The following is a 57,671-nucleotide window of genomic DNA, read 5'->3' on the forward strand; positions in this document are numbered from 1 at the left end:
CCTCCGCAACGCGTTTATCAATCGGGCAACAACAACGGTTGTGCTTAGCGAGAGGTTTAGCTGTGCAGCCTGAAATTATCTTAGGCGACGAGTCCACCTCGGCATTAGATCCAATTTCTACACAAACGATAGAAAATTTGCTTATCGATTTGAAAAAGGACTACACCATTGTGTTGGTCACACATATCTTACGTCAAGCGCGACGTGTTTCAGACTATATCATTTTTGTATATAATGGTGAAATTGTAGAATTCGGCCCAACGGAAGACGTACTATTGCATCCAAAAAATGACATTACAAGGCAGTACGTTAAAGGTTTCATAAGCTAAGAAAAGAAATAAACGTATTTCGGGCTGTACATTCTAAAATATTACAGCCCGAAATAGCTCGCTATCCTCAGTAAGTAAGAGGCACGGCTTAGTTGCACAAATGTTGCAGACACTGCCAATATTTATCTTTGAAGATGAAGTACTTCATTTCCACGCTACTTTCATGCTTCTTCGCAATAGTCCGCAGTATTGCCGAAGGCTTTTTGAAATCTTTACAAGCCAAATAAACCTCCCGGATACCATCTCCCGTTTGTCGACCAATGTACAATACCCCCTTACTTGCATCGAGTTTTTCAAGAATTTCATCCTCAACCTGGTTCATTTTTTCGAAATCTTCGCTGCTCGGCATGCCACTTTCGTTCGGAGCAGTATAGTAAAATTCAACACGAATCATCCAAGGAGCAGACATGCGTTCGTCCCAGTTTAATAAATCCATATTCATCACCGCCAGCAAAGGCTTGCCATCACCTAGTGTCCCTTCCAGTGTACTATATAAGCTGTTGCTCTCGTCATAGCGCATGGTACTTTCGTATTTTTCAACAAATTCCTTTTCCCGCCAGATAAGATAGCTTTTCAATTTGTCTATCGGTATACGGTCCTCCTGGTAAAGTTCCGGGTCTAAGATTTCGACATGATCTATCTTCGTGATAAAATCGTATTCACCAAGATAGTTATCTAAGAACAGGAATACACCAGAAACAATCTGTTCCCGGTTTTCCGCATTCAGTTCAGGATGTATGATACCAATACTGATGAGATCAGGGTACACAGGATCCTGATCCGCAATAAAGGAAAGATTTTCTTCGCTGAACGTATAGTTGTTCATGCGTATACCTTTATCTTTAAGGTCGAAGGCAGGCTTTAACGCGGTAAACGTCCAGTTGCTCAAAGCCGGGGCTTTCGCAATCATCTCCTCTATAAAAGCTATCGTAGGAATATGCCCATCAGGCGTCAGGATCAGTTCGGCCTTATCCTCCGCTGTCATACCCACTAAGGTGAAGATGTTCTGGTCCACACGATACAACTGTTCACTCAATACATGAATGAAATTCGCCTCGATATTATCCTGCGTTTTAACCACATCAAAAAAATATTGCTCATTCCCTTTAAACCACGACCAAAACACCTGAACAGGATCTTGGTCATCAAGAAAGGAGTCGGTCTCTGTTTTTTTAGAAAATAATTTACTGAATAATCCCATAGATTTAATTTTTGTTTTCACCAAGGTTTCGTGACCACTCGCTCCAAGATCCGACATACAGTCGAGGAATATCAAATCCGGCATGCGCCAATGCTAAAAGAGTATGGCAAGCCGTAACGCCCGAACCACAGTGCACAACACTCTTCTCCGGATCCTTATTTAAAAAGTAAGGTGAATATAGTTTTTGGAGTTCCTCCGGAGTTTTGAAATAACCGTTCTCCTCAAGATTTTGTGCCAACGGAATATTGATTGCCGTAGGGATGTGCCCGGCAAGCAGGTCTATAGGCTCGCTTTCCCCCTTGTAACGAAAGGCTTCACGAACATCGATGATGATTGCCGAAGGATCGTGGATCAGGTCGGCGACTCCGTTGATATCAATTAAAGGCAGTTGCCATTCCTCAAAGCTAAAGGCAGCAGTTTTTGTCGATACCTCGATCCCCGTATTTGTAGGGAAACCATTTTTCTTGGCAGCCTGAAAACCGCCATCCAATACCTGTACATTCAGGTGTCCGGCAGCCCTGAGCATCCACCAAAAACGAGCAGCAGCGTTGGCTCCGTTTGCGCGATCGTATACGATTACCTGACTATTTTTGCTTATACCTAATTTAGATAATAGATTTGAGAAGCTTTTGGGTGAAATCAAGGGATGTCTTCCACCATGTTTAGGATCGTCGACTGCCGAAAGATCCTTTTCAAGGTCTACAAACAGCGCGCCTTGTAAATGTTCCTGCTGGTATCTTCCGTAGGCATCATTTCCCGATGTGGCATCGATCAGTATGTAGTCAACAGTATTTTTTAGCGAAAAAAGTTCCGCAGTAGTTATTAGTACGTTCATAAATTTATGCTTATCTGATAAAGATAACATAATTTATGATACCGCTAAGGCTTTTCGTAAAACAAAAAGAGGACTAAAAAATAGTCCTCTTTTGTTTATCTCTTAGCAGAAATTAACCATTGTCTTGGTTTAATGACTGTTTGTAGATTGCTTTTTTGATTTGGGTACGACGAGTTACGCATTTTTTCTCGTATGCTTGACGTGAACGTAGTTCGCGTAATACACCAGTCTTCTCAAATTTCTTTTTAAAACGTTTCAACGCTCTATCTAAAGATTCTCCTTCTTTTACATTAACGATAATCATGTGCTTGTATATACCTCCTTTCGTGCCCTTTTAAATTTGTGTCTGCAAAGATATAAAAAAAAGATAAAAAAATGAATTTTATTTTATTTCCATAAATAGGCTTTGTTTTACCCATTAAAGGAATAAGAAAACGTTTCCAAGAAGTAATTCGTATCTTGGTATACTTAAGAACGATTTACAAATTTTAGAAAACCCAAACAGTATGAGCAACGTATCAACCGTGCCTTTTGCAGACACATTCAGCGCCATTTTCAACTCCCAGAAAGATACTCTACAAGCCGTAAAGGATAGCACATTAGCGGATCGCCTTGCACATCTACAGAAATTCAGATCAGCTGTTATCGAACATAAAGATGCCATTGTTGAAGCTGTCTATCAGGATTTTCAACGCGCAAAGGCGGCTTCTTATATTATAGAAGTTGGCCAGGTAATTAATCAGATAGACTACGTTATTCAACAACTGCCAAATTGGATTACCAATGACGCTATAACGCCAGCAGCGGCACCCAAGGATCACCCCTATCACGTGGAGGTTATGTATGAGCCTAAAGGTGTTGTACTTGTTGTAGGCCCTTGGAACGTTCCATTTTACCTGACTTTATATCCACTTGTATATGCTATAGCCGCAGGCAATACGGTTATCGTTAAACCTTCGGAGTTAACACCTTATACCAGTGCTGTGATCAAGAAGATCATCGATCAGGTTTTCGACCCGAGTTTGGTGGCTGTTGTTGAAGGAGGCGTGCCTGAGATGACTGAAATTCTCCGTTATCCTTTCGATCATATCTATTTTACAGGAAGCCCTAAGGTCGCAAAGATCGTGATGGAAGCCGCTGCTAAGCACTTGACATCGGTTACACTCGAACTAGGCGGAAAGGCACCTGCAATTTTGGATACGTCAGCCGATCTCGATAAGGCAGCTTACCGTATCATCAAGGCAAAAGTTCTCAATGCTGGTCAAATTTGCATGGATGTTGATTATGTTCTCGTTCCAGAAGAGCTACAGTCGTCGCTAATCGCTAAAATGAATGCATTTTTGACCAACGGGTATGGTGAAAGTGAAGCCTTTGATTATAAGGACTATGATCAAATTATCAATCAGCCCAACTTTGAACGTGTCAAAAGGCTTTATACGGATGCTGTTGCCGATGGTGCGAATGTCGTTTGGGGAGGTGTTTTTAACGAAGAATTGCGTAAAATACAGCCTACGATATTGACGAATGTCTCTACAGAATCGGCCATCATGAAAGAGGAAATTTTCGGTCCTCTCCTACCTATAATCGCTTACAAAACAAAGGAAGAGGCTATTGCTATTGTTAACGGCATAGAAAAACCGCTTGGTTTGTATGTGTTTAGTGAGGATAAAGCGTTTACGGATTATATCTTACAGCATACGAGTTCGGGTGGTGTTGCTGTCAATGATGTGATGATTCAGGCCTTTGATCCGGGGATTCCTTTTGGGGGCGTAAATAACAGTGGTATTGGCAAAGGTTACGGAATACATGGTTTTCTGGAGCTTGTAAATGCGAAGACGATTCTATATCAAGCGGCAGATGCTCCGGAAGAAGAGTTTTTAAAAGCTCCTTATGATGGGAAAATTGATATTATCAGACCTGCGTTCCAATAGGAATAAGTTCTATTTATTTTTATTAGGTCTCTAGCCTTAGAGACCTAATAAAAATCGTATATTAACTATGCCATACTTCTTCGGCAATAGCGCTGATAAGCTGCATTTTTTTCCACTGATCTTCTTCACTTAATTTGTTCCCTGTTTCGGTAGACGAGAATCCACATTGTGGGCTTAAGCATAGTGATGATAATGGAATGTATTGTGTTGCTTCTGCGATTTTCGCTTTGATGACTTCTTTGTCTTCCAGTTCTGGAAATTTAGAGGTTATCAGTCCCAATACGACTTTTCCACTTTCAGGACGCCATTTTGCTAAAGGCTCAAATCCGCCTGAACGATCGGTGTCGTATTCCATGAAATAGCCATCATAGTTTGTTGCAAAAAGCTGTTCGGCAATAGGTTCGTATCCGCCCGAAAAGATCCATGCTGAAGCGTGATTTCCTCTACAGATATGTGTTGTAATCACCATATCCGCGGGTTTTGCTGTCAATACCTGATTGATAATGTCGGTACATAGCTGTGCTATATCGTCGGGGTTCATTCCTTTTTCTACAAGGCTTTTGCGTTTTTCGGCATCGATCAGGAATGCCCAGTTTGTGTCGTCAAACTGTAGGTACCGACAACCGGCTTCGTAAAATGCCTGTATTGCGCCTTGATAGGTAAGGACTAAATCTTGGTAGAATTTTTCGCGTTCTGGGTAAATTTCATCGATGAGTGATGAGCCTATCTTGGCTAGAATTTCTTGACGTATAACCATCGATGGACTTGGTATGGTTGCCTTGGCAATAAAGCCTTCTTCGGTTTCTACTGTATCTTTTAAGAATTTAAAATCTTTGATAAACGAGTGGTCTGCAGGAAAGGATAATTTTCCGACAATGCGTACATCATAAGCTGGCAGCGGTGCCCCCTTGAATGTCTGGTTGTATCCTTGCTCGGGTTTATAGCCTTCTATTCCGTTTAGTTCTTCCATGAAGTCTAAGTGCCAATATGCACGACGGAATTCTCCGTCGGTTACTCCTTTTATTCCAACGGCTTTCTGCTGTGCAACCAATTTTATGATTTCTTCATCTTCTATCTTGCGTAGATCATCTGGTTTGATCTCTCCTGCTGCGAGTTTTTTACGCGCTTCTTTGATAGAATCTGGCCGTAAAAAACTTCCTACAATGTCTACGGTGAATGGTGCTGCTTCTTGTTGTTTCATTTTTGTGTTTTAAATATTAGCGCTTTTTTCTCGGTCAAACTTAATCATTTTGTATGGAAAAGTGAGGGGCTATATTGTACTATCGGCTGGTGAAAATTATAATTTTCGGCCTACGAATCGTATGACCGAGCCTGTTCCATTGTTATAAAGTCCTTCCGTTAATTCTGTCTCTTTTTCTTCGAGTGTATGTATCTCGAAGTTTGGAAAATCGGCAATAATTTCTTCGATTGAAAACAACATCTTTTCGTCCATAGCTCCACCAATTTTAGGGTTGGCTTCTTTATTTTTTTTTCTTGATACAAGATATGCCCCTCAAGCCGGAGCAAGCTTCTTTTTTGTCCTCTATGGGCGGACTGCCCAGTTCTTTTTTTATAAAAAGAACCAAAAAATTGTCGCTGGAAACCTTTGCAGGATAAGGATTTAAGTTTTCTTGCCCCTCAAGCCGGGGCTGGGCTCATCCTTTTTGTCTTGAGTGTCTGTTGCACAACATTTGTTCCAGTTAGTACTGGATTGCTGTCACAGGTAATCTGATTAAGGTTTCCTTACTTTTTTCAGTTCAGACCGCTATATAATGTTGTTTTTGCAGCAAAGTAGTTCTTTAAGGTCGTTTTCAGGGATAGAATGTTGTGAACAAAGGCGGTAATATTATTTATACCTATTCGGGACGACATACTAAGGGCCTTTTTTCTCAACATAGGTATGTATTTCATGAGCTTTTTAAGGTTGTATGCTGCCGCTGATGCCGTAAGACATTTATTGGCCTGTGCCAGCCCTATCGTATTGACTTTCTTCATCCCGTAATGGTTGACCAGGTTGCCGATCACGGGTTCCACTGTCGACTGTCGGATCTTCATCATCTTGGAAGCCTTTTTGCCCTGCATGCGTTCGTGCATCCTGTCGTAATAGGGCTTGTGAATGTTGGTCAAGACCACGGCATATTTCCTTTTTGCACTGTACCCTTCGCATATGGACTGCAGGGGACATCCCTTGCAGTCTGCACAGGAGGTCCGGTATTCTTTATTGGTGTACCCCGACATTCCCTTGAATGGCAGGGTCGTGTTGTTGCGGCATGTATAGCTGTCTCTCTGTGGATCGTACACAAATCCCTTGCGTTCATACACCACTTGGGGCCTGTTGGGTATATAGCCCTTTATGCCCATCTGCTCAAGTGACCTTAGTCCCTCGCCACCGCTGAAGCCCCTGTCTGCCAATATCTCAGAAACTTCCAGCCCATTGACCAATAGGTTTTTCACAAGCACGTCCAAGACCTGCGGAAGACATTGGGAATCATGCTTGTCAGCCGTGAATGCCTGTACATGTGTAACCACATGCGATGCCGTATCAGCACTGACCTCCCCAAGGTAGTTCAGTGCTGTAACCTTCCCGCTCTTAACGGACATTTTGGCATCGGGATCATTGGGGTTGACATGGGTAGCGTTCGAGGGATTCTTCTTGGGAGCCAGGCCGGAATGCCTGCGTTCATTGCCCTTGGGAAGTTCTATGGTACGTGGAGAAGGTTTTTCCACATTTTCTTCAAGCTCCTTTGCATACATTTCAGCGTCTTCCAGTATATCCCGGCGGACCATATTGTCCAGGGAAGCGTTGGCCTTTATGAAAAAGCCGTCCACTGCCTGACGCTTGCCCGAGACCATCCCTTTGTCTATGCACAAGGACAGTATCTGCTGAAAAATAGAGGTGAAGACCTCCTGTCCGTAAAGCTGTCTTGTACGGCTTAGCGTACTGTGCCATGGCAGAGGCTCATCTATGTTGTATCCCAGGAAGAAGAGTATATCCATGCGCATCCTTGACATCTCTATGATACGACGGTCGCTGTTGATATTCTCCAGATAGCCCACCAGCATGAATTTCATGAAAACAACGGGATCTATGCTCTTTTGTCCCTCCCGCCCATAATAGGGCAGTGTGAGCTTATAGAGATGGTCGAAATCGATCACACCGAGTATCCGGCGGTAAATATTGTCATGCGGAACATAGTCTGACAACTGGAAGTTCACGAAGAGTGATTCTTGGTATACCTTTCTGCCTTGCATGATATAAATATACTGAAAATCAATTATTTAACATATTTATTGACAAAAAACATTAAAATTTAGTTGTGCAACAGACACTCAAGGGAGAAATGACCACCTTATTAATTTTAAAAGAAATGTAGAATCTGCAATAGGAAAAATTAAGAAAAGCCCTAAAAACCCGGGGTTAACAACTAAGACACAAGAAGCGTTAAAAAATTTCTTAAACGTATCAATTGCGATATCATTGACCTTAGATCCTAAATTAACATTGGAGTTCTTAAACAGTCAGGAAAAAACGTGGTTATCGGAAACCCAATTATTAGTCATCAAAATAAGAAAAAGCAATCTTTTTCGAACCTCACTTTTAAAAGTCCCATGTATAAATTTTACCAAATATATATTGACAAACGAAAGTTTAATAGACAACGATTACAATAAATATTTCAAAAATATTGTAAATGAAAACATAGATGATTATTTAGCTTTCCTTTCTCCCAACTATGTCCCGTTTCACGAGGTAAATACTCTGAAAATTATTAGCACAGTATCCAATCTTGACGAAAAAATTTTATCCGAAACAGCAAAAGAAAAATTAGATCCCATAAACGAAATACCTGATTTATCATTTGATCACTATTTCAAAATAAACTATTCTTGGAAAAGCAGTTACAGTGATTCGACAAAAAAAGACCGTTTAAAGAAAAAATACTTTTTCCTTGTTCAAAATTCGGATCAGCATGGTCGGGTCCAATACATTGAAGTTGCTGTGATTGGAGAAAAAGATGAAGATTTCGCAAATGATAAAATTGACAAACGTATAGCACTCGCAAATCTGAAAGTCGACAATAAAAACGTCGATAAAAGTATAAATGGAAATCCAAATTTAACTAGAGCTAGAAGAAAGACAGTCTTCAAATTATTAAATGAAGCTGATCGACTAGAATCTGATATGATTATTTTTCCTGAAGTATCTACTCCTTATTCTTGGTTACGGTTATTAGCAGAAAGAAGCCACAAAAGATACATGGGGATAGTGGCAGGATTAGAGCATTGGATCAATAATAAAGAAGTTGCCTTCAATTTCATGGTAACTATTTTACCTTTTAAAGTACATGACTACAAGACTTCATTGATAAAAATAAGACTCAAAAACCATTACTCTCATTCTGAGAAAGAATTGCTTCGGGGCTATCGATTATTGGTGCCGGAAGATCTTTGTCCTAACAATAATGCATCATATGACTTATTTCACTGGAGAAAAAGTTATTTCTCGGTTTATAATTGCTTTGAATTGGCCAACATTTATCACAGATCCCTATTTAAATCAAAAGTTGATTTTCTAATAGCATCTGAATACAATAGAGATACCTCTTACTTCTCCGATATTGCAGGTGCTTGGGTTCGAGATGTACACACCTACTTCATCCAAGTAAATTCGTCTGACTTTGGTGATTCTAGGCTTATACAGCCTGCTAAATCTTTCGCTAAAGACCTAATTCAAGTGAAAGGTGGTGAAAATTCGACGATATTAGTTGGCAATCTCGAAATCGAAAAATTAAGAAAGTTCCAGTTGGTTGAATATCACCTTCAGAAGGAGTTCATCGATAGTGGTAAATTTCACTTCAAACCAACTCCGCCCGACTTCGACAGAATTAATGTAAAAGCTAGAATAAAAAATATACTCATCACACGAAAAGATGATGAAAGTGTGTAAAGTATGGAAAACATGAACTTTAGAATTCAAGACCTAACAAAAACACTTATTCCAGGAATCATGATGTTTTTCCTATCCTCTTTATTTATTTGTAATATTGATCAGTTCAATGGTATCACAAACCTGATAAAAGATACGATGGCGATATGGACTATCGTATTTTTGATGATAGCGTATGTTTGTGGTTATTTTGTAGACCTAGTTGGAAGTTTATTAGAAAAAGGATTTTACACTTACTTTTCAAGACCCTCTTTGTATTTACTAAACAACACAGGTAAATCAATTAAACTGAGTAATTCCAATTTGATTATTGAGTACCTTTGCGATAAGCTGAGAAAAAGTTCTCAACACCCGTTTACCAAAGAATCAGCGCTAGAAGTTTTTAAATGTGCAAATGTTTACAAGGACTATGTTGCTTCGAGCCAGACAAAAGAACGATTAGCTGAGTATTATTTTTCGAAAATATTTAGTCGAAATCTCTCTTCGTCATTCCTTATATCATTTGGCATATATGTTGTCTACTATTTGTTCAATCACCATTCTTTGTATTTCAACTTTTTATCAATCTTACTTCTTTTAGGATGCGTATTTTCAGGTTACCGGTGGAGAGTACATGCCTTTTATTATACACGACAGGTCTTTTACATGGCATGTGAACCTGTATTAAAAGTAAATAATAATTGATCGGCTAATCAGAAATCTTACCAACACATATAAAAAGTGTTGCATTTGAAGCTTAGAATATAATATCTATGATAATCAACTGGCACAATATCCGTTCTATAAACAATAGTCTCAATGATGGCTTCGAAGAATTAGTATGTCAATTAGCTTCAAGGGAAGAAATCTCAGGTCAAATTATTTCCAACGGATCTCGGTAAATCTGATGATGGGAAAGAGTGCTATTGGTTATTCGAGAATGGGAATCAGTACATGTGGCAAGCTAAATATTTTACCGCTAGTCTTAACCACAAAGCAATGGAGCCAAATAAATAAATCGGTAACTAATCTTGATCGATAAGACTACTGTTTAAAAAGTTCCTTGAAATTGATTTTGATAGCTCGACCTAACTGTTCGATATGTGTTTGCAGCATCATTTTACCACTTGTTTGCTTCCAAGTATCATATTCAGTATATCCAATGATCCTTTCAGGGTTATTATCACTTAATTAAATTTTTGGTTTTCATTTTCTTGCTTAGGCAAGTCGGTTACCCCGAAGTCCATTTCTGGAATAAATAAGTTTTTTTTTGCCATAAGCTCTTTTTATTTTATAACATCATTTTTTTTACAATAAAGGAATTACCAAACCTTCCACTTTGGGATATGTTGTTGTGTAGCCATATTTCGTCTTTAAAACCTCATCATCCCAGCATTCATTATCTTTTGTTCGGTAATTGAATAGTAATTCTGTACCCTCCCCGTTTATCTTAATAACCCTGGCCACGGTCACTCTGGCGGGATGATGGCTGATGCTACCATTAGTACTTATTGCAAATTTTTTACAGTCGATTTTTTTTAAAAGATCAGGGCTAGTATTTTTTGCGCTTGCATGGTGGCTTAACTTCATTAGATCTAATGGGATTTTTTCTTTAGTTAGTTTATTCAGTGCGTTTATTAGAACACTTGGAAAGGCATCAGCAGCAAATAGAACCCGTTTTCCTTGAAATTCAGCTAAAAAAGCAATGCTGCTGCCATTCGCAGGTGCCTTATCCTCTTCAAATTTTTCTTCATAAAGTTTTTCAACATCCAGAATACCTTCCCCGAATTTTTCAATTACGTCACTAGGTTTGTCTGGATCTTCAAATTCTTCAAGGCCGAAGCCAGGGGCAAGGTTTGCTTTTCTTACCTCCGCTTCCCAAACCGTTTTCAGCGATTCTAAATTTTCAGGAGTCGGGGAAAGCAATGTGATTTTCAAGCCTTTTTCAAGCTGGATTACCGGAGGTTCTTGGTCACTTCCATAAACAACTGCCTGATAGTCAAATTGAGTATTCCACATGATATTGTGTTTCAAGATAGCAGCACTTAGTTTTTCACCTTGCACTGCTCCGAAAATTTCAGAAAGGTCATTTCCTGGCAAATGATTCCAGGCATTGAACCAGATTGTTCCGATGGTAAAATCAAGTCTATCAGCTTGCAGCAAACTCAATATACCCTCAATATGGTCTCTGTCAATGTGAGTAACAACCAACAGTTCAATGTGCTTTTGCCCAGGTATGGCATCGATCAAACGCTGTATATCATCTCTAGTCCCTCCTGTACCTCCATCTATAAGGACAAATGATGGATTTGCAGGATCGCCATATTCAATCCAGAGACTGTCACCATATCTTGCAGGAAGAAGGTTTACATTAAATATCATAATTTAAAAAAATTATATTAGTAATTTCGAACATTAACTATTTTTAATATAAGATCTGACCGCCCGATTAAAGTTGTATGTACCTTGCTTAAATCTGCAACTTCCATATGTTTTTTAACTTTCTCTAGCGCTAGTCTAACCTCAAAATTATCGCTATGTAAATGGTTGTGAAGTAAAGTCAGTCCTTCATAGAGTAGCCGCAAGCCCTCTGTAAAAAGAGGGATACCACGGGAGACTGCCTCCAAGAGTCTTATCTGAATCATAGGATTGTCTACATCTTTGCTTTTTATCAGTTGCCAGGCATGGATGATAGGTCCATCTGGTAACCATTCGAACCAATTTGCAAGGTTATTCGGCCATTCGTGTAAAAATTCCAGTTGACCTGTTGATAATAAAAAATATCCGCCGACCGCAGCACCGATAGGATCCCTCACTTTGTCATGCAGCAGAAGCTCTGCCTGTCGAATTTTGAAAAGCGTCTCAGCTTTATCAGAATCACCTTTGTTCATTAGATAGAGAAGTGTCTGAGCAATCTTATTAGGGAGGTCTATGGAAATTTTTAGGTTTGTTATTATATCAGACGAATTGCTTAATAAAGATAGTTCAGACATTGGAGGTAAACATACAAAAACAGACTTTATAGCGGTTATTTGAAATTCAGTAATGCGCATTATATTCATCTGCGAAATTATTAATGGGCTGTCAATTTCTAAAAATGACATAGAAAAATATTCATGTTGATACTGCTTTAATTTTCCTTCATCATAAATCCAATCTATGACCACAATTTTTCTTTTATACCTTTTATTTTTTTTACTAAAAATTCTATCGTAGTTTCTATTACTACTGGGAAAACTGAGAACGTCAATTTGTATCTGCTCTTCACGGATATCAAAGTTAATTCTTGTTTCTTTTTGTGGCAAAATTTCTACAATTTTCTCTACTTCCTTCGCCGAAGCAATTATTATTTTCACTAAATAAACACCGGCTTTTAATGAATCAGTCCAGTTGTCAGAAAACATCCAAAAAGAGCGTTCAGTATTTAAATTGGCCGATAATATCTGAATGTTTTTGGGAATAGAATTCTCAAAAACATCTGAGGTTATTAGTCCACTAGTTCTTACATGTAGAGCAAGAGTTCCTGAATTATGAGGATTTTCGCTCATTGTTCACATTTTAAAGTTCGAGCTCCAGCTGGTGGCATGAAATTTCTATATTCACTCATATTTGTATACTGTCCGTCAGGAAAAGTCGCGCTCAGCTTATAAATTCCGGGTTTTATATTAATCTTCCAGGGATCAATATGTGGTTGTCGACTGTCGCTCAAATTTGTTTCGGCTTCAGAATATGATAAATAAGCCAGATTATGAGCATCTTCCGGGCTGCAATCAATAACCACGTCTATACTCGGAGACTCTGCAAAGCGCAATATATTTGTAGATTTACTTGTTCTATTGATACAGCGCTGTTCCGGTACTTTTCCTTCATAAACCATCTCTATAAGCTCTTCCATTTTTGTTGCCAAACTGCTCTGACTAATGGTCCATTCATCCTGTTCTTTGGTCAGTGCCCCTCCTTCAAGAGCTCTAATTAAAGCCATGGTATAATATGACACATCATTTACACGTGCATACGCTCCTTCTTTAAATGCAGCAGCTTTCTGAGTAAGATCAAATTGGCACTCGGTGGCATTAAAATGCGGGGGGATCAGAGCATGAAGTGGAACTTCGGTCAATAACATATCGGCAGTAAAAAGTCTACAGGCATCTATAAAAAACAGTTGCGTGCTTGCTTTACAGGTATAAAATCCTCTTCTTGTACTGTCAAAAGAAAAACTTCCATCCCATGGATTTAAGGTATTCTTTCCAAAATCTTCAGCCAGCAGCACATGTTCGATCTTATCGACACCGTGGCCGCAGAAAAAGAAAATTGCTACGTTTTCAGTACTTTTATTACATCTTTCTATCCACGCATTAAAAGAATCCTTTATGTTTTCCATGTGTGCTCTTCCAACTTCTTCATCTTTTAGAATTAGAGGAGCTGCATCCAAAGGTGATATTAGCACTTCAATACTACCTAAGGGTTTGATCCAGGCACCCTGATTGTGTAAATTGATGAATGTATCATATATTGCTTTGGCAGATAATGGTGGTGAGCTCAATTGTCCAAATTTCTTAGCGCAATCAAGCGTTTGCACCTTTTCGTGAGTACCGCCCTTTATATAAGGATAACCACCTACACCAATAATAAATATGTGTGTTTGCGGCATCTCTCCGTTTACGTTATTAAATAGAAGGGACATAATATAATGGTTACAACTTTTGAAGTTCAAATATAAGTTATTTTTTGACAATATTATCTTAATAAGAAATCTTATGACTTTAGTGAAATCTTTACCTATCCTAGTCTACTTCAACTATCTTAAATTTTTGATGTTGTAGTCAGTGATCGTACTCCCATGAATAGGGACGCTGATACCGTGGAATCAAATATTGTTCCTCTATTTTAAATATTTTTAAAAGCTCCTTCTGCTCCGCGCTGAGTACAATGGCATAGTTCCGTGGATATAGTTCATGCTGAATAATTCCGATCAAGGCTAATACATAAATATTTCAGGATAAATTTTGCAAATCAGGTTATGCTTCTCCTCGTCACATTCAATTTCACCTAGACTAAACTCTGTCTTTTTTCGATTAATCGTTCCCTTTTTATCTACTCTTTGAAGCTCTGCTCCTAACGAAGTCCTTTCCAGCACAAGTTTTATGTATGTCCACAGTTCCGTATAGCGGCTTAATATAGGAACAATATAAGCAACCCAGCTCTTTACATTGCTACCGATTATTTCCATCTCTTTTGCTGACTGAACAAATAAAAAGAAACGCAACATAAATTGCATCAATTTTATCTCTTCCGCTGTATCACAAGCGGAATAATAACTAAGTTCATAGTATAACACTTGACCTTCCTTACCGAGGAGGTCGATTAGATAAACTCGGTCGTTTTCCGTAACCTTATACCCTCTCTGAAAAAGATGTGGCGTTAACCTGTATAGGTATCTCGAAAGGGCGGGGTTGTTATAAAGATATTGAATTACACCATTTCCCTCAGAATCTGTTGCCTTGACATCAAACTTAAGTTCTAGACAGGAAAGTAAGAACTCTACCACCGTTACTTTATCATCTGAATTTAATGGCTTGTATTCTTTAATGAAAACGAGAAGTAATGGTACGCCACCAGAGAACCTATCTAAATTGATTTCTTTATTCATTAATTCTACGCAGTCATAGGAAAGACCATTTACCTCATTTATGATTTTGTAAAAACTATAATCCAGCTTTCTCCATTTTTTTATCTTTTCAAGAAGGCTCCTCACCTCCAGACTACGCGCTATCCTCTTGGCTGCTATCTCCTGTTCTAATTTATCCAGGGCGATCTTCGCCTTGAATTGCTTTAATTGATTTTCCGCTAAAACGGTCTCATTCTTATTGTGCATGTAATAGCAGCTGTAATCATCCTGACTGAACTTTAAATCATCTAATAGTACCTCTTTGACAGTCCATTTCTCCCTAACTTCTTTATTTTCGTGTATAAAGGGCTGTTTATAATGACACGCCAGTTTTAGGTTCTTATCTTGGGCATCATTTATCCTGTAAAGATTCTGATGCTCCCATATATACTTGATATCGCGCTGGAATGTATCTAAGTCTTTTGGATTGTTGTCAAAGTCAATTATCCAGATCAGGAATATGCCGTTCTTCCTATAGAATGCATATCGGTGCTTTATATAATGAAGCGGAAGGTAGGATATCTGGATTTCAAAGGCAATCTTAAGGCCTTGGAACTCACAGAATACATCAGGACGCCTTTTTGCACCTCCACTACCGAAAATAAACTTGGAATCAATATCAATGGATTCCGGGTCTATACCTTCCGTACTTTTTAATACTTCACCTATTCTGTTTTTCAGAAAGATGTGTCTTGCACCTTCACGCGCAAAAGCAACGGTCCTAAGACCAAATAGGATATCTGGATCAATACTGCTATCCTTGAGTATGCAGTCCTCTGAATTTGGAAGGTGTCGAAAATAGACTTTTTCAAGGGAGCTATGCGCGACAATTAATCTTTGCCCACATTCTACACAGGTATACCGTTCAAGGTTAGAGTTATAGTCATCTCGTAATCCAAAACCTTCCTTCTGTGAGGTGACCACCGTCTCTATATCAATTACACCACCTTCTTGGCTATCATTGGCATATTGTATACTCCGATCCATTACCTTATTCTTTAAATCCCGAAAAATGGCTTTATTGACAGACGGCATCCTCAGGGCTGAATTTCCGAAGCGTCTCTTTTATTGCTAACGAGCTAATCTCAATTTTATCAACGCTTAATGACGGCATAGTATCCACAATTAAAATCGAATGTTATTAGTAAATATAGGCTATTGTTTTCATTTTTTTTCCTCATTATCATTTCCCGATAGGGATATAGAACAATAATGTGGTTTTAGTGAGAAGATTATATTTGTTGTTTAACTGCTACGGGATATACCAATATATTCAGTGCCTCCATTTTTTTTATGGTTTCATTACTAACGGGTTTGAGGCATCCAATACAGAGTAACCTTTCCGCCCGGCTAAAGGCAACATACCCTAGTCTTGGATAGTCGGTAGTCTCATTTGTTCTTTTCTTATCGCGTTCTGAATGGTTAGCTTCCAGCCATAACAATAACTCTTCTTCTGTTTTTGCTATTGCAAGAACTGCTGGAGATTCAAGTCCTTTAATCGTATGAATGGTAGCAACAGTCACCGCATTACCTATTTGTTCATGCCTGATGTCGAATTTTAGGTTATCAATTTTAACAGGTAGTCCGGCCTTGATGTTTAATCCAAGTACATCCTGCACGAAATTTCCATAGGTATTTTCATCCTTGATCGTGCCACTATTTATTGCCTTAAAAATGGCTATTGAATGTTTGCGCAACGTGTTGACATCAGCATTATACTGGGCAAAGAATTTGGAAGTATCCAACTGCAGTGTGGTCAGCAATGTGTCCTGGATTGCCTTGATCGGCAATATAGAAGTTGTTTTCTTTGGGTCTTTATAGTTGTTTCCAACAGCAGCGGTTATCCGGTTGATGACATCTTTCTTTTTGGCAATTATAGACCGGTCAGGCAGCTGTATTTGATATTGATCGCACAAGATGTAAAAGGAATTTATGATCGGTGTTACATTGTCATTGCCAGCGACAAAATATATGCGCTCATCAGATTCCGTTTTAGGCTCGGAAGTCTCTTTTATTCTGGCAATTTGTGCAAATTTTTCATTCCCAAATTGTCTGCCGTTAAAGTTATTGAGAAAATCCGCGATGTTTTTTGAGGAGCGATAGTTGGCATTATTTATCTCAACCTGATAACCAGTACTTGCAGCAGCCTTTAATATCGGGATGTTTGCAAATTGGCGTATGGAACTGTCAAAACTCTGTATGTACTGTTCAGGGTCGCCAACACAATAAATCGTCGTTTTGCCTTGTTTGCGAATTGATTCGATGATGTTAAAGACCGTATTTCCGGAGTCCTGAAATTCGTCTACAAACAAATACTGTAAACGGTTTGCTACAACGCGTGCTACTTGTGGATTGGCCATGCAAGCTGCGGCAATGGATAATGTTTGGTCAAAAGTGATATATCCTAGCTGGTTTAACCTTTTTTTAATTACGGCTTTAGCTTTATTTACAGCTTCCGGCGTTTTACTTTTCTTTTCTGCCGATTTCGATTTTTCCACATGCAGAAATACATCGTCGATCCCGCATTGCATGAAAATTTTTTCCTGACCTACTGGCTCGGGATTAAACGACGAAAAGGGAACAACGATAAATCTGTTCAGGAAAGAATGTATTGTTCCTATGAAAAGGTTATGGGGGATAACAATCTTTTTGGACAGTCTGCTCAGGATGTTGTTGGTTGCGCTATTGGTGTAGGTAATAACCGCTAAATACCTACAGCCTGACAGAAGAGGAAGAGCATCTATTATTTTTGCCACCATATTATGCGTTTTTCCCGCGCCTGGCCCAGCGATTATAATTGTTCCTTTTGATCCTGACTTTGTCATATTACTTAAGCGAATTAAGACCGGTGGCAATGTATTCGGGAATTGAAAAACCTATACTGTCGCCTTCCAACTGTAACAGTAAACTATAGGAAAATTCAGATTTATATTCAGAAATCAAGGCAAAATAATCGTCAACCGTGATGCTATTACTTCCTAAATTCTGCACATAGGTCTTTCCTGAATTTGGCCTGACTTCCTCAATCACTTTCAACAAAATATCCCTGCCGAGTCCAGTTGCATTTACGGCGATCAGGTCTTTTTCAAATGTTGTGTCGCTTGTAATACCCACATGGATTTCTGCACAGCCCGAATATTTTTTTGCCAGATTGCCCGCTCGATCCTTTGTTTTTGTATCTGAATCCCTATCGGTTAGTACCAAGCATTTCTGAAAATAACCATTTCTTATGATCTCCAGAAAATAGCTGAAAGCTAATCCATTTACGTTGATTACCGCACAACCTGAACGCTCAACGGAATGGCCGGTTAACATCTCGAAAAACTTAGGCACGAGTAGCTTTTCTGAAATCCCCTCGACAAGAATAATTTTAGATGAATAAAAGAGATTGGTATTTACTGCATCCAAATATTTATTCAGGTACTTAACTTGGCGCTGACCTTTAGCAGTGGCACTGAAACCATCCAAGATGTAATGTGATTTGATATGCCCGTCTTTTTTGTATAGCACTACGGTATTTTCAAAGTTGACCTTTGTAGCAATGTGAGTGGAGTGTGATGTGATTAAAAGCTGTATATCCTTTCTTAACTCATTTTTTTCCTCAATTTTTATCAGGGTTTCAATATTGTGCGCAAGGTGATCCTGTAAGTTAGGATGCAAGTGTGATTCTGGTTCTTCAAGACCCACAACACGAAAATAAGCACTTTGTGCTCTGGTTACATCTTCGATGTAAGACAATACCAGAGATATAAATAGAAGATTGTTCCTACCCGTTCCGTTTCTTTCTATCTTGACCGGGTTATCACCGTATATCAGACTGATCTTTTTTAATAAATCTGATACGTCAGGTAGCGTAAAAATTAGGTTAACAAGGTTCGACGTGTCATCCGTAACAAGAGAAATCTTATCCAACTGCTTTGATATTCCAGTCTTTATTTGCTGTAGGGAGCGGTTTTCATCAACAGCTTTTTGAAGGCCGACTAATTGGCTTTTCAAATCCTGATATTCAGCTTCATCTTTAGCATTCAGTATTCTAAAGAGCAGCTTATTGTTGTGGCTGGCTACTAATTCAGTGCAGGCATCCCGCAACGCATCCAATAATTCAAACCTAAGCTGGTTAAGATGATAGCCGCCCGCTAAACTGTTTGTACCGCTACCACCATAAATATTATAATGGTATTTAGAAATCGGAAAGTTAATGAGGTCAAGCTTAGCATTTTCAGGTAAACTATCAAAATCTTGTGTTGTACTATCTTCTTTGTAGTTCTCAATGAATTCCCGTTGTTGCTTTATTTCGCTTTCTCTATCAAACTTGGCATGTGGCGCAAATACATAAGTGAGTGTAGCAGTCCTTAAATCTGCACTACTGTACCAATCCGCTACTACTGTTTCCTGATCATCATCCCATTCGATGAGGTCTACCGAAATTGATATTTCTGGAAAAGATATCTGTTCAGGTGGTACATTGAGGTCTAAAATTTGTTTTTTAAAAGTTGTTATCACATCATAATTGAAGTCCGCAACTTCTAGTACCCTTCTTTTGAAGTATGATACCTCCTGTCCTAATATCAAGCCAATAGAATCAAGCAAGTTTGATTTTCCAACATTATTTTCTCCAATTATAAGAGTGAGTGGCTTCAATTCAATTGTGAAATCCTTAAACGTCCTGTAATTTTTAATTGATAGACGAGAAATATACATAAGTGATTAGAATTTAGATTAGTAATCAAGTTTACCTAATAATTATGACTTTACAAATCATTTTTTAAATCAAAAGATCAGAAAAATACTCCATCGTTTGGTAAATGGGTTAATTCAAAAAAAGGTATCATACGATTCTTAGATTTATGAAATGTAAAAATCGTAGTTAAGAACTCTAAGGACAAAATAAACATTGTTTAGTCTAAGCTTTCATACTTATAAGATTATCACTATATTAGTTTTGACATCGAACAAATTTGTTCTTTATAAAGTCAAGATTTAGCAGGTGAAAATTCGATAATTCTGTGATGCATAAAATCCCAAAATTTTCAAATAATATAATATACTATTTAAAGGTATTTATTAGTCTTTTAAAGTTTATCATTATAATCTGTTGTACTTCATCAAAAGTAAGATTCCAAACCTTGGATAAGTAAAACATTACATCGGAAACTTCGCCAGGATTTAAAGGTATACGTTGGTTTTCAATAAAAGGACCATCAGTTTCAGTTAATACATTTTCTCTTGGTATTTTAGAAATTATTTTCCGCCCTGCAGCAGATTTTATCATTGCGGGATTTATCGAAAAATAGTACCCTTCATTAGCAATATTTGTTATCAAATTTAGTCCCCCAGAATACCAATGAAAAATTGCATTTTGAATTTTATATTGCATTAATAATTCAAAAACTTCTTTTTCTGCCTTTCTAGAATGTAAACTAAGTATTTTCTTTTTACCAGAAACCAACTTTAAAATTCGATTAAATGAAGCTAATTGAATTTCTTTTGTTTCAATGCCTTCTTTGGAAAAGTCTAACCCAATTTCACCTATATATGAAGTTTTAGGTAGATATAGTTCAAATTTTGAAAATTCATTTTTATGTAGGTTTGCATATAGAGGGTGCATCCCTAAAGCCATTCTGACATATTTTTTAGAATGAAAAAACGGTAATCCCTTCTCAAAATGGCTTGGTAAATTGGTCATTGAGAAAACGATAATACCCTTATCCTCGCATACATCTAAAATGGCTTTTGGGTTTTTATATAAATCGATGTGGCAATGAGTATCTAACATTTATAATCCGGCTTTTGTTTTTATGAATGAATTGCCATCTTTACCAATCCATTTGGATAATTCAATCCTTGTTCGCCACACTACATCAATATATTTATTCAATTTATTGATATTCTTGATTCCATTAACTATTAATTCTGTTTTAATATCATCTTTGGTAATGTCCTTTTTGAGAAAACCTAAACATGTACCTATATCTTGTGATTTTTTTGTATTAAATGGAAATAAAGAATTAATAGTATTCCCATAAGTAGTAGTATCGTTTATGTTAATTAAAGATGCTTGTCTATAAGCACAAGGCATACAAACACCACAATGACTCGCCGTCAAATCTTGCCAATGAGCTCTATGCCCTCGCTTCCCACATGAATTTGAAAATTCAATTATCTTTTTCAGAAAATCCAAATCTTTACAATTATCTACCATTTCACCCTTTGTCTTAAATTCATAGGGGTTATAAATGATACTTACAATATCAAGTTTACTTAAAACCAAATTAGTTTTATCTAAAACAAATGAATGGGTAGTTCTTGTACTACAAGAAGTTCGTCTTGAGCTACTTAGTGGATAATTAAGTGATACCGAACCATTTTCTGGCACAATAATTTCATTAACTTTCTTTCCTTTGGAAACCAAAAGAGCAATACCAATAAATAAAATAGAACGGCTTCTAAACGTCGTTTCACGTCTTGCAGTTGTTTGAGACAATGTTACTTTTATAGAAGGTACATGTTCAAATTGCCCCCTGTATTTCGTCTCTAATTTATTAAGTAAAATATTTTGGTCACTTAAAGGACCTTTCATTTGCGGGTCGTAGTGTGATACCAAAAGGATTTTTTCTTTAGGATGAGTACTTAAAAAATCCACTGCTCCAATCAAGGAATCTAAGCCTCCAGAAAAGAGGTTTAATTGCTTATACTTTTCCTTAACATCAACTGTTAAATCGAGTTGAGGATTTTTGAAATCAGATTTATAAAAATCAATGCTCCAATAATCCCCAGTCAGAAAGGAAAAAAGTTCTTCCAGATCATTCTTGACGCTATTCCAAATTTTAGTTTCAGAAACAGGAAATGATATATTTAGTTCTCTTGACCATCCGTCCACCGAATTATTCTTTCGATTTACAAATCGATCAATTCCATAAACCGAACATGTTATAAAGAAGAAATCTCTAATTTCCGAATTTACAGAAATTGCAAATGGCAATAATTTTTTATAATCAACACTAACAATAGAAAAATCTCCTTTATCCTCTGTAAGTTTAATACTTAGAATTCCACTTTTTAAATCATACTTAGGGATTTCTATTTTAATTTTTTTCATTGCAGATGATCTTAATTACAGAATTAAATATTTTTTCAATTTCTTCTTTTCCTTCAGCTTTATTCCAATCAATTTTGGACACTGCTCTTTGTGTATTTAAAACTTTAATACGGCCTAGGATGTCGTTTTTTATAGTTTTAAAAGTTTCTTTGCTTACATCTTCTCCTTTTTGTTGTTGGATTTTTTCTTCAAAACGTTGTGATAAATGTTCGAATATGTAAAGTCCCCAAAATTTACACAATGTTTCCGCTAGTCCCTGACCATCAACCAATTCTTTTATTATTTCTTGATACTTTTTTACATCATTATCCGATTGAGCCGCAATTTCTTTCATGATTTCACAAGACGCTTTATTAGCCGCAGTTTCATCCATTCCTTGGCTGGAATCAGAACAATAAATTAATAAAAAATCAATGACATCATTAAAGGACTTGCCCTGAAGTAACCCAAAACCAATATCAGCTAAAGCCTTATCAAGACCATTACTTGCTACACTTGTAAAAAATCCGGTAAGCTTACCCACAGACTTTAATCCTGCTTTACCAATAGAGGGTGACTTACCAGAGGCAATCGCTTTACGACCGCCACCTGTTTTTACTAGATTATTAAAAACTGATCTAATATGCTCCGTTCTTCTATCAGATATTTTTTTATACTGTTTAGATTTATCGCTGACTACAAATTCTTTGTTATCATCTTTTTTGTACTCTTTTTTATCCTTTACATTTTCTTTAGCTTCTTCAGCATCAAGCTTTTTTTCCTGTTCTAAAGTTTTAGCTACTTGAGTAATTGAATTTGATAAATCTCCCCAATTGGGTTGATTAGTTACTCCTGGATTAATTCTTTGTGTAGTTCCCATTAATTATCTCCATTTATGGCCTTAAAAATTTGAGTATCCTTTTTAAATACTTTATATAGTTTTTTTACCTCAACATTCTTAGATTCAGTTAATTTAAAGTTTTGTGCAAGGCTAAAGGGAATTTTATCGTTATCAACTTTCTTAATAACTCTAATATAAGCATCAATAACATTTGGACAATTTTCAGCCATTAATTCGACAAAAGCTTCATGTATTTCGGTTTTTTCAGGTGCTTTGGTAAGTTCTTTTTCAAGTAACGAAATCAATGTTTCATAATCTCCTTCACTTAATTTATCCTTAATTTCATTACTTACAGTTCTTGTTAAAGCTGACCCTGAAACAGGTTCAATTAGCTTTTTCACTAATGACCTAATATGTGGTGATACCAAGGAACTACCGCTAATTGATGTTGTTAATTGGTCTCTTGTAATCCAATAATAATCTCTTAAATCTATATCTGTCAATTTGGGCTCTGCATTTAACCATTTTACAACTCTTTCTGTCCCCCAATCAGCCGAATATTTTTCTTTGATAATTTTAATACTATTTTTACTTGCAAGTGATTCTAATTCTTTTATTTCTTTAGATTCTCCTTTTTGAGATGATTGCCATTCATAAATTTGTCTGAATAAACTTTGTGATGAATACTCGAGGACCATTAACTTAGCTAAAACATCCATTTTAAAACCCGATATTTTTGCAACCCTAACTAATCTATCTCTTAACGAATAGGTGTTTAAAAATCTCTTAATTTGTCGAGGATTACCTTTTAACCCCTCTGTTATAACAGGTGCTAAAGAAGCAATAATTGATACGCTACTTGCCAACTTACTTTTTTCATCAGGTTTTAGTATTGAATCAATATCCCCTAGTCCAAATACATCGTATCGGTTGTTTTCTCTTGCTGCATAAAAAGCTTCCAAAACTTTAGAAAAATCATCTCCAAGCTCTTTTTGACAAAATAATAATGATAAATAAGTTTCTACTTCATTATCAGTCAACTTAGGTAGATAGTAAGGAACTTGTATTAATTTTTCTAAGTAATCACTAACAATCCTTTCGTTTCGACTTTCAATATCTGAAGAGTTTTCAATGCCATCAGTTTTATAACGCAATTCAATTGCATGTCTTACAATTCTTGGGTCAGCTCCAATAATAAAAGCCGTCTTGTCAACATTCAAAAATAGTTTAATAGCCTCTAAGTTTTCAATTAATCTATCAGGAGTACAACGATCCAAATCATCAATGATGACAACTAGTTTTTCTATCATAGATTTATCAAGCATTTTCTTGAAATCATCTCTAAACTCGCGGACCATTGTAATTTCATCCTCTTCATTTTTTTTTAATATACTACTCAAAAAACTTTCTGCTTCATTGCCACTCAACTTACTTGCTAATTCTGTAGGTTCAATTTGTGAAAACTCATTTAATAAATATGGTATTAACGAAACTCCCCCTGTAAGATATGCCGTTGCCGCTGGAACTGCGATCTTTTTAAACCCCAGTCCCATCAGACGCATCCATTTAACAGACTTAAACAATTTTACAGTTTCATCTTTTACTTTAGAACCTAGTGTTTTATGTTTTGCAAATTTTTCTATAATTGACTCAAGCAGGGCAGCTTTCGCATCATCATAGCCTTCAAACACCCATCCATTAAAATATAAAACAAGGGTACCATCTTTGAAGCCATCTTTCTCTTCTCCAATTAAATCCTTCTCAACTATTTTTAGAATACTAGATTTCCCACCTCCCCAATCACCAAAAACTCCAATTGTAACAGGTAATACATCATTATCATTGATCACATCAACTATTAAGTCTGCGTGAACTTTAAAGCCTAGTAAGTCATCAGAAGTTTCGTTATCTGCCCACATAATTTTTAGTATTTTAAATTGTTATTTTATTTGTACGATACTTTTCCTTAAAACAACCCAACTCTTTATTTGGGCTACTCCTTCATTTTCGAGATTACTGTTTAATAAACACCGGGTTTATTCATATTATTAAAAATTGTTTAACCACATGGTTCTAATTTTTTAAATCCGGGGTAATTAATCTAGTACACAGTTTTCTTTTAAAGTATTTTGTTTTTGAAAATTATAGTATTGATACGGTTATTCGTTTGTCCACGCAATATAATATATTAAAACATAAGTCGGTTACGGGAAACCGTACTAATCAGCTATTAAACTAAATTTTTTCTCTAAACCAGAAACAATCGAACTTTCGTGGTGTGATTGTTATACTGAAGTTACCGGAATCATTCTTCCTCTAAACTTATTGAACAAAGGATGGAAAATATTTTAAAAATACCGCAAATGGGTATTTGCCATGCTACATCCAAGGCTGGTAGTTCTTTCCTAAGGAGTGCCTTTACTTATTTGTCCTTTTGACAGCAATCTATGCAAAAAACCAGAAACAATACTGGCGAACAATAGTGACGCAATAAATACAAAATTGATCACATCTAATGGGTTTAAAATGCCGGCTAACATCACCAACCCAGCACTGACAATAAACACTATCTTGATCATCTTATCTGTAGGTATTATAGGCCGCGATAGGAAGTAGCACACAATAACATACAGCAGATACAATCCCAGTACCGGTGCTCCAAGCAAAAGAAGAAGAAAGGGTAACATACCATATTCACCACCTGGCAATCTTTGCCAACCGATTAATAAACAGCAATAGAAAAATGCCTGCATGTAGATCAGGATAATATGACCGCAGGTGCTTAGAAATTTGGGGACCATGATGCTTTTAGTATTTATCTGATTTTCTTTGAGGAACTCATGAACAGCAAACGGAAATCACTAGATCAATATCTTGTAGCTTCTGTATGAACTTTACGTAAGGAACTCAATAAATGGGCATCAATTCTAAAAATATAAAACTCAAAGAGATCACTTCTATGGAACAGCAAATTAACACTTTAAGGAAAGTGGGTCGATCATAGACTTACTGAAGTCCAAAAATTGATATAATAAATGAACATATTCCTGACTTCAACTTATTTTGATTTCATATAATTATTATATATTTTAGATAAACTTTGTCAGTGCACCGCATTAAACCCTAAAGGTTTTATAAGCCTTAATAATTGAAGCGATTTTATGGAAAAAATCCTACGTAAATTAGCGCTACTAGACGATATTTGGAGAAATAGGTTCTGGGATAGCGATTATCTACTTAAACAATTACGTTATGACAAGAAGCTCTCGGCGAATTACCCTGGGGTAGTTCTTGGCTATTTGAACGACACTCTTCCCTTGATTGCCAATTTCTCCAATGTACATTCTGGATACGGACGAGCGTCCTTTCTTCCGTCAATAGGTTTACTACAAATAATTTACATGCAACAAGATTTGATCGATGAGCTTTTACAAACTTTCCACATACAAAAAGCAACGTTGAGCGATAAGTATCCAAACAGAATAGTAAGAAACGAGCTAGCGGGTCATCCGATAAGAAGACTAAGATCGAAGATCGACGGGAAGGAATATATGGAGTCTTATTCATTATTTAGCTACGAGGCTTCAAGCGAAAAGATAGAATATTTGCGTTATGAGCGAAAAAATGACTTTAAGTTTGATTTACAAACACATAAAGTTTCAGACATTATCGACCGACATTTTAAATTTTTAAACAAGTACATTTTGCTTATTTTACAAAAATCGATAACAATTTTAAAAAAATTTAACAGAAAATGTAATGAACTCCTCTTACTGGGAGAAAAATCACAGTTTGTGAAGCTCATCGATCAAACAAAAATATACTTTAATAATTTCTTTAACGAAGACTACACTTTCGAACCAATATTTATTAAATTATGTTGGAGTAGACGGGCGGATCACATCCGTTATCAATACGCTTGCGACAAATTTAAAAATTCCTTAAAAGAAAATTTAACGTTAGTTATTAAGCGAATTGATGAATTAAAATTTACGGTGCAAAATATAGATCTAAAGCTTGATCAGGAGCCAAATAACAACCTAAAATTGGAAGTTAAAATAGTTACTAAAGAAATACCTCAGGAAGTCAATGAACTTCATTTGGATGATAGTGTCAATTTTGGGCAAGGCACACAACCAACTATTGACCACTACGAGCTGAGCAAATTATACACAAACCATCCAATTTTCGGAATTGCATATTTCCAAAAGTTATTCAATTCTCACTCAGAGATTTTAGTGGAATTAGAACAGATGAAAATTCATGTTGGAGGCCTAGAGTTCTATTGTTCATACAATTATTTAATTGATGTCCTTCTCAAGCAATATATAACTAACTAAAATGCCTTAAACTTTGAATATAAGAGCGGAATCCTTCATAAAATGTGATATATTGTTTATATATTCACAACGAAGTAATTATTAACAATCTTATGAAAAAAAAATACTCTAGGAGAATTTGCCTAAGCAAAAGTACTAGGTTACCTATACCAATTTGAAAGGGTGGACAAACGAATTAAACTATAATTTATATAAATCATTTTATTTAACTTTGAGCACCATACATACAATAGTAAGCTGTTGAATTTATCATTTAATTGATAAATTCAACAGGATCAATCTCGATAACATCGCTGATTTGTTCTTTAAATTTCCCGTTCAGAACATATGACCTTTTCTTTCTTTGCGTACTTATCTTTCCGTCACTTTTAATGAAATAGTACTCCACTATATAGCCTTTTACCAAATGCTTGTAGGGGGTCTCAATTATAAGCTGATACTTATTATCTTTATTATATTTATATTTAGTGACTAATTTATCTGGTTGCACAACCATTAAGGAAGAGTCTTTCTCGTATTGGACTACAGTAAAATCTTCAGGAACTTCTGCATCAATTTTTGGTAGAAGGAATGCGATGCTGGCACATAAAGTATCTTTATCATTCATAGTCGGCAAATCAAAGTCAATGTTAATCATCGAAGCAATGTCTTTTGATAAGTGCTTCAGCCCATGAGAGATGTTGCCGCCAGCCCTATGATCCGACAAAATAGGGTACTCAAATTCGTTTTGGAAGACGTCTTCTATTGTCAATGTGTAATCGACGTCAATCCTATTTTGAGAACCATTGTTGAAGTCTGTTAGGATTTTTTGGTAATCGTCAACTAATACGCTGGTAATAGTTGAGAAATTATTGAATTTGTTGAAATTAACAACATGAACAGAATTCCTGTAGTCATTTGATGCCAACTTTAAATTTTTTCCGCTATTAATTTTGTCCTTAAAGCTTAAGATCAAGGTGCCGTTTTTGTAAATCTTAATATCACTAATGAACTTAAAGTAACTTTTATTATTAAAATTATTGTAGATAACTAAACCCTTCAACTTATCGTCAGCGGGAAGAGGCATATAGAAGTACGTTGCGTAGTGCTCATTTTTTATACCATCCCATATTCTAGGACTTGAGAGTTCATCACTATCTCCTATAGTGCCAAGAAGACCATATATCGGAATTGAGGGAGGCACAACATATGCTACCCCAAATTCCGGAAATTGGGGTAGTACCTTATCTAAGTCAATATCTAAAACCTCTGGTATAACATCACGATTGTCAGGATCCTTCATTGATGACTTGTGAAGTTCAGCTAATTCAGTTAGTCGCTGTTTCGTAAGTAAAAGTAAATCGTGTAAGTCCTTTTGTTTCTCTTTGGGGAGTAATTCTTGGAAATATATATCTTCCGGAGAGAGCATGTCGGATATTTTCTTGTTGATCGCTTTTACACGATGGTATTCATTATAAATCTCTGTGATACGATCTTCATTCTCTTCCGTCCATGGATCTTTTGCATCGAGTCCTAACACACTATATGAGGCAGTTTTAAATCCAATAGCAGATGACTGGCTGAAATTTAAAGTTTTTATATACTCTGTTAACACATTTCGGACAATTTCAAGACAATCACTATCTTTATTAAGATTTTTAAAAATATCAGCAAGACCAGCAATCCCTTCGCCTCCAGCACCCCAAACCTTATACTGGATCCTATTCGATTTGCTCGCTTGGTAAATTTCTTTATTTAGATTTGTACTCATTGTCGTTTTTGCTAGTCCTAATTTTAGGCTTCCCGACGCTTTCAATCCGTATTCCCGCCTGAATTCATTAGAAACATTATTAATGGTTATCAATGTAAAAACACTAACCCCATTGCGCACCTCAGATACAAAATTAGTTCCATATTTAGCAATAAATCTCTTGTGTCCCAGGTCACTGGGGTCGTTTAAAAGACGTTCGGCTTCAGAAGTCAATTTTACGTTGTTCAGCACAGTTTTCCCAAATTCCGTCGTTGCTTCTAAAAGAATGTTAAGAGAGTTTAAGCTAAATTTTTTTTCTATATCAACGTTTACTTTTGCATTTGCACTGTATTTTAAAGCTTTAGAGGCAACTTTCAAATCAAAATGAAGATAGTCACGTAATGTTTTCTCGTCGTAAACCAATTCTGTGTTAAACAAAAAATTTGACGCAGATTTATTTGGCGTTTGTTCTTCGAAAGTAAATGGGGAAATAGGATACGACTTTGTATAATCTTCTTTACTGAAACCAAAGCCCAAACGAAAACTACCGATGGGATTGTATTGATAATCATTTTGAGTGTAAGCTGCAATGCTGCAACCTAGGAATAGGTATACAAGTAGGGAAGCTTTCAAAGTGAGAAGTGTTTTTAATGTGCTCATCTTAGTTCTCTTTTATTAATTGTAGTAGATAATTCCATGGTATAGTGTCAAAGCCTTCTCTGCTTGGTATTTTTAGTTGAGCAACTGAAGCTATAGCCATAGTGAAAGAAAGACAATCCTTTGTTAGAAGCTGATAGCTTTTTTCCTTTGCCCATTTTTCCATTTCAATTAAGGTAGCATCATATCTGTCTCTGTCAACTTTGACAATAAGTTTATTGAAATTTTTGTCTATTAACCCTTCTTTTTTAAGAACTCCAGGTACTTTTTCAAATGCCAAAATTTCTTTTTGGTTTTCTAAAGTAGGGTAAAGTCCCCAAGAATTACCATAGCTTATTTTTGCCCGATGATCTTCAACACCCCAAAGAACAAAGGAATGTCCCGCATTTATACCTCCCTTAAGGGCGGTAGGTTTGGAAATGAACACTAGAAAATATGTGTTACCTGCTATATCCGTCTTTGTACGCTTATCAATGGTTTTGACTACTCCATCGGTCATAGTTTGAACACTATAAGGCTTAATGATAAATGGTTCTTGATAATTAAAACTGAATTGGACGATAGCTAGACCTGTGTAAAGGTGAACTAAAAGTGATTTCATAAATTTATAATCAATAAATATTGAAAAATTAATAAATGGTTAAATTTATAAAATTAGTCTTCTACTGTAAATACCCCAAATGTAGTATTTTCAAAAAAACAAATTTTTGCAGCTTGCCGTATTCCACGATCCAAAAGTTTTCAAAAAGCTACTGGGCATGCTTAATTACTTATAACCAAAAATAATAAAAAACTTGGTATCTATCAAAGGAGCGGACTCAATAAAAATTCAAAATATAATCACAAGCGATCTTGTAACTGTTTATGGCTTTTTTACTTATGAAATTGACGCAGAATCCTTTTCTGAAGAAATCATGAAGTGGTGAATAAAGAACCAATACTAAACTAATTAGACAAATACGGAAACCCGTAAAGCAAATTAAATTGTCATTAGTATCTTTAGAAATGCTGTATTATTTTAAATAAACGATTATAGAGAACAAATTTAACATTTTTATAAAATGCAGATATAGTGCATTCCTTAAATTGAATTGGTGGTGCAAATTATAGATGGACAAATTTAATTCTGAAGTTTAGGCTTAAAAATCAGAAAACATTTGACCATTTATTCTAAAAATCTAATTTTTTAAATATTGCAAGTGCACTTTTAATATCTGTTATCATGCTACTGTTACTTACATTGAGCTCAATCCGGTCAATAAGGTAGCTTAACCTTTCAATATTGGTAAATTGACCAGCATGTTCATGTATGAATTCACGTATTTGCCTGCTGACCTCAACAGATGACACAAATGATTGCGAACCAATGCTTATCAGTCCTTCAAGAACAAGAGGTTCAAGATCATTATAGGGATCTTTTTTAAAATCTTCCTGCTTGGACAAGAAAAGTAAGTCCATAAGTTTTGGAAGGGCACTGATTTGCGTCAGCTTGGAAAAATTCCTGCAGCAATACCTAAAGTCAATCCATTCTTCCCTATTTTTGAGGATAAAATCTGCCAAATAATAAAATCCTTGCAGTTCGCCATATTCAATCAGTAGATTTGCTGCTTCTTGTTTTTCTTCTATTTCATATTCTTCGTTGAGGATTGCGATCAATACTTCGACAATAAAATAATGCTGTTCAGGATCAGGGCTCAGTAATTTAATGCCACTTCGTTTAAGATAAATTAAAGCTGTTTTCTTTATAATTTCTTTTAATTTTTTAATGTCTCCCGTCCTATCGAACCATAGTTTTAGGATCTCTTCAAACTTGTACTCCTCCTTTTTGCTGTATATAAGCTGCTGTGGTACGTAAGAATAAAATTCAGTCCACCCTTTCCGAAAGCCATAAAATATGTAACTGACCCAGGCTAGCAGATCGAGATCAGCTATGTTCAACTTTTCAGAAATCTCCATTCTGATAGTTTCAGTATTCAGATAGCTTTCCAAATTATCAAGAGTTCCTTTAACCTCCACACTGAAATCCGTACTTGGATTGATATAGCTGATAAGTTTTATAAGATTCTCCTCGGGTAATTCAAATTGATAGCGATTGAGAAAATAATACACCAGATCTATTTCACCCGAATTTGCTAGACATAGCCGCAGAATTTTGGTTACCTCGTCATTTTCCAGAACGATATCTTTCGAATTTGTCATTATACTTTTGACCTCTTTTAAAACTTGGTACTGAAATCCATGGGAATCTGATATGACCCAATTGCGAAAATCAGCATACTCCACTTCCCTATCTTTACCTGTAAATAACCTTAATAAATTGCACACTGCATGTGCTATGGGTTCTTCTTTGCTATCTCTAGTGTAAACTAGCTCGAAAATGTCATTATTGTCAAGTGTGCTTTTGTCGAATTTCGAATAAATCCTGTCTATTTCTATTAGAAGCAATTCGTGGTCTAGAAGAAGTGCGATACTTTTTTTGTGCTGCTGCACTTCTCGCTCTTTCCAATTTTTAGTACTAGGACGGTCTAGTTTAACCCCGTATCGCTCATATGCAGCTTTTTCAAGTTCAGACAATAAATTGTCATATTTGCTCTGCTGGTAATAAAGAATTTCATGCAAATGTTTAAAGTTCTCATCTGCAAAATCACCATCATTTCTCATTTCTATAAATTCAGAAACCGAATCAGCGTCCAATAGATAGGTGGTAAGTTTATCCCAGTTAGGAGATTCCATATCCATTTTCCAGATGTTGATCAATGCTGGCTTTTTTGTATCTGTTTCATCAAAAAAACGTCCAAGATGAGAAAGCATATAATTATCGAGAGTACCCACCTGGGTAGTATAAAATTCCAAGAGGATATCAAAAATATCCCTATTTACCTCCTTAAAAAGGACAACACTCCGATCAATTATCTTACTGAAAAGATCTCTTCCATTTCGGACCAGAGAGTGCTGTTTGTGTATAGAAGTTTGTAGATCTTTGATAATAGAATTTAAACCACCTAACGTCCTAATGTGCATTACAGCATTCGATAAATGTAAGGATTCATCCAATAACATTGTATCGTGCCGTTCACCTGTAGCTCCGACCATATCTTCTATGTCATAGCTGTCTATGATCAGACCGATATTTTCATCAACGCTGTCCATAGCAACAACCAAGCGGTAAAGAGCAGCACGTATGTGCTGATTTTTTGAAAATTTATATTTTTCAATGATATTTTTTGAAGTTAGCTCGTCCGCAAGTTTTAATTCGGCTATTACATAGATAATTGTATTGACAGTTTCGGCAGGTAGATCTCCATGTGCAAGCATTTTTACCAGAACATACCTTAGATCAGGCTTCTGATTTCCCAGTTTTTTTCCGTCCAACCCGTATAATACATAAAGCGCGTTTAATTTTGTTATTTCAGTGGACTGGGTATCATCTAAAATTTCTATAAGATAATTAATCGATCTTTCCGTCTGTCCAAACCTTGAAATATCTTTTAACGTAAATTTATTGGAATGCAGCCATAATCCACGTGAACTGTAATATTCAAAAATCTTGACAAATAGTTCAGTCCTCTGATTATCACTAAAGCGTTCAGGCTCAAACTTAGTTATGATTTCGGGATCATTCTCTGAAATCCAGTTAGAAAGTTTAGCCAGACCATCAGCATCCATGATACTGGCAACAAAAGAAACCGTATTTACCCAGCTCGGCTTTATTCTTACTTTTCCAATGGATTTCGTGCTGATAACCTCTAACAGAACATTAAATTCCTGAACTGCTAGAACTTTAGCTGCCAGATATTCCTGAATATTATTGTGAGAAAACATCCAGATACTGTTATTAAAATCAAAGACGAGTGAGGGAACTTTATATAATAACTCATAACTGGCTTCAGAAGGAAATATCACACGGACTTCGGTATCTGAAATATGATTTTTCCCCATTGTTTCCATAATGAATGCAAGCTTTTTAACTATTCTCTCAATTATAAGGTGCCTGGATCTTTTTTCAATCTTTTTGTCCGATATAATTGCTCTCCTAAAGCTTTCTTCAAGAATCTGATTACGCGTAATATTGAGTTTACCGTTACTTAAATAATGATCCAACAAAATATTGAGTGTATATGGTTGGAACAAAAATGATTGGAGTACTCCATCATAATATGAATTGATAAAATCATTCCCATCTATATCGAGTTCATAATCACAGTAATTTTCTATATCATCTTTATTAAGGTCATTAAAGAAATAAACTGAAAACTCCGATAACGTTCCGCTATCTAACTTGTTTGGCAACTGATAAAAATTAGTCCGACAGGTAATGACAATACTTAAGAGTGGGTATTCCGATGATAATTTTGAAATTTCAGAAATTGCCTCCTTTAGGTAACCTGGTTGTATCTCATCTAGACCATCCAAAAAAAGGATCAATGTACTCTGATTAATATTTTCAAAATCTATTTCAAGGTAATCCATTAGAGTGCCACCGCTATATCTATTAAGCTTGTAAAAAAATGGCAAATAGCTAGAAGATTCTCCCTGAAAATGGTTTGCAACTTTAAGAAGTTGGACCGTCTTTCCAGAACCTGGATTTCCCAATAGAACCAATTTCCTGTCAAAAGGAACAACATCTTGTAAATACACATTTTTGCTTTCAAGCCTGAATAAAGAATCTCTGATGTTTGTATTTTCATCATACAACTTTATTGTTCTTGGAATCACCCCTCTAATATCTCGTAAAGAAGGTATTTCAAATACCACCTTATCGAATTTTTCATAATCTATTGTACGTTTAAGGATCATCTCCCCACCCTCATTGACAGAACAAGTTAACTGGGAAGACTGTGGCTTTTGGGCACATCTAACTCTAGTGAGTAAAATAGCGTCGTCAATAACTTTTGAAATCCGAATTTGTTCTTCTTTGTTGTTTTCCAAGATCTCACACAAACTTTGGCAGAAAGGGCTGTTTTTCCCTTTAACTCCATCACTGACTTTAGTATTGCCACCAGATGTCAAAATAATCCTTGACTTCCTTTTCTCAAGTAAATCATTATGGAGATTTTGCCCCACCAATTTGGGCTGATTCGTTGTCAATACTCCTGAATAACAGCAATCTGAAATTAAAACAATATGTTTAGCATCAATCAATTCCAAGGAGTTTAAAATATAACCTTGATCTATCCAAGTCATTCGACTGTCGGTGCCATTAACTGGAATCCAGTTTAAAACAGAATGAGGTTTTGCTAAGCCATGTCCGGCAAAATAGATTATCAGATTATCAGTGTCTCTGTAAGAAAATTCAAGATCTTCAAATATATTTTTAATTGGATCTCTTCTTGCTTCTGAATTAAACATGGTGAATCTTTAATATGTTCAAAGCCATATTTCTCTTTAAGAACTATAGAAATTCTGTCACAGTCTGAAATGGCATTAGGAATATCACTCCAAATACTACGATCGATATATTCACTAACACCAATGGTTAAAAGTATGTTTTTTCCAGACATTTTAATTTTTTAAAATAAGCTAATAATGAAATAGGAATATAAGTAATTTTATTGCAATACGACATATAAAAAACTTTTCTCATTAAATATTAACGCATAGAACCAAAAAATATCTTGGAAATATTATCTAATTTAAAATTCACCGGATTAGTATTATCATACTACTCAAATAGGTAGACTTACTTGTTTGGTAAGCCCGAGATATTAAATATTGACCAAATAGGGAGTATCAGCTTAAGGCTAGCGATATTAAAAATGGAATCGACGGAAGCCTGCGGATTATGTCAAATCGACAAAAATCAAAATCAAAGACAGATATTCCACTTTTGCCTCAAGCGATTGAAATTATGGAGCGTTACAAAAATCATCCGCTATGTGTAGAGCGCGGGTCTGTACTACCAGTAAAATCCAACCAAAAAATGAATGAGTACGTCAAAGAAATTGCTACAATCTGCGATTTGTCAGGTGAGCTTAATACGCATAAGGCAAGGAGGACATTTGGAAGTACCGTCACGCTAAAGAATGGTGTTCCAATCCATGTGGTTAAGGAGATGATGGGCACTATTCGGTAAAGCAGACAGAGGAATATGCTATCACCGAATAGGAGTCAATCAGTGTGGAAATGCAACAATTGAAAGAAAAACTTTCTAAAGTGAAAAAAGACATTAGCTACGAAGCCCCATCTGATATAGTAGAGCAGCTTTCCGAAAGTCTTTGCATTGGCGATAGCAAAAAGAGAAACCCCTCGAGTTTTTCACAAGGCGCAAATTTAAAACTGATTTCACAGGCACTGAATGAAATCAAAAAAATGCTACAAAAAGATTAGAGGTTAGTTTTGTTGAATTGCAATAGTTAAGATTACAATATTCTAAAGTATTTCCCGTATTAAGAATCCTGCTATTAAATTTAGTAGGATTCTTACTTTAAGCTGAATGAGTCCAGACATACGCATTTTTATACCTGGTAAAACATTTGAATATTTTGCCAAAGTTTCTTTAATGTATATGGAAAACATAAACGTACAAACGTAATATAGAAGAAATCGAGTTTTCTATGTTTACACTCATTTTTAATATTTTTTTGTAACTTGTTATAAAGATATTGAATAAAATTTTCATTACTTTCTAATAGCCATAACTATAAATTCAAGCTGGATAAGTCGATGCTAAAACAAAATATTACTAGCCAGATAGCAGAGTTATATCACCAACTGATTCCCTCAATGGAAGAAGGTTTGTTGATAGTATCATTACATGAAAAGGTCAAAACTGGAGAAATAGATTCAAATTTCTCTAATAAAGATATACAAAGGACGATTGAAGAGACAGCTTCTCTCCTACCTCCAAATTCAAATATCCCAAATAAGGAAAGATTACTTAAAAACCTCCTTACATATTTTATTGAAAGACCAGTCGAACAAAAAAATTTATATACTTTAACAGAATACTCAAGAAAGTTTATCCTTTTAATAGAAAACAAACTAAACAGTCCATTTAGGAAATTCCCGCTCAGGGAAAGTTTTAAAAGATACACAAACTTTGCAGCCAGTGATATAAAGGAAATCAATCAATTCGAAAGCTGGTTTAACCAAGGATTTCAAGCCACTACCCGTGAAAACGTTTTTGATCATCTTGAAGAATTGAAAAACCAAGTAAAAGAAGCTGTTCAACAGCTAAATAAATTATTATACTCTTCAGATCTTGATCCTAAATCAATTGTTTCAGATTTCTCAATAGTGTTTTCTGGTCTTGCTGAAAAAGCAGACGAAATAAGAGATACCCTAAGATTAGGTAATAGTCTGCAGTACGAGATTGACATAGTTGTTTCTCACTTTTACGGGAAAACGCAGGAATATGGAACCCCTGTGTCAGACATTCAGAAAAAAGAATTCAAGGAGTTGCACTACGCATTTTCACGCGCTTCAGATATTAAAGAAGAGATATTATCATTCTTCAGTATAGTGGACAACAAATTAGGTCAACTGAGAGAGCGCATACAGTATGCTAGTACCAAACTTAATGAACTGCAGGATTTTCTGAGGCACCAAAGCCAATTCAGAAATAATTTACGAAGGTTGTTTGAATATACAATGGAGAATAGTATGGTGGACAAAACACTATTGATTTTTCCTGAAGGATACTCCAAAAAATATATTATTCAGGAAAAATTCAAACTAAGCGTACTGCCTAACCTTTATAAAAATCCATCACAAAGTAATTTAGTTATACATGTTCCAGAAGATTTTGAATACCATCAATCCGAAATTCAGTTGATTGAAGCAGAATTAACGCGTCAGCAAAGAACGGCAGGGCTTGTAAATAATTTGAAAAAGTTTTTGGACCATCATCAAAAGTTAGATTTAACAGAAGAATTTTATAATATACTTGAAAATGAAAATGATGAAGAAACGGCAATTCAGGTTGTCCATGAGATCACTCAATATGCACACGAAAGCAAAAAATATGAATTAATTATAGATCGTAGTGTAAATCCACAATATTATAATAAACCAATCATTACATGGACTTCGAATATACAAATAGAGAGGTAGATCACGATTTTAGCTTTTTAAACTTCTCGGATGTAAAAGCACATTTTGCTGACCTTAATATCGAACTGCTGCGGGGAAGACATATTCAAACAGGGGAAGGTTATATCTTTACCCTGGTAAATAATTACAGTTCCGAGTTTCAATTTTATTATAGGACATTATATGGACTGGAACTAAAGCGAGAAAAATCAGAAAACATAGAATACTACTACTTAGACTTTCCTGAAGAAGGAAAAGGTAGGCTTTATTCCAATGATCGACATAGAGAAATGTCGACATGGGAATCTCTCATTGCCTTCATGCTACTCAACATGTACTATGACCGCCTGTTTGATCGCACCAAAACAATCAATAGGTCAATTTTAGAACAGGAAATTATGAATAGTGATCTCTCTCCATCATATAAAAAAATTTTTTTCAACAATGCGGTAAGAGATTTTTACAGTGATCCAGAGTGGAAAACTGCAATGGATAATTATAAAAGAGTACTGCGAACACTGGATCAACTCGGCTGGGTCAAACTGCTACCCGCTGGTGAGGGTGACGGGGATATCCTATTTATTATCAAGGAAAGCATCAATAGGTTTGCTGCTTTATATCAATATGAAATCAGTCATTTTGACACGTTCGTTGAACAGATATTGCAAAAGAAGAACAAGAAATGAAAAACCCTCTAATATATTCCTTATCGACGGTTGGGATATTGAAACATTATAATCAAGATTATTTAATTCATCCACAACGAACCGACTTCACGGGCTCTAACGGAGTTGGAAAATCAATTATTGCCGATCTTTTTCAGTTGATATTCATCAATGATCGTCAACTCTTCCAATTCGGGACAGAAGGATATAAAAAAGAGGTCCGGCAGATTCACAAACTTGCATATAGATGCAGAGATGCTTATGCTTTCCTAACGATCGAAGTTGATCATGGTAAATTCATATGTCTCGGCGTCTGTATTCCAAATACTACAAACAGACCACTTAGACCATTTCTAATTACATCTGATCCCGACAGTACCAAAGATTTTAAAGACAGGGCCTTCCCTATCGAAAAAATTCCTACTCACGCTAATTTTATAAATGAAGCAGGTCAAATTTACTTGGTTGACGAATTAAGTAAAAAATTTAGAGACAAATACGGTCTGTACTTTGAATCGTTCAGTACCCGAGACAAAAAGGATGAGCATTATGAAAATTTATTTGACAGGGACATTCTCCCTATAAATTTAAGTATACAAAGTAGTCTGAAAGCTTTTGCCAAAATTATACAGTCCTTCTCAAGAGCTCGAAGTGAAGGCGACAAATCAGATGCGCTAAAAGAATTTCTTTTTGACGGTAATGAAAAAGAACTGGAAGAATCTTTCGAATCACATAAAACACAAATAGACAAGTTATTATTGGATTTTGAGGATCTACAAAAGTTTATCAATGATCTTGAAAGAAAGCAAGAAACACTTGACCAACTTAAAACTTCTGAAGACAAATATAAAGACAGTGGAAAGGAATATCTAATCAAAAAGACCGGTTATTATCTTGCTATCTGGAATAAAGTAAAAAGCAGTTTAAGCGAGACGGAAAAAGAGTATTCAGCTCTTTTGGATAAAGTTGACCTATTAGAAACCCAGGTACCACGCATGAAAGCCCTTTCTATAAATTATAAGGGAATGTATCAATATAATAAAGAGAGACTTGAAATTATTAAAAATGCAAAAGAGTTGGATCAAGAAATCATAGAATTAAAATCTAGGATTTCAGCTCTTGATATTAAAGACTTACCAACGATAAATGAATCTTTGACAGGATTATCCAACATCGATGATTTTCAAGACAGTGAAGTAATTAAGTATTGTAAAGAATTACTTCCTATCTACAATGATTACAAAAGTCTTTCAGCTGTAGTGGAGCAACTGGAAAAACAAATGAAGATTCTTGATGATAGAAAAAAAGAGATATCTGCGCAGACAGAATATCTGCAAATGGTAAAAAAACTTTTTGCACAGTCCGGTGACAACTCTTTAATAGAAAAAGTCTTAAAATCTAATTTAGAAATAAGTATTGCTCAGGAAGCGGTTTTATTCCATTTTATAAAAGCTCGGTGGCAAAAACCCTATGATGAAATAGTAGACTTTTTTGCGGAAGGTTTTGAGTTTCTGGCAGAGGAGAATATTACCAAACATGAAAACCTATCCGGTTATTGGTATAGCTTCAAAGATTTGAGCATCTATATAAAGCCATTAGCTCATACCCCCATCTTAAATGATAGAAATTTACGTGAGAAGGCTATTTCAGAAATGCTTAATAGTAATGATACTTTACTGAAAAAACTGAAAGATGAAAGAGATAATATAACAGCTTTTGAAAGGGGTATCCATTTTGATATTGAATCAGTACCTTTTTTGTCTTCGCTTGACAAGAGATTAAAAAATTATGCAATTCAAGATGATCTAAATTTGACAATTCAACTTGCTCTACAACTGAAGGATAAAATAGAAAAATTAAAAGCCGAATTAAAAACAATTACGGATAAATATTCAAAACTTCTTAATTCAGCTAATATTAAAGATACGTCAGACCTTACCTCAATAGAGATTAAAGAAGCCGATCTTGTCCGAGATCGTGAAAGAAAATATAATGCATTTAAACAAAGATATATCAGTGATGATGCGAAACTCAGCGTACTAAAAGATACTACAATTCCCACAATAAAAAGAGATTTTGAAGAAAGGCAACAACAAGAACGTTCGGTATATATTGACTATATCGAAAAAAGGACAAAAATGGAAAATTCTTATGACGAACTTTTGGGAGTTGAAGTTTTAGAATCCAGTGAAAACGAGATGAGGGAAACACAAACTGTATTTACCCGCGACCAGGCCAATTATGAGTCACTTTATAGGACAGCTTGTGAAAATTTTGACGAAACAAAAAGTAAGAAAAATTTAGAGCTTACGATGGAAATCGAGGGAGGCAATTATAATTTTGACCTCTTGGAAAGAATACTGTTAGGAAAAATACACTTTAAGGACCAGATTTCCGAGGAACTTAGAACAGCTAATAGATCTAGACACAATCTTATTGATTCCATACATGAGACCATGCTTAAGATTTTTGCTAAGACAAAAAATAATTATGACATATATGAAAGGCAAATTAGAGATCTAAATCTATTTTTTAAAGGTCGAAAAATTAGCAAAAAATATTATTTTCAGGTAGAGTTCTTACCAAATAAGGAAATCCCTGTAAATTGGATTACAGAACTACAAAGTCAATCGCAACAGGCTTTTAAACCAAGTGAACTTCCAATGGGAAAATCTGTTGAAAGCTTTGTGGAAGATTTTTTCAAGAAAGCTGTTAACTACAAAAAGAAAATGGGGTTTAAGGAACTTCTTGATCCGCGAACATATTTCAATTTGGATGCTGGACTTTTAGATGAAAACGGTAATGAAATTTCTGGTAGTACAGGCGAAACATATACCGCAAAGGTTCTTCTGGGAATTGGAAGATTGTCGAAAATCCAATCTCAAAATCGGACGGGGATACGGTTTATTATACTAGAGGAAACAGCAAATCTTGATAAGACAAACTTTAATAATTTCCCTGAAATTGCTGATGAATTTGATTACCAAATAATAACAATGACACCTAAACCATTTGGATCAGATTCCGACCAGGGATGGTATCTACATCATTTATTGCCAGGAAAAGAAATATCGGAAATTAATTATCCTATACCCTCTAGTTATTTTAAAACTAATCTTACAAAACAAAACCTATTAACATATTTGAATAACCAAACGAAAAGCGGCAATGAACTGGACAGTACTGAAAGCTCTTAATGATATCTACAACAATGAATTTACAATAATGCGGTCAAGTCTTATAAACGACACTGATATTCAATTTCTCATAGATCAAACAGGCGAACTAAAGCTAGGTATAAATCGAATCAATGCAGGTCCTGGCTTTAAGGAGTTTTATGAAAAAACACACCTGGACAAGTTTAACTCATATCTATCTTTTCTGGAAACAAATGATTTACTTACACCTCAAATTCGCTTTCGGGAGTCAGATATTAAGATTTTAATGGAAATAAAAAACGGAATGGATTCAGGTGATTTGCTTACAGTACGAGACGAGATAGTAGTCGCAGAAGAAACTGTCAGGGGGGTATCACAAATGTTTTTTAAGAATGAAAAATATCTCGAAAAATCTGAGAGTCTTGTTTCGGCAGTCAAATCAATTTTACTGATTGACTCTCTTGCAAACGATAAGGATCAACAATATAAATATGTCTTACAATGTGAAAAACCTGAAAAAATTGTTCTATGTGAAAACCTAGATTTTTTAAAACGTCCTTCAAGGCCACGTAAGCACAATATTGAACTTTGGTATGCAGGAGGAAAAAACGTTGCGAAACTAAAATTCTCGGGAGATGTTACCCTACCGATTTATTATTCCTGTGATTGGGATCATGATGGATTACAAATCTATCAAATGGTGAAAAATATACTACCAAATATCCGTCTCCTTTTTCCAAACGGAGTTAAAAAATCTATTATTGAAACAGAGCATAAAAGTTTATGGAAATCGACGGCAAATAATGACTTCGTATCTGGATTAAATCCCGGTATCTTTAGTGATCAAGAGAAATTACTTATACAGGAGCTTATTAAAAACAATGAATGGATAATGGAAGAAACAAATGATTTAATTGAGATGATACAAAACGCAGAAAGAAGTTCATAGAGTTAGGTCAGTAATTGTTCTCATGTAAAGAAAATTTACATAATTAATTCTATTTTCCTGCTAAAAATCAAAACTAATCTAATGCATCAGGATCGACATTTGAAAAAAGTGTTTGTTTTCTGATTTCAAATAGTTGTTTGCTTTACGGAAAAGCCCCACTTATCTTCAACTATATATCAGAAAAGCTTTCCTGACTTATATTTGGAATGATAACAATTAACTTACTCATATCAATTATACCATCCAATCAATTTTATTAAATTGCGATAGTAGTTTTTTACTATATTCGGAATCAATAGAATTAATAAAGCAGATACTACCATAAAGCCAATCATGGAAACTCATTGAATTATAGTTAGCAAAAAAAGTTCCTTGCCTTTTTAGGTATCTTCAACCCCGTACTTTCTACAAAAGTAAATATGTCGCATAATATCCTTACGATACTTTTTAGTGACGTGCACACTGATAGCTTTTCAAATCGTTCATCCATTCTTTTTGCGATGATATTCGCTAACATTGGACTAGAAGGAGCTCCTTGGGGAAGAACTGCTGAGCGTTCTTTGAATAGGTCGAAAAGAATCTCTTTGTCTTGCTCACTATAGCTATCCCAATAATCTTCTCTATGGTTACAACAACAAAGTCGAGCCATTGTAACACATAAATTCTTCAAATAGCCCATCGACGCAAAAACACCATACACCCTTTTCTCTGTAATGGTATCAAAGAATTTTAGCAAATCAATTTTGAGTATTGTAGATGCCCCTTCATGTACTCTGGCATTATCTTTAATTGACAATCCTGGCACGAATCCTTTACAAGAGGAAGATAACTTATGCTTACAAAGAATATTAAAATAAATCCATTTTTGGATGTACTTCAAATCTTTATGTGGCGCTGATATTGTCCTAAAGCCATTTGATCTCTTTCTCAACTTAAAATATTTGTATCTGGTTTCTCTATAGGAATTACAATTGGTGTTATATGCAGGGTCTGATGATACAAGTTGATTTTTACCACTAGTAAGAGCACGGATATAATCAGATTCAACTCCCATTGAAATAGACAAATGTACTAAGGAAAACAAAACTGGATATCCTTCTACTTCAAGATTAAATATATAATTTTTAGCTTCGTCCAAAAATTCATCTGATCGATTAGCTTCTTTAGCATTAGCTATAAATTGTTCAATCGGGAACACTGTCATCGTTACTACTATCTTAAATGTTTAATGTAAATTCTCAGAGTCCATCAAATATTTTGTTGGACAGAAGTCCAACGAAATATTTGATGGACTCTGTGTATTCGCATTAGTCTATCAAACTATACGCAAAGACGCCTCACTAAATCACAGCGCAAGGCACTGTGACACCTTAAAATCGTTCTACAGCGGCCGTGCCTGTGGAATTGCCAATACAACGAAGCCGGCTAAAATTCGTAAATTGTATTGACTTTCAGTGAGCCCCTCGCCTTTAGTGGTACTTAAAAAGTCCTTCTTAAAATCTGGGCCAGATGCTTTATGTTCTTCATTTTGCAGGACATTTGATGAATAAAATGGTGATCTCAAAAGAGAATCCCGTACAGAAAACTTTTAACGATCTATAGCATCCCTGAAGTCTCTAATTTTTGGATCATGGGAAAACACGACAATTCATTTAAAGTTATCCATCCCAATGCAGCAGGCATTGATGTTGGATCTCGCAGCCATATGGTTGCAGTTAATCAATCAAGAGAAGATGTAAGGGAGTTTGGGATCTATACCAAAGATCATGAAGAGCTTATTACATATCTCTACGCACAGGGGATTATGACCATTGCAATGGAAAGCACCGGGAGCTACTGGCAAACATTGTTTTCATCACTTCAAGCTGCAGGATTTGAAGTTTTCTTGGTGCCAGGGAGCCAGACTAAGAATGTCAAGGGACGTAAGACCGATGTACTAGACTGTATGTGGATTCAAAAGCTTCATTCGCTGGGACTACTTTCAGGGAGCTTGCTCTTAACTGACACCTTCCAGCAGTTGCGGACCTACTACTATCACCGTTCCCACTTGGTGGAGCAATCTGCACGTTATACCAGTAAGATGCAAAAGGCCCTACGTCTGATGAACATTCGGTTGGATGTTGCAATTAATGATATTACAGGTCAATCGGGGATGGCGGTTATTGAGGCCATTATTTCAGGAGTACGCGATCCAGAACGTCTCTCAGCTTTGGTAAGTAATCGCGTAAAAAAGACACGCCAGGAAATAACGGATTCACTTCATGGTTGGTGGAGAGATGAACTTCTTTTTGAACTTCAGGCCTGTCTTGAATTCTATAAATTGTATGAACATAAGATTAAGGAGTGTGATCAGGTTATCCACAGCCTGCTTATAAAATCCGCACCTAATAAGGATATAACGGAGGCTGATCAGAAAAAATTCAAACAAAATAAGAAACGGCGGGATAAGCATGCGCCGTCATTCGACCTTGCCTATATATCTTTCAATTATTTTAATACCGACCTGTTTGCGATAAATGGTATAAGCTATAATGCTGTCCTGTGCCTTTTAACTAATATGGGGCACGACTTACACAAGTTTCCCTCGGCCAAAAGTTTTGCATGTTGGCTGGGCCTTGTCCCGAATAATAAGATTAGTGGTGGGCGTATCATCAGCAACCGGACAGCTTCGGGAAAAAACTACATAGCAAAGGCACTTCGCCATGCAGCCAATTCCATAGGTAATCAAAAAAACCATGAACTTACTCCATTTTTTAAAAGGATTGCATTCAGGAAAGGCCGTATAGCCGCCATTATTGCAACCGCAAGGAAATTAGCCGTTATTATATGGAACATGATAATTAAGCAGGAACCTTATAAAAGAGAACTGGTAGAGCTTACCAGCGCAAGGCAAATGTCACTTAAAATTAAGCAAATAGAGAAAAGAATTACTGCGCTGGGGCTAAGCAAGGATGAGTTAGAAAAGATTTTTATAAAAAACTCTCTATCTGATGTTTAGGTTTTGGTTGTACAGAAAAATCGTTCTACAGCGGCCGTGCCTGTGGAATTGCCAATACAACGAAGCCGGCTAAAATTCGTAAATTGTATTGACTTTCAGTGAGCCCCTCGCCTTTAGTGGTACTTAAAAAGTCCTTCTTAAAATCTGGGCCAGATGCTTTATGTTCTTCATTTTGCAGGACATTTGATGAATAAAATGGTGATCTCAAAAGAGAATCCCGTACAGAAAACTTTTAACGATCTATAGCATCCCTGAAGTCTCTAATTTTTGGATCATGGGAAAACACGACAATTCATTTAAAGTTATCCATCCCAATGCAGCAGGCATTGATGTTGGATCTCGCAGCCATATGGTTGCAGTTAATCAATCAAGAGAAGATGTAAGGGAGTTTGGGATCTATACCAAAGATCATGAAGAGCTTATTACATATCTCTACGCACAGGGGATTATGACCATTGCAATGGAAAGCACCGGGAGCTACTGGCAAACATTGTTTTCATCACTTCAAGCTGCAGGATTTGAAGTTTTCTTGGTGCCAGGGAGCCAGACTAAGAATGTCAAGGGACGTAAGACCGATGTACTAGACTGTATGTGGATTCAAAAGCTTCATTCGCTGGGACTACTTTCAGGGAGCTTGCTCTTAACTGACACCTTCCAGCAGTTGCGGACCTACTACTATCACCGTTCCCACTTGGTGGAGCAATCTGCACGTTATACCAGTAAGATGCAAAAGGCCCTACGTCTGATGAACATTCGGTTGGATGTTGCAATTAATGATATTACAGGTCAATCGGGGATGGCGGTTATTGAGGCCATTATTTCAGGAGTACGCGATCCAGAACGTCTCTCAGCTTTGGTAAGTAATCGCGTAAAAAAGACACGCCAGGAAATAACGGATTCACTTCATGGTTGGTGGAGAGATGAACTTCTTTTTGAACTTCAGGCCTGTCTTGAATTCTATAAATTGTATGAACATAAGATTAAGGAGTGTGATCAGGTTATCCACAGCCTGCTTATAAAATCCGCACCTAATAAGGATATAACGGAGGCTGATCAGAAAAAATTCAAACAAAATAAGAAACGGCGGGATAAGCATGCGCCGTCATTCGACCTTGCCTATATATCTTTCAATTATTTTAATACCGACCTGTTTGCGATAAATGGTATAAGCTATAATGCTGTCCTGTGCCTTTTAACTAATATGGGGCACGACTTACACAAGTTTCCCTCGGCCAAAAGTTTTGCATGTTGGCTGGGCCTTGTCCCGAATAATAAGATTAGTGGTGGGCGTATCATCAGCAACCGGACAGCTTCGGGAAAAAACTACATAGCAAAGGCACTTCGCCATGCAGCCAATTCCATAGGTAATCAAAAAAACCATGAACTTACTCCATTTTTTAAAAGGATTGCATTCAGGAAAGGCCGTATAGCCGCCATTATTGCAACCGCAAGGAAATTAGCCGTTATTATATGGAACATGATAATTAAGCAGGAACCTTATAAAAGAGAACTGGTAGAGCTTACCAGCGCAAGGCAAATGTCACTTAAAATTAAGCAAATAGAGAAAAGAATTACTGCGCTGGGGCTAAGCAAGGATGAGTTAGAAAAGATTTTTATAAAAAACTCTCTATCTGATGTTTAGGTTTTGGTTGTACAGAAAAAGGTAATTGCTAACGATTAGGTGTTCCCGTTAATTGAACGGGGTAAATATAAGATTTTTTTGATTTCTAAATTATATGTCGTTTCATTTCTAATTGAATCTTTACGCTTCTTCATTTGTAATTGTTGTAAAATACTACGCGCTTTAAATGTAAGTTCACCCCCTTTTGATATAAGCTTCTTTACACGGCACTCTTTATAAACTGTATCTAGTTCTTCTCTTGTCAAACCAAGTATTTGACAGATTATTATTGCATCTAGACCCAAAGATATGAGATAAATTAAGGTGATAACTGCGTGATTTTGTTGATTCTTCTCTTTAAATCGATCAGTCCTTCCATCCGGAAAGCTTCCCACTATCCTCTCTCCTTCTAACAAATCATAACCTATCTTATCAAAAAGACTTAAATAGTATTTAATATCTCTCTTTATTATCTTCGCGCGATCCATCTTAGTTTCAGATCTTCTTGGAAAAAGAGGTTTCCATTTACTGTCGCCCCAAAAAATAGGCAAAGTATTGTTTGGTGTTCCATGAAAGAAAGAGACTAAAGATTCAGACTCTCCATAACCTAGTGGTGTGTACTGATTAGGAGGTGGTTTAACCGGTATTGAGTTTCCATATTTCCTGACTATATCTTCCACGTTGTTTGCATTTGAAAAAAGAAATTTAGCCGCTTTTATGGTAGGCAAAATTTTCTTACGTCTCTCGGCTACTATTTCTACATTAGAAAAACGGCTCCTAATCTTTTCAACAGCACTTTCCATTACAATAGAAGCTAACAAAAACACTTTGGAAATTTTCATTTCTTTTAGCCATTTTTGAACATCAGGCTTTCCATATTCTTCAATAAAGGTATTTCCGCTTCCTACAAAATCATCTAGGAAAATCACGCACTTTACATCTTCTGAAATTGTAATTTTTTCGTAATCATGAGTTATAATGTTATAATCTTCTTTCTTACTCAATGTTGACATCTTCTTTGCGTCAGATTCACGTTTCTTGAATGCTCTAGTATTACGCAAAGGATAAGTAACCAGTGTTCCACTCTTGCCAACCTTACCATAAGGATAAATTAAAATGCGATCTTCTACATTAGGAAACTTTTTGAATATCAGATTAAGTAGACTATCTAACCTAAACATAAATTCGTTGAAGGGTATATATTCAAAAACCCGAAGTAGATCAATCATATGTTCTACTTCATCTTTTTCAAAATTTTCCAACCACTGAGCTATATTAGTTGGGTATACCGAATATTTAAGCCTAGGCAATAAAAGCTCTATTTTCCTTGCTTTAGCTTTACTCCATTGAAACTCATGTGGCATGATATAGTGTCTTTATTAATTGTAAAATAGCTGCATTTATAAATTGAGATTCCATCTCCCTATAGCATAGATTACGGATAGAAATATTCTCCTCACTTATATTCTGGACAAAAAACTTTATATAGCAATAAGTCTCGTAGTAATAATCCGCTAATTATACTAAAAAGGTTTATCTTATCCTTTTAATTAACATGGGATTATGAACCAATAAAAGTTTTAACAAAATCTTCATTTAGTTCCCTGTATGATTTAATACGGCTTACCCTGAAATGCCTAATTTTGCCGTTCCTTAATAGACAGTTCGCTTGTAAGATTCGCTTTTTTGTTTCATCTTCTTGCAGCTCCTCTATTAGTTCAATGACTTTTACAATACGCTTGGTATATCTTTCACTCTTATCTGAATACTCTATTTCGTACCATTTATCTTTGACAAGGCTAGCTTTTTCTATAGAAAAATGAGTTAGTGTATCCCTATTATACGCATCAATATTGAGAATGCCACTTAGATCTGAAGGTTCTTGTTGGTTTACTTTATCGCTCTCAATCGAGGTTTGAGTAAATAGATTCGTAAAAGAGTACTTATAGTAATAATGATTCCAAACAACTCGTTCCAACTTAACAGGGATTTTGGAAACAACACCTCTTCCACTCCCCTCTAGCTCTATCTTTGCATCCAATAAGTAATAAAGCGACGGCAAGTAATTTTTAAGCTCTAACTCCTCCTTCTTTATTAGCCGGAGTCCCACCATCGGGAAATAATCTTCACTATATTTGGATGTAATATTATTCAACCACCTAAGCTTAACCATGATTTTAGACTTACGATGACTTATCTTTCCTTCTTTTTCATTGTACTTCTGATAATCATCACTAAATTTAAAATCAACTATCGTACCTAATGGTGGTAAAAAATCTAATAGATTATTTACCTTCAGCTTTTCTTTTTCACTATCGGAATCTGACCATGTTTTCTGCTTTCCTAATTCTAAATCAACAGTAGACAGAATGGCCATTTGTCCAAAAAACTTAGTTTTTAATTTTTCTAAACTAATATTCTTTGATTTTTCAAAAAAACTAGGTTCTCCTTCACTTATTACGTTTAACTCTTTTTTCTTGAACCAATTCTCCTCTATAGTACCAGATAGCGTAGAATAGTAAAAACATTTGTATGAATCGTTATCTTCTTTTTCGCCTGAGGTCATATTGTATTTTGTTCCATATTTCTTTTCAACCACAACCATTAACGGTGGAGTAAAGTGATTATAACTGGCTATAACCACATTCGAAGAAGACTGACGGAATGGATGCGCTTTTGTCGAGACAATAGAACCAATGGGACATCTTTCATTCGGTTCCTTGTAATCAGGGATTTTTTTACTTTCAACTTGAATAGCTTCCGCTACCACAACAGATGGTAACTCCGCTGCTACTGCGGTTGGATGGTCATCCTTTTCCATTTAATTATAAATTATTATTTAAATTATTAATTGTTGTCGCAATTTAATAAATTTGAATGGCTTACGCAATGGGATAAACAGCAGTTTACAATTAGGTAGGATTATAGAACCTCTAGGATTTCAACTCCTATGTTTTACTACTAGAAATAGTAGGCGTGATGTTTATTAAACAGCGTCTTGAACACTTCAACGACTCCGTTTATAAATATCTCTGTAATGAAGCTTGTGAGTATTCCACCATCTAAATGTTGGAGTATCATCTTCAAGACAAAGATAATGATTCTAATTGAATAATTTCTCATAGTCTGATTTGCTTTATTATGTTTATCGAATTGACAATGACTCAGTTATTGGGTCCTGATCCGCACCATATGGTGGTTATGTAAACAAGATGCATTATTGATAGCCCATTGCTAAGCCACTTTTAAATTATGAAAAGAAAACCAGACTGGCTACAGAGCAAAGGCTACATGCACATCACGCCTTCATTGAGTGTACATACAAATTGGGAGGATTATTATCGTAAGGTAACCTCTCCAAAGTATGTGGCTAGGTATGCCTTTTTCCCATTAATACATCGCATCTTAGCGGACAGAAAGTATAAAAAAGCTGACCCTAAGAAACACCAGATAAAAGAATCTAAGCCAAGAGGACACAGTCACAAGCGTAAAGATGGCAATGGAACTGACAAGTCTGTCAAGAATAGGCCTCTCCACTACTCTAGCCACTTTGATTCGCTCGTGTATTCATACTATGCGTACCTATTAGGAACAGCTTACGAAGGGAAACTGAAACAGGATGAAGAACTGGATAAGGCGGTACTCGCATACAGATCTATTCCTATTAGTGAAACTGACCGTAGTGGTAAGAGCAATATTCATTTTGCTCATGAGGTATTTGGAGAGATTAATAATCGGGTAGAATCGCAAGGTGAAGTGGGCGTGTTGGCAATTGACTTAAAGAGCTTTTTCTCTACCCTGCACCATAAGACATTATACAACATCTGGGCATATGCAATAGATAAAGAAGAACTACCTCCTGATCACTATAATGTGTTTAAATCTTGCACCAATTTTAGTTATGTTTTATACGATGATCTAAAAAAGAAGGGAAAAAAACATTTTGACGAATCTAAATTGGCAAAGATAAGGCGGAAAAAAGGGTATAAATGTTTCTTCGAATCCAACGAGGATTTTAGGCGCGCGATTAAAGAAGGACGGCTACCTATATACAAGAATCCATTTCGTGGAGATCGAGATGAGAATGGTAAGAATGAAATGATTGGCATACCGCAAGGGTTACCAGTGAGTGCAATTCTAGCTAATCTTTATCTAATTGATTTTGACCGTACTATAATTAACGAGATCTCTCGGAAACTTGGCGCTCACTATCGCAGGTATTCTGACGATATACTTATCCTATGTAAACCTGAAGAAATGGATTATGTTGACGAGTTTGTCAATGAACTGATCTTAAAATTCAAGGTGAAAATCAGTAAAGAAAAGACGGAACGGTTTATTTTTAGAAAGACTGTCTTTAACAAAAATGGAGATGAAAGGATTACTTCTATTAAAATCGTTGGTGAAAAAGAAGTCGTCGACTGTCCACTGAATTATCTAGGGTTTGAATTTAGAGGTTATAATACACTTATTAAATCGACTAACATCGCGAAATACTACCGTCGTGTTATAGAGATTGTAAAGCGACGCTCACGTCGTGCTGTACGTCTATCTGCGCACAATCCAACCATACCTAGGGCTGTATACCTTAACCAGGTGAAGAAGCTATATAACTCACCATTAAAACATGCTAACAAGACAGAGAATAAACAGGTGTTCCGTAAACGTTATTCGCTCATAATAAATGATCGTGGTGATTTTATGTTTGATCACAGGGATGTAGAAGTAAAACAACATTCAAATTATCTCTCTTACATCAAGCGTTGTAAAAGGCAGTTTGAGACAAACTCCTTCTCGCGTCAACTTAAAAAGAAAAGACAAATTATAGGACAGGCTATAAATAAGCATTTGGTGAATAAGAATTGGTAGTTTCTTAATTTATAAACAAAGTGGTATGAGTAAAATTCTTTCAAAGTGGTATGTTTCGTTGGTGATCGCTCCAGTGCTTATTACTTATCTTACGAATCATTTCTCACTCCCTTTATTGCTTGGTGATTGGAAATTGTCTATTATATTTTCTTTAATAATCATCATAGTAATATTGACAATCGAACTAAAAATACAGCGAGACGACAATAAATCCAATGAGATCATCAAAAAGTCAGATACAGAAACCATAAGAAGGTTATTAGGCTTTCTTAATCTGAAATTGATTCAGGAGGAAGTTTTACAGAACGAATCATGGAATGGGTACCCTCATGAAGCAATTGGGAGTATAATAACTTATCAATATGAGAGTAGACTATTGGAGAATAAACTAATAGACAAGAATCTAGAAGTACTCTTTGGTAACTTCAACGATAAACTAAAGGCATTTACGGATTTTTCCTCGGTTCATATGCATGGATCGCCCCATCCAGATTTCCTTATTCCTTTTAAGGATCCTGAGTACAGAGATAAAGGTTGGGTAGATTCTAAGAAAATAGATAAATTGGCTCAAGACGTTTACGAAGAACTAGAGATTTTGATTGGATACTTAAAAAGAGAAGGATACTGGGAATGAAAGTAAAATATGAGATTAGACATCATGATTTTTTCAAAGTACATGCGCCTATCAAGTACTACGACATGGAAGACCTATAGGATGCTACCGAGCTGCTCATGGAAGAGTTCCAATTGTTTTATGGAGCAGAGGTAACTCCAACCTTTACAAGTTCAAACCCCTTAAAGGATAAGTTTTCAATAATACTGTCCCCCTCACTAGTATATGTTGCAAATCATTTCTGTTCCTCAGAAAATGAAATATATCAATATTTAAACAGAATAATTGATAAAGAATTCGTATCCTTTTTGGAGCGCTTTGATCCTCTATATAAATGTACAGGTTTCATAGACTACCATATGCTGTTATATAAAGGAAAGCAATCAGATTATTTACTTATTTGTCCTTTTGACAGCAATCTATGTAAAAAACCAGAGACAACACTGGCTACTAAGAGTGATACAATAAATACAAAATTGATCACATCTAATGGGGCTACAATGCCCGCTAGCATCACTAGCGCAGCACTGACAATAAACACAATCTTGATCATCTTATCTGTAGGTATTGTAGGCCGCGATAGGATGTAGCACACAATAACATACAGCAGATACAATCCCATTACCGGTGCTCCAAACAAAAGAAGAAGAAAGGGTGACATACCATATTCACCACCTGGCAATCTCAACCAACCGATTAATAAATCGCAATAGAAAAATGCCTGTAAGTAGATCAGGATAATATGACCGCAGGTGCTTAGAAATTTGGGGACCATAATGCTTTTGGTTTTTATCTTATTTTCTTTGAGGAACTCATGAACAACAAACAGAATTCGCTAGATCCAGATACGCGTACTTCGCCCGTTGTCTTCCATAAATGGATGAGCAATGTTTATTTCCAAATATTTGTCTACTATTTGATCGAATGTTTTGTCCTGCATAGCTTCGACTCGTGTTTATAACCGAAAACATTTTTAGAACTCCAATAGCTTATCAGAACGATTAAACTTTTATTTTCGCCAATGTTGATATAGCATATTCAAAATCAGAGCATTAATGATAGATATTCTAGTAAAGTAGAAATTTTAAAGCTTGGTGCTTCGATAAAATAGTTTAACAAATAAAAAGGAGCTTTCGCTCCTTTTCTGACGTTGGCAAAACGTAATACAGATAATACGTATTACAAAAAATACTCACCATCTTCAAAACAACAAAAGTTATAGTGCTAAAGATTACGCATGATCTACAAAAGAATATTGGAAGTTGCTTTTCTATATTACCTGATGTTTTTATCAGCTGACAAATAACGTTCAAAAAACTCATAGGTTCTTAACATCTGATCTATTCGTTGCCGATTATCGCCGCTACGAGTGACCTCATGTCCTGCTCCAGGATGTCTCACGTATTCCACTGGTTTACCCAAAAGTTTTAAACTACGGTATAACATATCACTCTGACTTACGCCAACTTGTGTGTCATTTTCTCCGATAAAAATCAATAGCGGTGTGTTGATGGCTTCAACGTAATTAATCGGAGATTCCTCTTGCAACAGTTTTCCTACTTTTGGTGTCCATGGGTAACCATCGTAATAACGCGGAATAATATGCCACACACGCCCTTCACCAAGGAATGTTTTAAAATCGTACACACCTCGTTGGCTACTCGCAGCTAAGAAACGCTTGTCATGTGCCAGTATCCAGGTTGTTAAATACCCTGCATATGATCCGCCACTTATCAAAAGCTTGGTCGTATCGACCCATCCCTGGGCTACGGTTCTATCCAGAAACGTAAGCACATCACGGGATGGACCTTTCGCCCAGTCACTCTTATTTGCCCGTAAAAATTCTTCACCATATCCTCCTGATCCGCGAGGATTACCATACACTATCCCAATACCTTTTCCTGCAAAATATTGAAACTCATGCCACATGCTTTGTTCTCCCGGCCCCCACATCGATGCAGGTCCCCCATGCATTTCCAAAAGAAGCGGATATTTCGTCGATTTATCGAAACCGACAGGTTTTACTACCCAATATTCCAATTCAAGGCCAAGCTCATTTGTAAACTTATGTTTTTCGGGTAGGCTCAATGTACGCTCCTTAAGCCACTCGGTATTCAGCTGTGTCAACCGGCTTTCTTTTTTACCGTCCGCTATATTAAGGAAAAGTTCAGACGGATTTTGTGCGGTTGTTTTAGCATAAACAACGGTATTATGCTGAATATCAAAGTCAGATACACCTTCATCTTCCACAGTAAGTCTCTCATATTTATCTTTGGTCCAACTTCCTCGATATAGTGTGTTTCCCCCATTTTCCTGTGCTACAAAATAGATTTCTTTATCACCGGGAATGAATTTTAAATTACTTAAAGACCTGTCAATTGAAATTGGATACACCTTTCCATCTTTGACTTTAAGATCTTTTACATAAGTCCTTGTTACGTTCACTGTTCCCGGCACACTTCTTTGAAAAGCAAACCAATTTCCTGTTGACGAAGCCGCGGTCACGGAATATGACTCTTTTGATGAAGAAAGAAACGAATGAAAGCCAGAACCATCGGTATTTACACTATAAACTGAGCCAAAGGATAATTCTTCTGCCGCTGGGTTGTCGTTTCCTTCACCGGCCCCTCTCACATTCACGAACAATCGTGTATCGCCTGCAAAAATCAGATTTGAAAAAGAGAGCAGACCATTAGTCAGTTCCTTTGGTTGCGAACCGCTTATTGTATCTATGATAAAAATATGGGATAGCCGTTGGTCAATCTCTCTTGGAGATTCTTCCGGATTGGAAGAGTTTCTAGCGATCACCTTTGCTTTTTGATCCTTTTCATTCTGTTGTAAATAGGCACGAATAGCCTCATCACTACCATTTGGATCAGGTTTAACTTTTGGACGCAACACGGTTTGAACCACATCCTGATTTTCTTTCCTCCAATCAACGAGAAGACCTGCGAAGATATCATCGTAATCCTTTACATACTGTTGCAAAGTAAAATTGGATATGAATGCCAATCTTTTACCATCTGGGCTCCATTTTAAGCCTGAGGCGCCATATTTCAGATCCGTTATCTGTTTTGTACGACCTGTACTTAGCGTATAAAGAAAGATTTGCGATACACCTTTGACATTTCTGGTAAAGGCAAATTGTTTCCCCGAAGGACTGAACACCGGTTGATTTACACCTTCTGCTTTTTCATCAAGCTTGCTTAAGGTATTATTATTTTTGAGATCGATTATCCAAAGCTCTCTCTTATAGGCATATTCTAGGCCGCCGCCCTGTGAATCACCTATTGCGGCCCCATTACCTCCCTCTCTTCTCCCAAAATTACCCGAAGGTCTTGCATTTGATCTCGCACTGGAATCGGAAACAATATTACTTATTGAAAATATCACATAGTTTTCATCAGCACTCAGCTGTACATCAGCTGCCCGTGATATTTTTAACAGATCTGTAACCTGAACCGGAATCTTTTGAGCGAACAGATTTAGTCCTACAAGACTTTGAACAATAATAATAGTACCTGTTATTAATACATTTCTAATCATTTCTATATTGTTTTTTTAGACACTGTATTCAATTTTTCTATAAGTTTCTGCGCTGAAATTTTGGCCTTCTCTTTGATAAACTGTGGCTCGGTATCGTCCCCAATTTCATAGACTAATGATTCAGCATTGTAGTTCTTGTAGAGGTAACTAAAAGCAGTGTAGGTCGGACCTTCAAAATACAAAGGTTTGATATGTGGAACGTACCCCGGTACTGCACCGTTGAGACTTCCTATCCAGTCAGGTACAAAATTTGGAAATCTACTTTTTAAATTGGGATCGACAGTGTAATAGATATCACTCCCGGTAGAGTGGAAGTCCAGCGCAAAATATAATTCACGTTTTTTTTGGGTAATTTCCTTTTCCAAGAAATCTCGTATAGCTCGGGTTTCCGGTTGATTAAATTCAGCCCAGTCCCTATTTAGGTCTACCCCGTTTGCATTATTACGCCAATGTCCAAGATCAACACCGTCTGGATTGACAACAGGAATAAAGTATAAATAATACTCTTTTCGGAAATCTCTTGCATCCTTGGTATCGCCTAAAAGATATTCTACAAAAGCTGCAAAGGCGTAGTGCCCGGTAATCTCTGGAGGGTGTTGACGCCCAAAGATTATTAAACGTTTTTTACTAGAGGGATTCCCCACACCGTAGACATATAAAGGTCTATTCAAGGCTGTATTTCCGATTTCAGTCTTTATCAACTTATCTTGGCCTATATTTAAACCTTCGATCCATTTATAAACCTGTGTTGACGATTCGTTCGGCTGCGCTGCTATCCACTTTTTTGATGAAGAGATCTTAATTGGAAAAATAAAAGATGGGCTTCTACGGTCTGTGTTACTATTTGCACCTGCAACTTTTTCCCATGTAATACCGTCAATACTTACCTTGGGATCATACCGGTGCTTATAATTTTGTGCATAATCCAGCTGGATATGTATCGTTGTATCTTTGGCGGCCCAAACCTGAAAAGCATACCAAGGACTTGAGTTTATGGGAGAATTTTCAGGAGCAATCTGGATATGATAAATTCCGTCTTCGCTTCGGTCAACACCATTCAATCGCGCCCCGTCAAACTCATTGCTAAAGAAAACATGCTGATCCGGGCTAAATATACCTTTTGCCTGCTGTTCAATCGCTTTTGATGCAGTAGAAACATATTTTATAGGCTCCTGCCCTCTAAAATTTCTTTTCACGCCCCCTATTCCAACGTTGTTTAACAGACTATCAAGTACTATTCCCAGTCTTTCTCCTTTGACATTTTTAGCAATGATCACCCCGTTCTGATCCACTAAGAAATTCGCAGGAATAGCTCTAACGGCATACTTTTCAGCAATTTCACTATCCCAATATTTGAGTTCAGAGACATGTGTCCAGGTCAGTTCATCGTCATGGATACCCTTCAACCAATTCTCTTTTGTTTTGTCAAGTGAGACTGCAAATATACCGAATCCAAGATCTTTGTATTTCTTGTAGTTAGCGACAATATTTGGATTTTCCCGCCGACATGGACCACACCACGATGCCCAAAAATCAATAAGAGTGTATTTTTTCAGATTATCATACAAACTTACAGTTTTCCCCGAAGTGTCCACAGCAACGATCTCGGGTGCTTTATTTCCGATCGCCACAAGTTTTGTCGCCTGAATAATTCGACGTAGATCTTGCGTAAACCTTGATTGCTG

41 protein-coding genes (2 of these 41 running past the window's edge) are annotated in these 57,671 nt (G+C 36.2%); 14 read left to right on the forward strand and 27 right to left on the reverse strand.

The window, feature by feature from the left end:
- Nucleotides 1-329 carry the final stretch of a phosphate ABC transporter ATP-binding protein gene (locus tag ACSZOX_RS09510; RefSeq protein ID WP_437919651.1) on the forward strand. It extends 481 nt beyond the left edge of the window, so only the last 329 of its 810 coding nucleotides appear in the window; its start codon lies beyond the left edge, outside the window; it ends in the stop codon at nt 327-329.
- Nucleotides 330-417: 88 nt separating this feature from the next.
- Here the strand turns inward: ACSZOX_RS09510 and ACSZOX_RS09515 are convergent, their stop codons facing one another.
- The 3 genes from ACSZOX_RS09515 to rpsU form a co-directional block, all read right to left on the reverse strand.
- Nucleotides 418-1,614, reverse strand: coding sequence for a DUF695 domain-containing protein (locus ACSZOX_RS09515; RefSeq protein WP_437919652.1), 1,197 nt, complete (start codon nt 1,612-1,614; stop codon nt 418-420).
- Nucleotides 1,535-2,365: a sulfurtransferase gene (locus ACSZOX_RS09520; RefSeq protein WP_437919653.1), complete on the reverse strand. Its 831-nt coding sequence runs from the start codon at nt 2,363-2,365 to the stop codon at nt 1,535-1,537. The genes ACSZOX_RS09515 and ACSZOX_RS09520 overlap by 80 nt, the downstream gene beginning before the upstream one ends.
- A gap of 112 nt (nt 2,366-2,477) precedes the next feature.
- Nucleotides 2,478-2,669, reverse strand: coding sequence for a 30S ribosomal protein S21 (gene rpsU / locus ACSZOX_RS09525; RefSeq protein ID WP_437919654.1), 192 nt, complete (start codon nt 2,667-2,669; stop codon nt 2,478-2,480).
- A gap of 202 nt (nt 2,670-2,871) precedes the next feature.
- On the opposite strand from rpsU, the gene ACSZOX_RS09530 reads away from it, so the two are divergent.
- Nucleotides 2,872-4,296 (forward strand): aldehyde dehydrogenase family protein, encoded by a 1,425-nt coding sequence (locus ACSZOX_RS09530; RefSeq protein WP_437919655.1) that lies wholly within the window; start codon nt 2,872-2,874, stop codon nt 4,294-4,296.
- A gap of 61 nt (nt 4,297-4,357) precedes the next feature.
- Here the strand turns inward: ACSZOX_RS09530 and ACSZOX_RS09535 are convergent, their stop codons facing one another.
- The 3 genes from ACSZOX_RS09535 to ACSZOX_RS09545 form a co-directional block, all read right to left on the reverse strand.
- Nucleotides 4,358-5,497, reverse strand: coding sequence for a 5-methyltetrahydropteroyltriglutamate--homocysteine S-methyltransferase (locus ACSZOX_RS09535; protein ID WP_437919656.1), 1,140 nt, complete (start codon nt 5,495-5,497; stop codon nt 4,358-4,360).
- Nucleotides 5,498-5,593: 96 nt separating this feature from the next.
- The gene (locus ACSZOX_RS09540) at nt 5,594-5,749 is read right to left on the reverse strand and encodes a hypothetical protein (RefSeq protein WP_437919657.1); all 156 of its coding nucleotides are present in this window, start codon (nt 5,747-5,749) and stop codon (nt 5,594-5,596) included.
- A 299-nt stretch (nt 5,750-6,048) separates the two neighbouring features.
- Complete coding sequence (locus tag ACSZOX_RS09545; protein ID WP_437919658.1) at nt 6,049-7,548, reverse strand: IS1182 family transposase; 1,500 nt, start codon at nt 7,546-7,548, stop codon at nt 6,049-6,051.
- 382 nt (nt 7,549-7,930) lie between these two features.
- Between ACSZOX_RS09545 and ACSZOX_RS09550 the strand changes: the two genes are divergently transcribed.
- Complete coding sequence (locus tag ACSZOX_RS09550; protein ID WP_437919659.1) at nt 7,931-9,244, forward strand: hypothetical protein; 1,314 nt, start codon at nt 7,931-7,933, stop codon at nt 9,242-9,244.
- A 1,287-nt stretch (nt 9,245-10,531) separates the two neighbouring features.
- Here ACSZOX_RS09550 and ACSZOX_RS09555 read toward each other — a convergent pair.
- The 11 genes from ACSZOX_RS09555 to ACSZOX_RS09605 all read right to left on the reverse strand — a co-directional run bounded on the left by ACSZOX_RS09555 (nt 10,532) and on the right by ACSZOX_RS09605 (nt 25,611).
- Nucleotides 10,532-11,605 carry a ComEC/Rec2 family competence protein gene (locus ACSZOX_RS09555; protein ID WP_437919660.1) on the reverse strand — a complete coding sequence of 358 codons (1,074 nt, stop codon included), beginning with the start codon at nt 11,603-11,605 and terminating at the stop codon, nt 10,532-10,534.
- 17 nt (nt 11,606-11,622) lie between these two features.
- Entirely contained in the window at nt 11,623-12,771 is a 1,149-nt protein-coding gene (locus tag ACSZOX_RS09560) for a hypothetical protein (protein ID WP_437919661.1), read from the reverse strand.
- Nucleotides 12,768-13,874 (reverse strand): hypothetical protein, encoded by a 1,107-nt coding sequence (locus ACSZOX_RS09565; RefSeq protein WP_437919662.1) that lies wholly within the window; start codon nt 13,872-13,874, stop codon nt 12,768-12,770. Before ACSZOX_RS09565 ends, ACSZOX_RS09560 begins: the two co-directional genes overlap by 4 nt.
- 327 nt (nt 13,875-14,201) lie before the next feature.
- A complete protein-coding gene (locus ACSZOX_RS09570; protein WP_437919663.1) occupies nt 14,202-15,878 on the reverse strand; it encodes a DUF6035 family protein in 1,677 nt (558 codons plus the stop codon).
- A gap of 245 nt (nt 15,879-16,123) precedes the next feature.
- Complete coding sequence (locus ACSZOX_RS09575) at nt 16,124-17,716, reverse strand: UvrD-helicase domain-containing protein (RefSeq protein WP_437919664.1); 1,593 nt, start codon at nt 17,714-17,716, stop codon at nt 16,124-16,126.
- 1 nt (nt 17,717) lies between these two features.
- The gene (locus tag ACSZOX_RS09580) at nt 17,718-19,592 is read right to left on the reverse strand and encodes an ATP-dependent nuclease (RefSeq protein ID WP_437919665.1); all 1,875 of its coding nucleotides are present in this window, start codon (nt 19,590-19,592) and stop codon (nt 17,718-17,720) included.
- A gap of 346 nt (nt 19,593-19,938) precedes the next feature.
- Nucleotides 19,939-20,667 (reverse strand): Qat anti-phage system TatD family nuclease QatD, encoded by a 729-nt coding sequence (gene qatD / locus ACSZOX_RS09585; RefSeq protein WP_437919666.1) that lies wholly within the window; start codon nt 20,665-20,667, stop codon nt 19,939-19,941.
- Nucleotides 20,668-21,990 (reverse strand): Qat anti-phage system QueC-like protein QatC, encoded by a 1,323-nt coding sequence (gene qatC, locus ACSZOX_RS09590; RefSeq protein WP_437919667.1) that lies wholly within the window; start codon nt 21,988-21,990, stop codon nt 20,668-20,670.
- Nucleotides 21,977-22,849, reverse strand: coding sequence for a hypothetical protein (locus ACSZOX_RS09595; RefSeq protein ID WP_437919668.1), 873 nt, complete (start codon nt 22,847-22,849; stop codon nt 21,977-21,979). Before ACSZOX_RS09595 ends, qatC begins: the two co-directional genes overlap by 14 nt.
- Nucleotides 22,849-24,729 (reverse strand): KAP family P-loop NTPase fold protein, encoded by a 1,881-nt coding sequence (locus ACSZOX_RS09600; RefSeq protein ID WP_437919669.1) that lies wholly within the window; start codon nt 24,727-24,729, stop codon nt 22,849-22,851. Before ACSZOX_RS09600 ends, ACSZOX_RS09595 begins: the two co-directional genes overlap by 1 nt.
- Nucleotides 24,730-25,215: 486 nt before the next feature.
- Nucleotides 25,216-25,611: a hypothetical protein gene (locus ACSZOX_RS09605; RefSeq protein WP_437919670.1), complete on the reverse strand. Its 396-nt coding sequence runs from the start codon at nt 25,609-25,611 to the stop codon at nt 25,216-25,218.
- A 360-nt stretch (nt 25,612-25,971) separates the two neighbouring features.
- Here ACSZOX_RS09605 and ACSZOX_RS09610 point away from each other — a divergent pair, with 360 nt between their 5' ends.
- On the forward strand, nt 25,972-27,150 hold the full coding sequence (locus tag ACSZOX_RS09610; protein WP_437919671.1) for a hypothetical protein: 1,179 nt from the start codon (nt 25,972-25,974) through the stop codon (nt 27,148-27,150).
- A gap of 253 nt (nt 27,151-27,403) precedes the next feature.
- Here the strand turns inward: ACSZOX_RS09610 and ACSZOX_RS09615 are convergent, their stop codons facing one another.
- The 3 genes from ACSZOX_RS09615 to ACSZOX_RS09625 all read right to left on the reverse strand — a co-directional run bounded on the left by ACSZOX_RS09615 (nt 27,404) and on the right by ACSZOX_RS09625 (nt 34,885).
- Entirely contained in the window at nt 27,404-29,539 is a 2,136-nt protein-coding gene (locus tag ACSZOX_RS09615) for a hypothetical protein (protein WP_437919672.1), read from the reverse strand.
- A gap of 1 nt (nt 29,540) precedes the next feature.
- On the reverse strand, nt 29,541-30,137 hold the full coding sequence (locus ACSZOX_RS09620) for a hypothetical protein (RefSeq protein WP_437919673.1): 597 nt from the start codon (nt 30,135-30,137) through the stop codon (nt 29,541-29,543).
- 569 nt (nt 30,138-30,706) lie between these two features.
- Nucleotides 30,707-34,885, reverse strand: coding sequence for a caspase family protein (locus ACSZOX_RS09625; protein WP_437919674.1), 4,179 nt, complete (start codon nt 34,883-34,885; stop codon nt 30,707-30,709).
- Nucleotides 34,886-35,309: 424 nt separating this feature from the next.
- Between ACSZOX_RS09625 and ACSZOX_RS09630 the strand changes: the two genes are divergently transcribed.
- The 6 genes from ACSZOX_RS09630 to ACSZOX_RS09655 all read left to right on the forward strand — a co-directional run bounded on the left by ACSZOX_RS09630 (nt 35,310) and on the right by ACSZOX_RS09655 (nt 42,339).
- Nucleotides 35,310-35,609, forward strand: a complete 300-nt coding sequence (locus ACSZOX_RS09630) for a tyrosine-type recombinase/integrase (RefSeq protein ID WP_437920104.1) — start codon at nt 35,310-35,312, stop codon at nt 35,607-35,609.
- Nucleotides 35,610-35,653: 44 nt separating this feature from the next.
- Nucleotides 35,654-35,863: a hypothetical protein gene (locus tag ACSZOX_RS09635; RefSeq protein ID WP_437919675.1), complete on the forward strand. Its 210-nt coding sequence runs from the start codon at nt 35,654-35,656 to the stop codon at nt 35,861-35,863.
- Nucleotides 35,864-36,199: 336 nt separating this feature from the next.
- A complete protein-coding gene (locus tag ACSZOX_RS09640; protein WP_437919676.1) occupies nt 36,200-37,588 on the forward strand; it encodes a hypothetical protein in 1,389 nt (462 codons plus the stop codon).
- Complete coding sequence (locus ACSZOX_RS09645; protein WP_437919677.1) at nt 37,558-38,253, forward strand: condensin complex protein MksE; 696 nt, start codon at nt 37,558-37,560, stop codon at nt 38,251-38,253. The genes ACSZOX_RS09640 and ACSZOX_RS09645 overlap by 31 nt, the downstream gene beginning before the upstream one ends.
- Entirely contained in the window at nt 38,250-41,429 is a 3,180-nt protein-coding gene (locus tag ACSZOX_RS09650) for a hypothetical protein (RefSeq protein WP_437919678.1), read from the forward strand. The genes ACSZOX_RS09645 and ACSZOX_RS09650 overlap by 4 nt, the downstream gene beginning before the upstream one ends.
- The gene (locus tag ACSZOX_RS09655) at nt 41,401-42,339 is read left to right on the forward strand and encodes a hypothetical protein (protein WP_437919679.1); all 939 of its coding nucleotides are present in this window, start codon (nt 41,401-41,403) and stop codon (nt 42,337-42,339) included. The genes ACSZOX_RS09650 and ACSZOX_RS09655 overlap by 29 nt, the downstream gene beginning before the upstream one ends.
- A 355-nt stretch (nt 42,340-42,694) precedes the next feature.
- Here ACSZOX_RS09655 and ACSZOX_RS09660 read toward each other — a convergent pair whose 3' ends face one another.
- Nucleotides 42,695-43,537: a reverse transcriptase domain-containing protein gene (locus ACSZOX_RS09660; protein WP_437919680.1), complete on the reverse strand. Its 843-nt coding sequence runs from the start codon at nt 43,535-43,537 to the stop codon at nt 42,695-42,697.
- 432 nt (nt 43,538-43,969) lie between these two features.
- Here ACSZOX_RS09660 and ACSZOX_RS09665 point away from each other — a divergent pair, with 432 nt between their 5' ends.
- Both ACSZOX_RS09665 and ACSZOX_RS09670 read left to right on the forward strand, forming a co-directional pair.
- Complete coding sequence (locus tag ACSZOX_RS09665; protein ID WP_437919681.1) at nt 43,970-45,337, forward strand: IS110 family transposase; 1,368 nt, start codon at nt 43,970-43,972, stop codon at nt 45,335-45,337.
- Between the two features lie 274 nt (nt 45,338-45,611).
- A complete protein-coding gene (locus ACSZOX_RS09670; protein WP_437919681.1) occupies nt 45,612-46,979 on the forward strand; it encodes an IS110 family transposase in 1,368 nt (455 codons plus the stop codon).
- 35 nt (nt 46,980-47,014) lie between these two features.
- Here the strand turns inward: ACSZOX_RS09670 and ACSZOX_RS09675 are convergent, their stop codons facing one another.
- The 3 genes from ACSZOX_RS09675 to ACSZOX_RS09685 all read right to left on the reverse strand — a co-directional run bounded on the left by ACSZOX_RS09675 (nt 47,015) and on the right by ACSZOX_RS09685 (nt 50,081).
- Nucleotides 47,015-48,322, reverse strand: a complete 1,308-nt coding sequence (locus ACSZOX_RS09675; protein WP_437919682.1) for a phosphoribosyltransferase-like protein — start codon at nt 48,320-48,322, stop codon at nt 47,015-47,017.
- Nucleotides 48,323-48,519: 197 nt separating this feature from the next.
- Nucleotides 48,520-49,779: a hypothetical protein gene (locus tag ACSZOX_RS09680; protein ID WP_437919683.1), complete on the reverse strand. Its 1,260-nt coding sequence runs from the start codon at nt 49,777-49,779 to the stop codon at nt 48,520-48,522.
- A gap of 140 nt (nt 49,780-49,919) precedes the next feature.
- Nucleotides 49,920-50,081 (reverse strand): hypothetical protein, encoded by a 162-nt coding sequence (locus ACSZOX_RS09685; RefSeq protein ID WP_437919684.1) that lies wholly within the window; start codon nt 50,079-50,081, stop codon nt 49,920-49,922.
- Nucleotides 50,082-50,210: 129 nt separating this feature from the next.
- Between ACSZOX_RS09685 and ACSZOX_RS09690 the strand changes: the two genes are divergently transcribed.
- Both ACSZOX_RS09690 and ACSZOX_RS09695 read left to right on the forward strand, forming a co-directional pair.
- Nucleotides 50,211-51,827 (forward strand): reverse transcriptase domain-containing protein, encoded by a 1,617-nt coding sequence (locus tag ACSZOX_RS09690; protein WP_437919685.1) that lies wholly within the window; start codon nt 50,211-50,213, stop codon nt 51,825-51,827.
- Nucleotides 51,828-51,852: 25 nt separating this feature from the next.
- Entirely contained in the window at nt 51,853-52,461 is a 609-nt protein-coding gene (locus ACSZOX_RS09695) for a hypothetical protein (RefSeq protein ID WP_437919686.1), read from the forward strand.
- A gap of 367 nt (nt 52,462-52,828) precedes the next feature.
- On the opposite strand, the gene ACSZOX_RS09700 is transcribed toward ACSZOX_RS09695, so the two are convergent.
- From ACSZOX_RS09700 to ACSZOX_RS09710, 3 genes are all read right to left on the reverse strand, one after another.
- Nucleotides 52,829-53,215: a hypothetical protein gene (locus ACSZOX_RS09700; RefSeq protein ID WP_437919687.1), complete on the reverse strand. Its 387-nt coding sequence runs from the start codon at nt 53,213-53,215 to the stop codon at nt 52,829-52,831.
- A gap of 500 nt (nt 53,216-53,715) precedes the next feature.
- The gene (locus tag ACSZOX_RS09705; protein ID WP_437919688.1) at nt 53,716-55,986 is read right to left on the reverse strand and encodes a prolyl oligopeptidase family serine peptidase; all 2,271 of its coding nucleotides are present in this window, start codon (nt 55,984-55,986) and stop codon (nt 53,716-53,718) included.
- A 2-nt stretch (nt 55,987-55,988) separates the two neighbouring features.
- Nucleotides 55,989-57,671, reverse strand: partial view of a M14 family zinc carboxypeptidase gene (locus tag ACSZOX_RS09710; RefSeq protein WP_437919689.1) — the 3' portion only. The gene runs 513 nt beyond the window's last position; the window shows 1,683 of its 2,196 coding nt (coding positions 514-2,196); its start codon lies off the right edge, out of view — the gene reads right to left on this strand; the stop codon is at nt 55,989-55,991.

It is taken from the genome of Sphingobacterium sp. LRF_L2 (assembly GCF_965644235.1).
Taxonomy (GTDB): Bacteria; Bacteroidota; Bacteroidia; order Sphingobacteriales; family Sphingobacteriaceae; genus Sphingobacterium.

Bases quoted from the DNA above. Each gene is read 5' to 3' on its own strand.
- ACSZOX_RS09515 (WP_437919652.1), bottom strand. From the start codon at position 1,614: ATGCCGGATTTGATATTCCTCGACTGTATGTCGGATCTTGGAGCGAGT.
- ACSZOX_RS09520 (WP_437919653.1), bottom strand. From the start codon at position 2,365: ATGAACGTACTAATAACTACTGCGGAACTTTTTTCGCTAAAAAATACT.
- rpsU (WP_437919654.1), bottom strand. From the start codon at position 2,669: ATGATTATCGTTAATGTAAAAGAAGGAGAATCTTTAGATAGAGCGTTG.
- ACSZOX_RS09530 (WP_437919655.1), top strand. From the start codon at position 2,872: ATGAGCAACGTATCAACCGTGCCTTTTGCAGACACATTCAGCGCCATT.
- ACSZOX_RS09535 (WP_437919656.1), bottom strand. From the start codon at position 5,497: ATGAAACAACAAGAAGCAGCACCATTCACCGTAGACATTGTAGGAAGT.
- ACSZOX_RS09540 (WP_437919657.1), bottom strand. From the start codon at position 5,749: ATGGACGAAAAGATGTTGTTTTCAATCGAAGAAATTATTGCCGATTTT.
- ACSZOX_RS09545 (WP_437919658.1), bottom strand. From the start codon at position 7,548: ATGCAAGGCAGAAAGGTATACCAAGAATCACTCTTCGTGAACTTCCAG.
- ACSZOX_RS09555 (WP_437919660.1), bottom strand. From the start codon at position 11,605: ATGATATTTAATGTAAACCTTCTTCCTGCAAGATATGGTGACAGTCTC.
- ACSZOX_RS09560 (WP_437919661.1), bottom strand. From the start codon at position 12,771: ATGAGCGAAAATCCTCATAATTCAGGAACTCTTGCTCTACATGTAAGA.
- ACSZOX_RS09565 (WP_437919662.1), bottom strand. From the start codon at position 13,874: ATGCCGCAAACACACATATTTATTATTGGTGTAGGTGGTTATCCTTAT.
- ACSZOX_RS09570 (WP_437919663.1), bottom strand. From the start codon at position 15,878: ATGGATCGGAGTATACAATATGCCAATGATAGCCAAGAAGGTGGTGTA.
- ACSZOX_RS09575 (WP_437919664.1), bottom strand. From the start codon at position 17,716: ATGACAAAGTCAGGATCAAAAGGAACAATTATAATCGCTGGGCCAGGC.
- ACSZOX_RS09580 (WP_437919665.1), bottom strand. From the start codon at position 19,592: ATGTATATTTCTCGTCTATCAATTAAAAATTACAGGACGTTTAAGGAT.
- qatD (WP_437919666.1), bottom strand. From the start codon at position 20,667: ATGTTAGATACTCATTGCCACATCGATTTATATAAAAACCCAAAAGCC.
- qatC (WP_437919667.1), bottom strand. From the start codon at position 21,990: ATGAAAAAAATTAAAATAGAAATCCCTAAGTATGATTTAAAAAGTGGA.
- ACSZOX_RS09595 (WP_437919668.1), bottom strand. From the start codon at position 22,849: ATGGGAACTACACAAAGAATTAATCCAGGAGTAACTAATCAACCCAAT.
- ACSZOX_RS09600 (WP_437919669.1), bottom strand. From the start codon at position 24,729: ATGTGGGCAGATAACGAAACTTCTGATGACTTACTAGGCTTTAAAGTT.
- ACSZOX_RS09605 (WP_437919670.1), bottom strand. From the start codon at position 25,611: ATGGTCCCCAAATTTCTAAGCACCTGCGGTCATATTATCCTGATCTAC.
- ACSZOX_RS09610 (WP_437919671.1), top strand. From the start codon at position 25,972: ATGGAAAAAATCCTACGTAAATTAGCGCTACTAGACGATATTTGGAGA.
- ACSZOX_RS09615 (WP_437919672.1), bottom strand. From the start codon at position 29,539: ATGAGCACATTAAAAACACTTCTCACTTTGAAAGCTTCCCTACTTGTA.
- ACSZOX_RS09620 (WP_437919673.1), bottom strand. From the start codon at position 30,137: ATGAAATCACTTTTAGTTCACCTTTACACAGGTCTAGCTATCGTCCAA.
- ACSZOX_RS09625 (WP_437919674.1), bottom strand. From the start codon at position 34,885: ATGTTTAATTCAGAAGCAAGAAGAGATCCAATTAAAAATATATTTGAA.
- ACSZOX_RS09640 (WP_437919676.1), top strand. From the start codon at position 36,200: ATGCTAAAACAAAATATTACTAGCCAGATAGCAGAGTTATATCACCAA.
- ACSZOX_RS09645 (WP_437919677.1), top strand. From the start codon at position 37,558: ATGGACTTCGAATATACAAATAGAGAGGTAGATCACGATTTTAGCTTT.
- ACSZOX_RS09650 (WP_437919678.1), top strand. From the start codon at position 38,250: ATGAAAAACCCTCTAATATATTCCTTATCGACGGTTGGGATATTGAAA.
- ACSZOX_RS09655 (WP_437919679.1), top strand. From the start codon at position 41,401: ATGAACTGGACAGTACTGAAAGCTCTTAATGATATCTACAACAATGAA.
- ACSZOX_RS09665 (WP_437919681.1), top strand. From the start codon at position 43,970: ATGGGAAAACACGACAATTCATTTAAAGTTATCCATCCCAATGCAGCA.
- ACSZOX_RS09670 (WP_437919681.1), top strand. From the start codon at position 45,612: ATGGGAAAACACGACAATTCATTTAAAGTTATCCATCCCAATGCAGCA.
- ACSZOX_RS09675 (WP_437919682.1), bottom strand. From the start codon at position 48,322: ATGCCACATGAGTTTCAATGGAGTAAAGCTAAAGCAAGGAAAATAGAG.
- ACSZOX_RS09680 (WP_437919683.1), bottom strand. From the start codon at position 49,779: ATGGAAAAGGATGACCATCCAACCGCAGTAGCAGCGGAGTTACCATCT.
- ACSZOX_RS09685 (WP_437919684.1), bottom strand. From the start codon at position 50,081: ATGAGAAATTATTCAATTAGAATCATTATCTTTGTCTTGAAGATGATA.
- ACSZOX_RS09690 (WP_437919685.1), top strand. From the start codon at position 50,211: ATGAAAAGAAAACCAGACTGGCTACAGAGCAAAGGCTACATGCACATC.
- ACSZOX_RS09695 (WP_437919686.1), top strand. From the start codon at position 51,853: ATGAGTAAAATTCTTTCAAAGTGGTATGTTTCGTTGGTGATCGCTCCA.
- ACSZOX_RS09700 (WP_437919687.1), bottom strand. From the start codon at position 53,215: ATGGTCCCCAAATTTCTAAGCACCTGCGGTCATATTATCCTGATCTAC.
- ACSZOX_RS09705 (WP_437919688.1), bottom strand. From the start codon at position 55,986: ATGATTAGAAATGTATTAATAACAGGTACTATTATTATTGTTCAAAGT.